The 55385-nt window shown below is 71.3% G+C and carries 56 protein-coding genes and 3 tRNA genes (2 of these 59 running past the window's edge); 26 read left to right on the top strand and 33 right to left on the bottom strand.

Annotation, left to right across the window (positions count from 1 at the left end):
- Window positions 1–31 carry the end of a WXG100 family type VII secretion target gene (locus RBR11_RS11040; protein ID WP_308489380.1) on the top strand. Its footprint begins 257 nt before the window's first position, so the window shows 31 of its 288 coding nt (coding positions 258–288); its start codon lies off the left edge, out of view; the stop codon is at window positions 29–31.
- A 91-nt stretch (window positions 32–122) separates the two neighbouring features.
- Here RBR11_RS11040 and groL read toward each other — a convergent pair whose 3' ends face one another.
- The 3 genes from groL to RBR11_RS11025 form a co-directional block, all read right to left on the bottom strand.
- On the bottom strand, window positions 123–1742 hold the full coding sequence (gene groL, locus RBR11_RS11035) for a chaperonin GroEL (protein WP_308489379.1): 1620 nt from the start codon (window positions 1740–1742) through the stop codon (window positions 123–125).
- A gap of 118 nt (window positions 1743–1860) precedes the next feature.
- Entirely contained in the window at window positions 1861–2442 is a 582-nt protein-coding gene (locus RBR11_RS11030) for a LytR C-terminal domain-containing protein (protein WP_308489378.1), read from the bottom strand.
- A 70-nt stretch (window positions 2443–2512) separates the two neighbouring features.
- A complete protein-coding gene (locus tag RBR11_RS11025; protein ID WP_373889792.1) occupies window positions 2513–2770 on the bottom strand; it encodes a DUF3263 domain-containing protein in 258 nt (85 codons plus the stop codon).
- A 135-nt stretch (window positions 2771–2905) separates the two neighbouring features.
- Between RBR11_RS11025 and msrB the strand changes: the two genes are divergently transcribed.
- A complete protein-coding gene (gene msrB / locus RBR11_RS11020) occupies window positions 2906–3271 on the top strand; it encodes a peptide-methionine (R)-S-oxide reductase MsrB (RefSeq protein ID WP_308489406.1) in 366 nt (121 codons plus the stop codon).
- Complete coding sequence (locus RBR11_RS11015; RefSeq protein ID WP_308489377.1) at window positions 3268–3801, top strand: nitroreductase family protein; 534 nt, start codon at window positions 3268–3270, stop codon at window positions 3799–3801. The genes msrB and RBR11_RS11015 overlap by 4 nt, the downstream gene beginning before the upstream one ends.
- 81 nt (window positions 3802–3882) lie before the next feature.
- Here RBR11_RS11015 and RBR11_RS11010 read toward each other — a convergent pair whose 3' ends face one another.
- Window positions 3883–4887, bottom strand: a complete 1005-nt coding sequence (locus RBR11_RS11010; RefSeq protein ID WP_308489376.1) for a DMT family transporter — start codon at window positions 4885–4887, stop codon at window positions 3883–3885.
- Between the two features lie 81 nt (window positions 4888–4968).
- On the opposite strand from RBR11_RS11010, the gene RBR11_RS11005 reads away from it, so the two are divergent.
- Complete coding sequence (locus tag RBR11_RS11005) at window positions 4969–5619, top strand: SOS response-associated peptidase family protein (RefSeq protein WP_308489375.1); 651 nt, start codon at window positions 4969–4971, stop codon at window positions 5617–5619.
- Window positions 5620–5643: 24 nt separating this feature from the next.
- On the opposite strand, the gene RBR11_RS11000 is transcribed toward RBR11_RS11005, so the two are convergent.
- A tRNA-Thr gene (locus RBR11_RS11000) sits at window positions 5644–5719 on the bottom strand.
- 33 nt (window positions 5720–5752) lie between these two features.
- On the bottom strand, window positions 5753–6715 hold the full coding sequence (locus tag RBR11_RS10995; RefSeq protein WP_308489374.1) for a DsbA family protein: 963 nt from the start codon (window positions 6713–6715) through the stop codon (window positions 5753–5755).
- A 298-nt stretch (window positions 6716–7013) separates the two neighbouring features.
- Here RBR11_RS10995 and RBR11_RS10990 point away from each other — a divergent pair, with 298 nt between their 5' ends.
- Window positions 7014–8114 carry an ABC transporter ATP-binding protein gene (locus tag RBR11_RS10990; protein WP_308489373.1) on the top strand — a complete coding sequence of 367 codons (1101 nt, stop codon included), beginning with the start codon at window positions 7014–7016 and terminating at the stop codon, window positions 8112–8114.
- Window positions 8115–8220: 106 nt separating this feature from the next.
- Entirely contained in the window at window positions 8221–9525 is a 1305-nt protein-coding gene (locus tag RBR11_RS10985; protein WP_308489372.1) for a DUF4032 domain-containing protein, read from the top strand.
- Window positions 9526–9642: 117 nt separating this feature from the next.
- Here the strand turns inward: RBR11_RS10985 and RBR11_RS10980 are convergent, their stop codons facing one another.
- Window positions 9643–10284 (bottom strand): NAD(P)-dependent oxidoreductase, encoded by a 642-nt coding sequence (locus RBR11_RS10980; protein ID WP_308489371.1) that lies wholly within the window; start codon window positions 10282–10284, stop codon window positions 9643–9645.
- A 129-nt stretch (window positions 10285–10413) separates the two neighbouring features.
- Here RBR11_RS10980 and RBR11_RS10975 point away from each other — a divergent pair, with 129 nt between their 5' ends.
- A complete protein-coding gene (locus tag RBR11_RS10975) occupies window positions 10414–11214 on the top strand; it encodes a DUF427 domain-containing protein (protein WP_308489370.1) in 801 nt (266 codons plus the stop codon).
- Between the two features lie 35 nt (window positions 11215–11249).
- On the opposite strand, the gene rlmB is transcribed toward RBR11_RS10975, so the two are convergent.
- The 4 genes from rlmB to ispF all read right to left on the bottom strand — a co-directional run bounded on the left by rlmB (window position 11250) and on the right by ispF (window position 16173).
- Window positions 11250–12257 carry a 23S rRNA (guanosine(2251)-2'-O)-methyltransferase RlmB gene (rlmB, locus tag RBR11_RS10970; RefSeq protein WP_308489369.1) on the bottom strand — a complete coding sequence of 336 codons (1008 nt, stop codon included), beginning with the start codon at window positions 12255–12257 and terminating at the stop codon, window positions 11250–11252.
- Window positions 12250–13683 carry a cysteine--tRNA ligase gene (gene cysS / locus RBR11_RS10965; RefSeq protein ID WP_308489368.1) on the bottom strand — a complete coding sequence of 478 codons (1434 nt, stop codon included), beginning with the start codon at window positions 13681–13683 and terminating at the stop codon, window positions 12250–12252. Before cysS ends, rlmB begins: the two co-directional genes overlap by 8 nt.
- 103 nt (window positions 13684–13786) lie before the next feature.
- Window positions 13787–14764 carry a zinc-binding dehydrogenase gene (locus RBR11_RS10960; protein ID WP_308489366.1) on the bottom strand — a complete coding sequence of 326 codons (978 nt, stop codon included), beginning with the start codon at window positions 14762–14764 and terminating at the stop codon, window positions 13787–13789.
- An 86-nt stretch (window positions 14765–14850) separates the two neighbouring features.
- Window positions 14851–16173, bottom strand: a complete 1323-nt coding sequence (gene ispF, locus RBR11_RS10955; protein WP_308489365.1) for a 2-C-methyl-D-erythritol 2,4-cyclodiphosphate synthase — start codon at window positions 16171–16173, stop codon at window positions 14851–14853.
- A 109-nt stretch (window positions 16174–16282) separates the two neighbouring features.
- Here ispF and RBR11_RS10950 point away from each other — a divergent pair, with 109 nt between their 5' ends.
- From RBR11_RS10950 to RBR11_RS10935, 4 genes are all read left to right on the top strand, one after another.
- Window positions 16283–16624, top strand: a complete 342-nt coding sequence (locus RBR11_RS10950; protein WP_308489364.1) for a PadR family transcriptional regulator — start codon at window positions 16283–16285, stop codon at window positions 16622–16624.
- A 4-nt stretch (window positions 16625–16628) separates the two neighbouring features.
- Complete coding sequence (locus RBR11_RS10945; protein WP_308489363.1) at window positions 16629–17513, top strand: permease prefix domain 1-containing protein; 885 nt, start codon at window positions 16629–16631, stop codon at window positions 17511–17513.
- Window positions 17514–17601: 88 nt separating this feature from the next.
- The gene (locus tag RBR11_RS10940; protein WP_308489362.1) at window positions 17602–18618 is read left to right on the top strand and encodes an ABC transporter ATP-binding protein; all 1017 of its coding nucleotides are present in this window, start codon (window positions 17602–17604) and stop codon (window positions 18616–18618) included.
- Window positions 18615–19433, top strand: coding sequence for an ABC transporter permease (locus RBR11_RS10935; RefSeq protein ID WP_308489360.1), 819 nt, complete (start codon window positions 18615–18617; stop codon window positions 19431–19433). Before RBR11_RS10940 ends, RBR11_RS10935 begins: the two co-directional genes overlap by 4 nt.
- Before the next feature lie 85 nt (window positions 19434–19518).
- Here RBR11_RS10935 and RBR11_RS10930 read toward each other — a convergent pair whose 3' ends face one another.
- Window positions 19519–20001, bottom strand: coding sequence for a CarD family transcriptional regulator (locus RBR11_RS10930; RefSeq protein ID WP_251446171.1), 483 nt, complete (start codon window positions 19999–20001; stop codon window positions 19519–19521).
- Between the two features lie 169 nt (window positions 20002–20170).
- Between RBR11_RS10930 and RBR11_RS10925 the strand changes: the two genes are divergently transcribed.
- Window positions 20171–20698, top strand: a complete 528-nt coding sequence (locus RBR11_RS10925; protein ID WP_308489358.1) for a DNA modification methylase — start codon at window positions 20171–20173, stop codon at window positions 20696–20698.
- A gap of 93 nt (window positions 20699–20791) precedes the next feature.
- Here the strand turns inward: RBR11_RS10925 and RBR11_RS10920 are convergent, their stop codons facing one another.
- Together RBR11_RS10920 and RBR11_RS10915 are read right to left on the bottom strand one after the other, a co-directional pair.
- On the bottom strand, window positions 20792–21475 hold the full coding sequence (locus RBR11_RS10920) for a response regulator (RefSeq protein ID WP_308489357.1): 684 nt from the start codon (window positions 21473–21475) through the stop codon (window positions 20792–20794).
- Window positions 21472–22758, bottom strand: coding sequence for a sensor histidine kinase (locus RBR11_RS10915; protein ID WP_308489356.1), 1287 nt, complete (start codon window positions 22756–22758; stop codon window positions 21472–21474). The genes RBR11_RS10920 and RBR11_RS10915 overlap by 4 nt, the downstream gene beginning before the upstream one ends.
- 229 nt (window positions 22759–22987) lie before the next feature.
- Between RBR11_RS10915 and phoU the strand changes: the two genes are divergently transcribed.
- The gene (gene phoU / locus RBR11_RS10910) at window positions 22988–23698 is read left to right on the top strand and encodes a phosphate signaling complex protein PhoU (RefSeq protein WP_308489355.1); all 711 of its coding nucleotides are present in this window, start codon (window positions 22988–22990) and stop codon (window positions 23696–23698) included.
- Window positions 23699–23780: 82 nt separating this feature from the next.
- Here phoU and RBR11_RS10905 read toward each other — a convergent pair whose 3' ends face one another.
- Entirely contained in the window at window positions 23781–24524 is a 744-nt protein-coding gene (locus tag RBR11_RS10905; protein ID WP_308489354.1) for a phosphoglyceromutase, read from the bottom strand.
- Window positions 24525–24648: 124 nt separating this feature from the next.
- Here RBR11_RS10905 and RBR11_RS10900 point away from each other — a divergent pair, with 124 nt between their 5' ends.
- Complete coding sequence (locus RBR11_RS10900) at window positions 24649–25470, top strand: class I SAM-dependent methyltransferase (RefSeq protein WP_308489353.1); 822 nt, start codon at window positions 24649–24651, stop codon at window positions 25468–25470.
- Window positions 25471–25491: 21 nt separating this feature from the next.
- Here the strand turns inward: RBR11_RS10900 and pabB are convergent, their stop codons facing one another.
- From pabB to RBR11_RS10880, 4 genes are all read right to left on the bottom strand, one after another.
- A complete protein-coding gene (gene pabB / locus RBR11_RS10895) occupies window positions 25492–27564 on the bottom strand; it encodes an aminodeoxychorismate synthase component I (RefSeq protein ID WP_308489352.1) in 2073 nt (690 codons plus the stop codon).
- A 4-nt stretch (window positions 27565–27568) separates the two neighbouring features.
- Window positions 27569–28687 (bottom strand): CAF17-like 4Fe-4S cluster assembly/insertion protein YgfZ, encoded by a 1119-nt coding sequence (gene ygfZ / locus RBR11_RS10890; protein ID WP_308489351.1) that lies wholly within the window; start codon window positions 28685–28687, stop codon window positions 27569–27571.
- A 3-nt stretch (window positions 28688–28690) separates the two neighbouring features.
- Complete coding sequence (locus tag RBR11_RS10885) at window positions 28691–29296, bottom strand: nitrobindin family protein (RefSeq protein WP_308489350.1); 606 nt, start codon at window positions 29294–29296, stop codon at window positions 28691–28693.
- 228 nt (window positions 29297–29524) lie between these two features.
- Entirely contained in the window at window positions 29525–29815 is a 291-nt protein-coding gene (locus RBR11_RS10880) for a hypothetical protein (RefSeq protein ID WP_308489349.1), read from the bottom strand.
- Window positions 29816–29943: 128 nt separating this feature from the next.
- On the opposite strand from RBR11_RS10880, the gene RBR11_RS10875 reads away from it, so the two are divergent.
- The 8 genes from RBR11_RS10875 (at window position 29944) to RBR11_RS10840 (ending at window position 39227) form a co-directional block, all read left to right on the top strand.
- Complete coding sequence (locus tag RBR11_RS10875; RefSeq protein WP_308489348.1) at window positions 29944–30636, top strand: winged helix-turn-helix transcriptional regulator; 693 nt, start codon at window positions 29944–29946, stop codon at window positions 30634–30636.
- 111 nt (window positions 30637–30747) lie between these two features.
- Entirely contained in the window at window positions 30748–32913 is a 2166-nt protein-coding gene (locus RBR11_RS10870; protein ID WP_308489347.1) for an RNA degradosome polyphosphate kinase, read from the top strand.
- On the top strand, window positions 32910–33917 hold the full coding sequence (locus tag RBR11_RS10865) for an NUDIX hydrolase (RefSeq protein WP_308489346.1): 1008 nt from the start codon (window positions 32910–32912) through the stop codon (window positions 33915–33917). The genes RBR11_RS10870 and RBR11_RS10865 overlap by 4 nt, the downstream gene beginning before the upstream one ends.
- Window positions 33918–34060: 143 nt before the next feature.
- A complete protein-coding gene (locus RBR11_RS10860; RefSeq protein ID WP_308489345.1) occupies window positions 34061–35176 on the top strand; it encodes a phosphate ABC transporter substrate-binding protein PstS in 1116 nt (371 codons plus the stop codon).
- Between the two features lie 17 nt (window positions 35177–35193).
- A complete protein-coding gene (gene pstC, locus RBR11_RS10855; RefSeq protein WP_308489344.1) occupies window positions 35194–36234 on the top strand; it encodes a phosphate ABC transporter permease subunit PstC in 1041 nt (346 codons plus the stop codon).
- Complete coding sequence (gene pstA, locus RBR11_RS10850; RefSeq protein WP_308489343.1) at window positions 36231–37346, top strand: phosphate ABC transporter permease PstA; 1116 nt, start codon at window positions 36231–36233, stop codon at window positions 37344–37346. Before pstC ends, pstA begins: the two co-directional genes overlap by 4 nt.
- A gap of 20 nt (window positions 37347–37366) precedes the next feature.
- Complete coding sequence (pstB, locus tag RBR11_RS10845; protein WP_308489342.1) at window positions 37367–38146, top strand: phosphate ABC transporter ATP-binding protein PstB; 780 nt, start codon at window positions 37367–37369, stop codon at window positions 38144–38146.
- 250 nt (window positions 38147–38396) lie between these two features.
- Complete coding sequence (locus RBR11_RS10840) at window positions 38397–39227, top strand: type IV toxin-antitoxin system AbiEi family antitoxin domain-containing protein (RefSeq protein ID WP_308489341.1); 831 nt, start codon at window positions 38397–38399, stop codon at window positions 39225–39227.
- 220 nt (window positions 39228–39447) lie between these two features.
- On the opposite strand, the gene RBR11_RS10835 is transcribed toward RBR11_RS10840, so the two are convergent.
- The 5 genes from RBR11_RS10835 to RBR11_RS10815 form a co-directional block, all read right to left on the bottom strand.
- Entirely contained in the window at window positions 39448–40338 is an 891-nt protein-coding gene (locus tag RBR11_RS10835) for an aminodeoxychorismate lyase (RefSeq protein ID WP_308489340.1), read from the bottom strand.
- A 92-nt stretch (window positions 40339–40430) separates the two neighbouring features.
- Window positions 40431–41738: an MFS transporter gene (locus RBR11_RS10830; RefSeq protein ID WP_308489339.1), complete on the bottom strand. Its 1308-nt coding sequence runs from the start codon at window positions 41736–41738 to the stop codon at window positions 40431–40433.
- A complete protein-coding gene (locus RBR11_RS10825) occupies window positions 41735–42817 on the bottom strand; it encodes a sugar phosphate isomerase/epimerase family protein (RefSeq protein WP_308489338.1) in 1083 nt (360 codons plus the stop codon). Before RBR11_RS10825 ends, RBR11_RS10830 begins: the two co-directional genes overlap by 4 nt.
- Window positions 42818–42900: 83 nt before the next feature.
- Window positions 42901–44403, bottom strand: a complete 1503-nt coding sequence (gene pdxR / locus RBR11_RS10820) for a MocR-like pyridoxine biosynthesis transcription factor PdxR (protein ID WP_308489337.1) — start codon at window positions 44401–44403, stop codon at window positions 42901–42903.
- A 182-nt stretch (window positions 44404–44585) separates the two neighbouring features.
- Window positions 44586–45215, bottom strand: a complete 630-nt coding sequence (locus RBR11_RS10815) for a DNA-directed RNA polymerase subunit beta (protein WP_308489336.1) — start codon at window positions 45213–45215, stop codon at window positions 44586–44588.
- Window positions 45216–45279: 64 nt separating this feature from the next.
- Between RBR11_RS10815 and RBR11_RS10810 the strand changes: the two genes are divergently transcribed.
- Both RBR11_RS10810 and RBR11_RS10805 read left to right on the top strand, forming a co-directional pair.
- A tRNA-Lys gene (locus RBR11_RS10810) sits at window positions 45280–45352 on the top strand.
- Between the two features lie 46 nt (window positions 45353–45398).
- Entirely contained in the window at window positions 45399–45767 is a 369-nt protein-coding gene (locus RBR11_RS10805; protein WP_308489335.1) for an A1S_2505 family phage non-structural protein, read from the top strand.
- A 48-nt stretch (window positions 45768–45815) separates the two neighbouring features.
- Here the strand turns inward: RBR11_RS10805 and RBR11_RS10800 are convergent, their stop codons facing one another.
- Both RBR11_RS10800 and RBR11_RS10795 read right to left on the bottom strand, forming a co-directional pair.
- Entirely contained in the window at window positions 45816–46217 is a 402-nt protein-coding gene (locus RBR11_RS10800) for an arsenate reductase ArsC (protein WP_308489334.1), read from the bottom strand.
- Between the two features lie 10 nt (window positions 46218–46227).
- Entirely contained in the window at window positions 46228–46836 is a 609-nt protein-coding gene (locus tag RBR11_RS10795) for a TetR/AcrR family transcriptional regulator (RefSeq protein WP_308489333.1), read from the bottom strand.
- Window positions 46837–46959: 123 nt separating this feature from the next.
- On the opposite strand from RBR11_RS10795, the gene RBR11_RS10790 reads away from it, so the two are divergent.
- Both RBR11_RS10790 and RBR11_RS10785 read left to right on the top strand, forming a co-directional pair.
- Window positions 46960–48591 carry an amidohydrolase gene (locus RBR11_RS10790; RefSeq protein WP_308489332.1) on the top strand — a complete coding sequence of 544 codons (1632 nt, stop codon included), beginning with the start codon at window positions 46960–46962 and terminating at the stop codon, window positions 48589–48591.
- A gap of 42 nt (window positions 48592–48633) precedes the next feature.
- Window positions 48634–50034 carry an APC family permease gene (locus RBR11_RS10785; protein ID WP_308489331.1) on the top strand — a complete coding sequence of 467 codons (1401 nt, stop codon included), beginning with the start codon at window positions 48634–48636 and terminating at the stop codon, window positions 50032–50034.
- 52 nt (window positions 50035–50086) lie between these two features.
- Here the strand turns inward: RBR11_RS10785 and RBR11_RS10780 are convergent, their stop codons facing one another.
- The 7 genes from RBR11_RS10780 to topA all read right to left on the bottom strand — a co-directional run.
- Window positions 50087–50629, bottom strand: a complete 543-nt coding sequence (locus RBR11_RS10780) for a DUF1697 domain-containing protein (RefSeq protein ID WP_308489330.1) — start codon at window positions 50627–50629, stop codon at window positions 50087–50089.
- Window positions 50626–51225: an isochorismatase family protein gene (locus RBR11_RS10775; protein WP_308489329.1), complete on the bottom strand. Its 600-nt coding sequence runs from the start codon at window positions 51223–51225 to the stop codon at window positions 50626–50628. The genes RBR11_RS10780 and RBR11_RS10775 overlap by 4 nt, the downstream gene beginning before the upstream one ends.
- Before the next feature lie 53 nt (window positions 51226–51278).
- Window positions 51279–51354 (bottom strand) — tRNA-Thr (locus RBR11_RS10770).
- Window positions 51355–51476: 122 nt separating this feature from the next.
- Window positions 51477–53033, bottom strand: a complete 1557-nt coding sequence (locus tag RBR11_RS10765; RefSeq protein ID WP_308489328.1) for an alpha/beta hydrolase — start codon at window positions 53031–53033, stop codon at window positions 51477–51479.
- Window positions 53030–54187 carry a DNA polymerase III subunit delta' gene (locus RBR11_RS10760; RefSeq protein ID WP_308489327.1) on the bottom strand — a complete coding sequence of 386 codons (1158 nt, stop codon included), beginning with the start codon at window positions 54185–54187 and terminating at the stop codon, window positions 53030–53032. Before RBR11_RS10760 ends, RBR11_RS10765 begins: the two co-directional genes overlap by 4 nt.
- Before the next feature lie 103 nt (window positions 54188–54290).
- The gene (gene tmk / locus RBR11_RS10755; protein WP_308489326.1) at window positions 54291–54920 is read right to left on the bottom strand and encodes a dTMP kinase; all 630 of its coding nucleotides are present in this window, start codon (window positions 54918–54920) and stop codon (window positions 54291–54293) included.
- Window positions 54917–55385, bottom strand: the 3' end of a protein-coding gene (gene topA / locus RBR11_RS10750; RefSeq protein WP_308489325.1) for a type I DNA topoisomerase. The gene runs 2369 nt beyond the window's last position; only the last 469 of its 2838 coding nucleotides appear in the window; the start codon falls outside the window, past its right edge; its stop codon occupies window positions 54917–54919. The genes tmk and topA overlap by 4 nt, the downstream gene beginning before the upstream one ends.

Genomic DNA, 55385 nt, shown 5'->3' with positions numbered 1-55385 from the left:
GGAGGACTACTCGGCCTCGCTGTTCCGCTGAGCGAACCCCCGAGAGCGGGAGGATCGGCGCGGACGCGGAGAAGCCCCTCCGGACGGATCCGGAGGGGCTTCTCAAAAAGATGGGCTTGGGGTCAGAAGTCCATGCCGCCGGACGGGTCGGCCGCCATGGCGGGAGCCTTCTCCGGCTTGTCGGCCACGACCGCCTCGGTGGTGAGGAACAGGCCGGCGATCGACGCGGCGTTCTGCAGCGCCGAGCGGGTGACCTTGGCCGGGTCGATGATGCCCTGCGCGAACATGTCGCCGTACTCGCCGGTCGCGGCGTTCAGGCCGTGTCCGCCCGGGAGCTCCGAGACCTTGTGCGCCACGACGCCGGCCTCGAGGCCCGCGTTGATCGCGATCTGCTTCAGCGGAGCCTCGATCGCGACGCGCACGATGTTCGCACCGGTCGCCTCGTCGCCCGAGAGCTCCAGGCCCGCGAGGGCCTTCGAGCCGGACTGGATCAGCGCGACGCCACCACCGGGGACGATGCCCTCCTCGACGGCCGCCTTCGCGTTGCGGACGGCGTCCTCGATGCGGTGCTTGCGCTCCTTGAGCTCGACCTCGGTGGCCGCGCCCGCCTTGATGACGGCCACGCCGCCGGCGAGCTTGGCGAGGCGCTCCTGCAGCTTCTCGCGGTCGTAGTCGCTGTCGGTGTTCTCGATCTCGCGACGGATCTGGGTCACGCGACCGGCGATCTGCTCGGCGTCGCCGGCACCCTCGACGATCGTGGTCTCGTCCTTGGTGACGATGACCTTGCGCGCACGGCCCAGCAGGTCGAGGGTCGCGTTCTCGAGCTTGAGGCCGACCTCCTCGGTGACGACGGTGCCGCCGGTGAGGATCGCGATGTCCTGCAGCTGCGCCTTGCGGCGGTCGCCGAAGCCCGGGGCCTTGACGGCGACGGACTTGAAGATGCCGCGGATCTTGTTCAGCACGAGCGTCGCGAGAGCCTCGCCCTCGACGTCCTCGGCGATGATGACGAGCTCCTTGCCGTCCTGGATCACCTTGTCGACGACGGGCAGAAGGTCCTTGATGTTCGAGATCTTCTGGTTCGCGATGAGGATGTACGGGTCCTCGAAGACGGCCTCCTGGCGCTCCGGGTCCGTGACGAAGTACGGGTTCAGGTAGCCCTTGTCGAAGCGCATGCCCTCGGTGAGCTCGAGCTCGGTGCCGAAGGTCTGCGACTCCTCGACGGTGACGACACCCTCCTTGCCGACCTTGTCGATCGCCTCGGCGATGAGCTCGCCGATCGCGGTGTCGGCGGCGGAGATGGAAGCCGTGGCGGCGATCTCCTCCTTGGACTCGATCTCCTTGGCGGAGGCGAGCAGCTCGGCGGTGATGGCGGCGACGGCCTTCTCGATGCCCTTCTTCAGGCTGATCGGGTCGGCACCGGCGGCCACGTTGCGCAGACCCTCGCGGACGAGCGCCTGGGCGAGGACGGTGGCGGTGGTGGTGCCGTCTCCGGCGACGTCGTCGGTCTTCTTCGCGACCTCCTTGACGAGCTCCGCGCCGATCTTCTCGTACGGGTCGTCGAGCTCGATCTCCTTGGCGATGGAGACGCCGTCGTTCGTGATCGTGGGGGCGCCCCACTTCTTCTCGAGCACGACGTTGCGGCCACGCGGGCCGAGGGTCACCTTGACCGCGTCGGCCAGGATGTTCAGGCCGCGCTCGAGGCCGCGACGGGCCTCCTCATCGAAAGCGATGATCTTTGCCATGAGTTCTGTCGTCCCTCCTGGACGTAGACATAGGGTTTAGCACTCAGGTCAGTCGAGTGCTAAACCCAGTCTGGCACTCGACCCCTGAGAGTGCAAGCCGCTGGCGGAGGGCGCGCCGTCAGCGCGTGGGCGTCGGCGCGGCGGTCGGCGTGCCCTTCGCCTTGTCCAGGCCCAGCACCACCGTCAGCTGCTTCTGATCGGGCACCACGTCGTTCGAGTAGACGTTGCTCTGCGCGGTCTTCGTGGCTCCGATCAGGGCCGCGAGAGCGTCCGCGGCCCTCTTGTCGGCGGGGGCCTGGTAATACACGGTCGTGACCGGGAAGCTCTGCTCGTCCGCGTCGGCGGCCGCCACGGCCGCGGCCGGGAAGCCCGCGTTCACGATCGAGTCCCTGGTGGAGGCCGCGAGCCCCGTCGCCGTGGTGCCGTTCAGCACGAACACCGCGTAGGAGGTGTCCAGCGCGGGCTTGCTCACGGACGCGCTCGGCGAGGCGGACGGCATCGGCCCGCCGGCCTCGGTGCCGAACTTGCCCATGGCGAACATGGCGGCGAAGATGCCCACGGCGATCAGCACGACGGTCGCGATCGTGGCCCAGAGCAACGTGAACCATCCGCGCATTCCGGGATTCTCGGCGCGGTGGGCGCCGACACGTCCCTGCGCATGCGGGATCACGTCGAATCGGTCGCGCTCGGGTGCAGGCATTCCACGATGTTATCCGGAGCGAACCCGTAACCTCCTGAGGGGGCGGCGCGCAGCCCGGGCACCGGTCCGGTCAGCGCGAGGACACTGCCGTGCGCCCCGTGCGACGCCGCGCCGCATCGTCCCGCAGGCGGCGCAGGCGGCGCACCAGCATCGGATCCTCGACCAGCGCCGCCTCCGAGTCGATCACCCGGCCCAGCAGCTGGTAGTAGCGCGCGGGCGTGAGCTCGAGCTCCCCCCGGATCGCCTGCTCCTTCGCGCTGGAGTGCCCCGGCCAGCGCGCCTCGAAGGCGAGCACGACGCGGTCGCGGTCGCCGAGCAGATCCGTCACGTCCTCCAGGGTACGTCGAGCCCGCAGGCTCCCCCGGACGGCTCGCGGCGCCGCCGCGCCCCCGCGGCACCGGAAACGCGGGAGAATGGTCCAGACCCCTGGGAGGATCCATGTCGCACTGCGTGACCAAGACAGCTGAATGCGCAGCAGTACTCCGTGCTGCGCGAGGCCGCCACCGAGCGCCCGTGGACCGGCGAGCTGCTGGACGAGCACCGCGCGGGGCTGTACACCTGCGGCGCGTGCGGGGCCGAGCTGTTCCGCAGCGGCACGAAGTTCGACTCCGGCTGCGGCTGGCCGAGCTTCTACGAGTCCGTCCGCCCCGAGGCGGTCGAGCTCATCGAGGACACCACGCTCGGCATGGTTCGCACCGAGGTTCGCTGCGCGAACTGCGGCTCGCACCTGGGCCACGTCTTCCCGGACGGCTTCGGCACGCCGACCGGCGACCGCTACTGCATGAACTCGATCGCGCTGTCGTTCCAGCCGGACGACAGCGCCGCATGAGCGCCCTCGAGGCCGTCCGCTCCCGGCAGTCCTGGTCCAAGGTCACGCCGGACGCACCGAGCCGCGAGGAGTTGCTCCCGCTGATCGCCGCGGCCGGCCGGGTCGCGGATCACTCCGCGCTGCAGCCGTGGCGGCTCATCGAGCTGCGCGGCGACGACCGCGTCCGCCTCGGCGAGGCGATCTCCGTCGTGCGCGGGGATCCGGATCCATCGGCGAAGCCGCTGCGCGCGTCGCTGCTGATCGCGGTCGTGGCGAGCTACCGCTCCAGCGACAAGGTGCCGCGCTGGGAGCAGGAGGCGGTCGCGGCGGGTGTCGCGCACATGCTCAGCCTGCTGCTGGACGAGGCCGGCTGGGGCGTCATCTGGCGCACCGGCGACTACACCCGCAGCCCCGAGGTCGCGGACCTGCACGGGCTCGGGCCGGACGAGGCGCTCCTCGGCTGGCTGTACGTGGGCGGCAAGCCGAGCCGCTCCCCCGGCAGCCGGCGCACGGTCGACCCCGAGCCGCTGCTCACCGCGCTGCCGCGCTGACCGGTCGCCGAGGCGGCCTGCGGGCCGTGCCGCGACGGGCGCGCCGGATCAGGCGGACGCGCGCGATCAGGCGGATCGGGTTCACGACGGCCTGTTCTCGCGTGATCGCCTGTTCCGGCGTCGCTCACGGGATCGGGAGCGGATCCGCCACGGCAGCGCGACGACGACGGACAGCACGGCGGCGATCACCATGATCGCGACCTGCCAGGCCGCGGGCCCCGCCGAGGGCGGCCAGACGAGGTCGATGAGCACCGAGACGACCAGCTGGCCGAGCACCGCGCCGAGCCCCATCAGCAGCACCCCGGTGCGCGGCACGATCACGACGCCGAGCAGGATGTAGGCGGCCCCGAGCAGCCCGCCGACGTAGAGCCACGGCTCGGCCGGGAACGGCGCGGGGGCGCCCTTGACGAGCATGCTGATTCCGGCGGAGATCGCGAGGACCGTGACGCCGCCGACGAAGCTCATGAACGTCGCTCCGAGCGGCGAGGCGATGCGCTGACCGAGCCGTCCGTTCACGGCGGACTGCAGCGCGATACCCGCGCCGGTCAGGAACGGCAGCACCAGCATCCACAGCGGCGCGCGATCGAGCACCCCGCCGCCCAGGGAGACGCCGACCGCGATGAGCGCGAGCAGACCGCCGAGCAGCCGCCCCGAGGTGATCGCCACGACGCCGGCCGGCCCGACCCCGATCCGGTCCAGGACGAGACCGTGCAGCGTCTGCCCCGCCACCACGCCGACGCTGAACAGGGCGACGCCGAGGATGCCTGCGACGAGCCCCTGGGTGGACACCGTGAGCGCGCCGCAGGCGCCGCCGACGAGCATCCACCAGGGCACCCGGCGCTCGCGGATCCCGACCCACAGCCGCCCGACGCCGGCGCGGCCGGAGCGGGTGAGGACGACGAGCACGCCGAGCAGCACGAGCCCCACCGCGAACGAGACGAGTCCGGCGAGGATGCCGTTGTCGATGCGGACCCCGAGCTGGCCGTTCACCCGCGCCTGGATCGCGGTCATCGCGCCGATCGCGACGGCACCGCCGAGGGCCAGCGCGGTCGCTCCGCGTCGTCGGGGTCGGTCGTGCGCGCTCACCGTACGAGCCTAACGATGCCCGTGGGCGTCGGATGACGCGGAACCGACCGCAGTGTCGGCACCCGGAGGTACGCTCCAGACATGTGCGCGAGCTACGGACTGGATCCCCGGTTCAAGGACCAGGAGCTGATGGAGGACGCCGACCACGAGCTGCTGGAGGGGATCAGGGCGTGGGCGCAGGGCAACGCCGACGAGACCCTGCGGCCGACCGGACGGATCCTGCGCAACCTGAACCCGATCGTCGTTCCGGGCGAGGCGGCCCCGGCCGTCGAACTCGCCTGGTGGGGCTTCCTCGTCGACGGACGCCCGTCGAAGTTCCCGTCGATCAACACCCGGTCCGAGCGCCTGCAGGACCGTCCCGGCTCGCTGCGCGGGCGGGCGATCGTGCCGGCCACCGGCTGGTTCGAGATGCAGAAGCCGTCCAAGCAGTGGCACGAGTTCGGACTCGACGAGGCCCTGTTCGGCATGGCCGCGGTGACGCAGCGCGGGCGGGCGGAGGACGGATCCTGGTACACCTGCTACTCGATCGTGATGCAGCCGGCCGTCGACCGGCTCGCCGGGATCCACGACCGGATGCCCGTCGTGCTGCCGGCCTCGTTCGGGGCGGACTGGCTCGCCGGCGCCCCGTCCCGCGAGCTCATCGACGAGGCCCTGACGGCCTCGGGCTCGATCGCCGACCGCATCGCCGCGACCCCGCGTGCCGACGACAAGGGCAGCGAACGGCTCTTCTGAACGGGATCCGCGGATCCGCGGAGATGGAGCCCCCTGCCGGACTCGAACCGGCCACCTGCGGTTTACAAGGCCGCTGCTCTACCAGATGAGCTAAGGAGGCGAGAGTGGCCGGAGCCGCTCCCAGGGTAGCAACTTACGACGCGGGGGTCGGCGTGGCGGTCCGCGTCGGCACCGGGGTCGGGCCCGGCGTGCCGTAGTAGGCGTCGCTGGCGACCGAGAGCACGAACTGCGAGAACTCGGCCGCGTCGGTGAGCGAGCCGGCGTAGGCCTGGCCGTTCACGACGATCGTCGGGGCGCCGGTGAGCACGAGCTTCTTCGAGCCGGGCAGCGGGCCGTCCAGGGCGCGCGTCGTGGCGTCCTTGACCCAGGACGCGTACGAGGACTTGCTGATGCAGTCGCGCACGCCCTTGGAGTCCTTGACGCCGCTCGCGTCGGCGAGGGTCGCCAGCTCGGCGTCGGTCTTGCCGTCGCTGTCGAGCTTGGGCTGGTCGGCCAGCAGCGCGTGGTTGTACGCGTAGAAGACGTCGGGCTGCGAGGAGGCGACGCACGCGGCGGCGGACGCGGCGCGCAGCGAGTACTTCGTGCCGTTGGAGTTCGCGGTCAGCAGCGCCACCGGGTGGTAGGTGACGGTCGCGGCGCCCTGGTCGATCCAGGTCGCGAGCTGCTTCGCGTTCGCGCGCTCGAACTCGCCGGCGCCCGGCGACAGGTAGTCGACGTAGATGTGGATGTCCACGGCGCCGGCCGATGCGGTCGGCGACGGGGCGGGAGAGGCCGGGGCCGTGGTGCCCGCCGGCGTCGGCGAGGCGGTCGGGGTCGCGGCGGGGCCCGCGGCCACGGTGAGGTCGGCCTTCGACACGACGACGCCGTCATCGTGCATGTTCGAGGGACTCAGCGAGGGCTTCGACACGGCGGATCCGACGGCCCACGCGACGGCGCCGCCGGCGGCTCCGACCACGAGCACCGCGACCAGTCCGATGAGCACGCGGCGCATGATGCGGACGCGGGACTGCTGTGCGTTGACCTGCTGTGCCTTCTCCCGGACCGCCGCACGCGAGTGCGGGGGCGTGGGGGCGTTCGGCGTTTCGTCGCTCGACATCGTTCCTCTTGATTCCTCGGGGGCGGGCGACCCCCTTCCGTCCGCGGAATGCGCGGCACGGCACGGGTTCGATGCTAGCCAGGCAGACTGAGAAAATCCCAGACGGGCGCTGGTCGGACCCTGCGAGAGCACCGGCTTCCGGGCGACGCCTCGGAAAGCGTTTCACCGGATCCTGGACTCCTCAGACGAGGACATGTCATACTGATCGCGGCCCGATGGAGGGCCACGCCGGGTTCGCGCCCGTCGCTTTTTCACTACGGATCGTCCGGCACGTACCTGCCGGTGAAGGAGAAGACCCATGGCAACCGTGACTTTCGACGAAGCCACCCGCCTCTACCCCGGCGGCACCCGCCCCGCGGTCGACAAGCTGAACATCGAGATCGCCGACGGCGAGTTCCTGGTTCTGGTCGGCCCCTCCGGCTGCGGAAAGTCCACCTCGCTGCGCATGCTGGCCGGCCTCGAAGAGGTCAACGCAGGCCGGATCCTCATCGGCGAGCGCGACGTCACGGACGTCCCGCCGAAGGACCGCGACATCGCGATGGTGTTCCAGAACTACGCGCTGTACCCGCACATGACCGTCGCCGAGAACATGGGCTTCGCCCTGAAGATCGCGGGCGTGGGCAAGGAGGAGCGCGCCCAGCGCGTCCTCGAGGCGGCCAAGCTCCTCGACCTCGAGCAGTACCTCACCCGCAAGCCGAAGGCGCTCTCCGGCGGTCAGCGCCAGCGCGTCGCGATGGGCCGAGCGATCGTCCGCCAGCCGCAGGTGTTCCTCATGGACGAGCCGCTGTCGAACCTCGACGCCAAGCTCCGCGTGCAGACCCGCACCCAGATCGCGTCGCTGCAGCGCCGCCTGGGCGTCACCACCGTCTACGTCACCCACGACCAGACCGAGGCGCTCACCATGGGCGACCGGATCGCGGTCCTCAAGGACGGCCTGCTCCAGCAGGTCGGCTCGCCGCGCGACCTGTACGAGAACCCGAGCAACGTGTTCGTGGCCGGGTTCATCGGCTCGCCCGCGATGAACCTCTTCGCCTCCGACCTCACCGACGGCGGCGTGCAGTTCGGCTCCGAGGTGGTCCCGCTCGACCGCGAGACCGTCAGCGGCGCGACCGGCTCGCAGATCACGGTCGGCGTGCGCCCCGAGGACATCACGGTCGGCCCGGCCGACGGCAGGGGCCTCTCCGTCGTCGTCGACCTCGTCGAGGAGCTCGGCGCGGACGGCTACCTCTACGGCCACACCGAGATCAACGGCAAGCGCAACGACCTCGTCGCACGCGTCGACGGCCGCAACCACCCGAACGCGGGCGAGACCGTCACCCTCGCGGCGAACCCGGGCCACGTGCACGCCTTCGACCTGTCCTCGGGCGAGCGCCTGAACACGAAGCCGATCGTCTCCTGATCACGGCGGATCCTTCCTGACACACGCGACGCGGCGCGGGGGCTGACCCTCGCGCCGCGTCGTCGTCTGATCCGCTCCCCGCCGGCACCGACGTCTCGAGGCTCCCATGAAGGACGCACTGACCATCACCGCGAGCGCGGTGGATCCCGGGCTGCTCTCGCTGCCGTGGGCGCAGCCGCTTGCGAAGTGGCCGTCGACCGTGATCGTGTCGCTGCCGAAGGGCCTGTCCCGGCACCTTGTGCGCTTCGCCGACCTCTCCGGCCAGGTGGTCGCTGTGAAGGAGACGACGGAGGAGATGGCCCGCCGCGAGTACGAGATGCTCGGCAACCTCGCCCGGCTCGACGTGCCGTGCGTCTCCCGGGTCGCGGTGATCGCCGGCCGCAGCGACGGCAAGGGCGTTCCGCTGCCGGCGGCGCTCGTCACGTCGCACCTGCGCTTCTCGATGCCCTACCGCGCGCTGTTCACGCGCGTCCTGCGCCCCGACACCGCCACCCGCCTGGTGGACGCGCTCGCGCTGCTGCTCGTCCGGCTGCACAACGTCGGCTTCTACTGGGGCGACGTGTCGCTCTCGAACGCGCTGTTCCGCCGCGACGCCGGGGCGTTCGCGGCCTATCTCGTCGACGCCGAGACCGGCGAGCTGCACGAGTCGGGCCTGACGGACGGGCAGCGCGCCTACGACCTGGATCTCGCGCGCACGAACATCGCCGGGGAGATCATGGACCTCGCCGCGGGCGGGCGGCTCGAGCGCGGCGTGGACGCGGTGGCGATCGCGGACGGGATCGTGTCGTCGTACCGGTCGCTGTGGGCCGCGCTCACCGAGCACGAGTCCTTCGCCGTGGGCGAGGCGTGGCGGATCACCGAGCGCGTCGAGCGGCTCAACGCGCTCGGGTTCGACATCGGCGAGATGTCGATCCAGACGACGGCCGACGGCACCCGGGTCGAGATCGAGCCGAAGGTCGTCGACGCCGGGCATCACCAGCGCCGGCTGATCCGCCTCACCGGACTCGACGTCGAGGAGAACCAGGCCCGGCGGCTGCTGAACGATCTCGACGAGTTCCGCGCCCGCTCCACGAAGAACTGGGCCGACGAGGAGATGTACGCGCACGAGTGGCTCACACGCGTGTTCGAGCCCGTCGTCCGGGCGATCCCCTACGACCTGCGCGCCAAGCTCGAACCGGCCGAGGTGTTCCACCAGGTGCTCGAGCACCGCTGGTACATGTCGCAGGCCGACGGGCGCTCGGTCCCGCTCGCCGAGGTGCTCACGTCGTACATCAACGACGTGCTGCGGCACCGCCGCGACGAGGCCACGATCATGGGACCGCCCACCGAGACGATGTCGCTGCCGGTGATCACCGGATCCGTTCCGCTGGACGACGAGGATCCCGACATCGACTGGCGCGACCTGGTCTGAGCGCCCTCGGGGTCGTTGAGCGAGGAAGCGGAGCGGCCGAGACGAAACGCGGCGATCCGGCGGGAAACCGCGTTTCGTCTCGCCTGCGGCTCGCTCGACGACCGATGAGAACGCCGCTCAGTAGCCGACGGCGAAGTTCTCCCGGCGGTGCTGCGGGTTCTCGATCTCGTCGACGATCGCGACCGCGAAGTCGGCGCCGGAGATCGAGGAGCTGCCGTCGGCGGCCCGGACGACGACGGGCCCGCCGTCGCGGTAGCGGCCGGTGCGCTCGCCCTCGGCCCAGGGCCCGAAGTTCTCGGCCGGGTGGACCAGGAACCAGTCCAGTCCGGCATCCGCCTGCTCGAGCAGCTCGAGCGAGTCGATGCCGAACTGCGCCTCGTGACGGTACTCCTCGGGCACGCCGAGATCCCACAGCCGAGGGCCGCCCGGCTGCGACAGGCTGCCCATCGCGCCGCCGACGACCCCGAGCCGGGTCGACGTGTCGCCGAGCCTCTCGATGAGCGCGCGCACCGCGTCCAGTGCCAGATCCGTCATGTCGCCGCGCGGCGAGAGGGACTCGATCACCACGTCGGCACCGTCGAGCACGTCGCTCAGGCCGTCCAGGTCCAGCGCGGATCCCTGCACGTACCCGGCGCCGGCGACGGGCGCGTCGGGGACCGAGCGCGAGACCGAGACGGCCTCGTGGCCGCGGCTCACAGCCTCCTGGACGATGTAGCGACCGGCGTATCCGGTCCCTCCGATGACGACGATGCGGGCCATGCGCGTTTCCTTCCGTTCCTGGACCGGGTACGACAGGTGCAAGGATCCCGGACTCGCGGCTATTCCGGATCCGCGCATCCGGCGTCATCGACCCTGGCGTCGCGACCCGCGACGGAGTAGGACAGCAGCATGGGCATGGACGGGACCGAGGCCGGCGCGATCGACATGGAGCGGCAGCAGCGTCGCCTGACCGGGCGGCTGCGCTGGGCGGGAGCGCATCGCCGGGTGCGCGCGTTCGCGGAGGGGCGGGCCGTCGCCGACTCCCGCGACACCCGGATCGTCTGGGAGCCGGGCCGGGTCGTGGCGCAGTATGCGGTCCCGATCGCGGATCTGGACGCCGAGCTCGTCGACGGCGAGCCGTTCGTCCCGGCCGACCGGCTGCCCGGTGTGCTCACCCCGCGGAATCCGTTCGCGATGCACAGCACGACCGGCACGGCGTGGTCGCTGCGACTGCCCTCCGGCGCGGTGCTCGCGGGTGCGGCGTTCGTCCCGGACGATCCCGCCCTCTCCGCGCACGCCCTGCTCGACTGGCGCGCGTTCGACGAGTGGCGGGAGGAGGACGAGGTCGTGGTCGGGCACCCGCACGACCCGTTCCAGCGGATCGACTGTCTCGCCTCCGACCAGCACGTCGTCGTCCGCACGGGCGATGTCGTGCTCGCCGAGACGACCCGGCCGGTCCTGCTCCGGGAGACGCATCTGCAGGACCGGTGGTACATCCCCCGTGCGGACGTGCGGATGGATCTGCTCGTGCCGAGCGACTCCCGCACGGTGTGCGCGTACAAGGGCACGGCGTCGTACTGGAGCACGGCGCTCGGCGACCGCGTCATCTCGGACGTGGCCTGGTCGTACGAGACGCCCCTGCACGACGGCGCCCCGATCGGCGGGATGCTGTGCTTCTACGACGACCGGGTCACGGTCGAGGTCGGCTGACCGGAGCGATCAGACGACCTCGGTTCTCGAGCGGGTCACACGCGCGCGGCGCGCAGGGTGTTGACCTGGTACAGCGCGACCGAGGCCGCGATGCCGGCGTTCAGCGACTCGGTGGCCGCGGAGATCGGGATCGAGACGATCTGATCGCAGGTCTCGGTGACCAGGCGCGACAGGCCCTTGCCCTCGGATCCGACGACGATCACGACCGGACGGTCCGCGAGCTCGAGGGCCGGGAGGGAGACGTCGCCGCCGCCGTCGAGGCCGAGCACGAACACGCCCTGCTTCTTGAACTCCTTGAGCATGGTCGTGAGGTTCGCGGCGAGCGCGACCGGCACCCGCGCGGCGGCTCCCGCGCTCGTCTTCCAGGCGGCGGAGTTCACGCTCGCCGAGCGGCGCTGCGGCAGGATCACGCCGTGCCCGCCGAAGGCGGCGGTGGAGCGGATGATCGCGCCGAGGTTGCGCGGATCCGTGATGCCGTCGAGCGCGATGAACAGCGGCGTCTCGCCGCGGTCGATGACCTGCTCGAGCAGATCCTGCGGGTGCGCGTACTCGTAGGGCGGCACCTTCAGGGCGACGCCCTGGTGCACGCCGTCGAAGCCGGCCATCCGGTCCAGCTCCTGACGGGTGACCTCGAGCACCGGGATCTCGCGGTGCCGGGCGATCGCGAGCATCTCCTTGACGCGGTCGTCCATCTCCACGCGCTGGGCGATGTACATGGTCGTCGCGGGGATCTTCGTGCGCAGCGCCTCGAGCACGGAGTTGCGCCCGGTGACGGTCTCGGTGTCGTTCGAGGCCGCCGAGCTGGTCACGCGGCGGTTCGGGTTCGAGCCGCCCTGCGGCTTCTGCCCGATGCGGCCCTTGCCGCCCGCGGCGGCGTAGCGCTCCTGCGCCGCCTTCCGCTTGCCGGCGACGTGCCAGGCGCGGTCCTCGGCCTTCGGGGTGTTCCCGCGCCCCTCGAGCGCCTTGCGGCCGTTGCCGCCGGTGCCCTTGGTGGCGCCCTTCTTCTTGCTGTTGCCCGCTCCGGGCCTGCTCGGCTTAGCCATCGATGCTCCAATGAGTTCCGTCTGGAGTGTCCTCCAGGGTGATGCCCGCGGCGGCGACCGCATCGCGGATGCGGTCGGCGGCGGGCCAGTCCTTGTCGGCGCGCGCCTGGGCGCGCTGGGCGATCATCGCCTGAACGAGCGCGTCCAGGGCGACGGTGGTCTTCGTGTCGGCGCCCGTGGACGCCCATTCGGGCGCGAGCGGGTCGATGCCCAGCACCGCGGTCATCGCCCGCACCGCGCCGACCGCCTCGGCGACCTCGTCGGTCGCGCCCTTGTCGAGCGCGGCGTTGCCGGCGCGCACGGTCTCGTGCAGCACGGCGAGCGCCTGCGGCACGCCCAGGTCGTCGTCCATCGCGGCGGCGAACACGACCGGAATGGATTCCTCCGCGGCGGTCCCCGAGCCCGTCGAAGGGCCCGTCGCGGTGCCGGCCGTCCGCTGCGCCCGTTCGAGGAACGTGCGGATCCGGCCCAGCGCCGCCTCCGCCTCGGTCCACGACGAGTCGGAGAGGTCGAGACTCGACCGGTAGTGCGCGGCCGCGAGCGCGTAGCGGACGACGAGCGGATCGTGCCGCGCGAGCACATCGTCGGCGAGGGTGAAGTTTCCGAGCGACTTCGACATCTTCTGCGTGTTCACCGTGACCAGGCCGTTGTGCACCCAGTACCGCGCGAAGCCGTCGCCGGCCGCGGTGGACTGGGCGAGCTCGTTCTCGTGGTGCGGGAAGCGCAGGTCGAGGCCGCCGCCGTGGATGTCGAACTCCGGCCCGAGGTAGCGCCGGGACATGGCCGAGCACTCGATGTGCCAGCCCGGGCGGCCCGCGCCCCAGGGCGAGGCCCAGGTCGCGTCGGCGGGCTCGCCGGCCTTGGCGCCCTTCCACAGGGCGAAGTCCTGCGGGGCGCGCTTGCCACGCGGATCCGCGTCCTCCGCCGCCTCCATCGCGTCGACGGACTGGCGGGTGAGTTCGCCGTAGGAGGCCCAGGAGCGCACGTCGAAGTACACGTCGCCGGATCCGTCGGCCGCCGGGTAGGCGTGCCCGCGGTCGATGAGGCGCTCGATGAGCTCCTGCATCTGCGGGACGGAAGCGGTCGCGCGCGGCTCGTACGTGGGCGGCAGGATCCCGACCGCGGCGTACGCGGCGGAGAACTCCTGCTCCATCCGGTAGGCGAGCGCCCACCACGGATCCGCGTCGGTCGCGTTCGCGAGGATCTTGTCGTCGATGTCCGTGACGTTGCGGACGAACGTGACGCGGCCGTACCGCAGCTCGAGCCAGCGGCGCAGCAGGTCGAAGCTCAGCGCCGCCCGCACGTGCCCGATGTGCGGGCCGGACTGCACGGTGGGTCCGCACACGTACATCGTCACGTTCGAGGGGTCGAGCGGGACGAAGTCGCGCAGTTCCTGCGCGCGCGTGTCATGGAGGCGGATCGTCACCGCTCAAGACTACCGGTGCGGATCCGCACGTTTTCGGGGAGCGATGTCCGCTCCGGATCCGGGTCCGGCAGGGCGGACATCGCTCCTCGAGACCGGAGGCAGGTCAGGGGCGCAGGAGGATCTTGCCCTCGCGCCCGGCCTTCAAGGTCCCCTCCGACGCCGCGCCGACGTCCTCGAGCGGGAGGATCTCCGATACCGGGAGGGTGAGCGCGCCGTCGCGGAGCCGGGTGAGCAGCTCTCCGAACAGCTCACGACGGCGTTCGGCGGGCATCGCGGCGGCCACCTTCGACCCCCAGAAGCCCCGCACGGTGAGCTGCTTGAAGATCACGTCGCCCGAGGCGATCCGCATCGTCCCGGAGGACATCGCGCCGAAGACGACGAGCAGCCCGCCCTCGCCGAGCATGGCCGCGATCTGCCCGCTCCCGTCGCCCCCGACCGCGTCGATGCCGGCGCGGATCGGCGCGCCGGCGGTGAGCGCCCGTACGCGGTCCTGCCAGTCCGCGGCGTCGGTCGCGACGACGTCGCCCACGCCCTGCGCGGCGAGCTCGGCGATCCCCGCACCCCGGCGCACCAGGTTGACCGAGCGCACCCCACGGGCCGCCGCGAGCTGGGCGACCATACGCCCGACCGCGCCGTTGGCCGCGTTCTGGATCATCCAGTCGCCCGGCTGCAGCCCGAGCGAGTCCAGCACGCCGATCGCGCTGAACGGCATCGAGGCGAGCTGGGCCGCCTGCTCGTCGGGCACGTCGTCGGGCACGGGGATGAGCGCCGCGGCCGAGGCGAGCACGTACTCGGCCCAGCTGCCGAACGCCCCGCCGACCGTGACCCGGCGGCCCGCGAGCGCCGGATCCACGCCCTCGCCGACCGCGTCCACGATGCCGACCGCCTCGGTGCCGGCGCGGGCCGGCAGCTCCGGCTTGAAGCCGTACAGGCCGCGCACCGTGAGCAGGTCGTGGTTGTGCACCGTGGCCAGGAGCACCCGCAGCCGCACCTGCCCCGGCCCCGGCTCGGGCAGCGGGACGTCCTGGACGGAGAGGACCTCGGCGGGATCACCGAAGACGGAGTGGACGAGTGCGCGCATGGGAGACCTCTCGACGACGGCGGATGCGGCGGATGGCCGCGGCTCCAGCGTAGGCACGGATCCGAGAGGCGGGCTGCGGATCCGTCTCAGCGGACGGCGTGCACGAGGGCGACGGCGGTGACCGCGATGCCCTCGCCGCGACCGGGGAAGCCCAGTCCGTCCGTGGTCGTCGCCGACACCGCGACGGGGGCGCCGCCGAGGGCCGCCGACAGCGCCTGCTCGGCCTCGCCGCGGCGCGCACTGAACCGCGGCCGGTTGCCCTGGAACTGCACGGACACGTTTCCGATCGCGAACCCGGCCTCGGCGAGGATCTCGGCGGTCCGGGCGAGGAAGACGTCGCCGTGCGCGCCCGCGTACTCCGGGTGCGCCGTGCCGAAGTGCTGGCCGATGTCGCCGAGCCCGGCGGCGCCGAGCAGGGCGTCGACGATCGCGTGCGCGACGGCGTCTCCGTCGGAGTGGCCCTCGAGCGCGGGCTCGCCGGGCCAGTCCAGGCCGGCCAGTCGGAGCGTGCCGCCCTCGGCGAAGGCGTGCACGTCGGTGCCGATGCCGATGCGCGGGACGACGGACCCCGCGGTGCTGTCCAGGATCATGCGGGCGCGCTCCAGGTCGTGCGGGGTGGTGATCTTGAAGGCCTCGTCGGATCCGAGGACGTGCCGCACCGCTCCCCCGGCCGCGGCGAAGAGCGCGGCGTCGTCGGTGTACTCGATGCCCTGCTGTGCGGCCTGAGCGTACGCGGTCTCGAGCTCACGGCGAGGGAAGCCCTGCGGCGTCTGCGCGGCCGCGAGCTCGGAGCGGTCGACCGGCGCGACGACGTCGGCGCCGTGCACGCGCTTGAGCGTGTCCACGACGGGCAGCGCGGGGATGACCCCGGCGCCCGGGACCACTGCCCGGGCGACGGCCGTGATCTGGGCGGACGGGGTCAGCGCCCGGGCCGCGTCGTGCACGAGCACGATGTCGATGTCGTCGGCGAGCGCGGCGAGGCCCGCCGCCACCGACCCCTGTCGAGTGTCCCCGCCGACCACGACCGCGACGGGAACCCGCTCTCCCCCTCCGTTCGCTGGTCGCGACACGCCCTCATTCGCCCCCGATGGCGACGATTCGCGACCAGCGAGCGGAAGTGGGGTCGGCGCAGACCACGGGGCGACACGGGAGGACCGGGCGACACGGGAGGGTTGGGCGATACCGGAGGACCGGGCGATCGTGCGCGCCTCGTCCTCGCGTCCGGCGGGCACGACGAGGACCACCTGGGCGGGATCCGCCGCGAAGACGCCGTCGAGGGCGTGCTGCAGGATCGTCCGGCCGTCCAGCGGCACGAACGCCTTGGGGGCGCCGGCGGCGAGCCGGGTGCCGGACCCGGCGGCCACGACGATCACGGCCGTACGCGCGAGCGGCGGAAGGAGGTCGGTCACGCTCTCACGTTAGCGCCCGGATCCGCGGCGCTCCCGATCCCGTCGGCGCGAACCGCATCAGGAAAAGTTCTTTGCCACAATCAGTACTTGATCTGATACAGTACTTGACATGAACGATGACGCCTTCTCCGCGGACCTGCTGCGCGGGCACACCGACACGATCGTGCTCGGCACGCTCCGCGGCGGGGATCGCTACGGCTTCGAGATCTACAAGACGATCCGGGACGCCACCGGGGGCGACCACGAGATCAAGGAGGCCACCCTCTACGCGACCTACCGCCGTCTGGAGAAGGACGGACTGGTCGAGTCGTACTGGGGCGACGAGACGCAGGGCGGCCGTCGCAAGTACTACCGGATCACCGACGCGGGTCGCGCGGTGTACCGGCGCAACGTCGCGGCCTGGGTCGCCACCCGCCGCGTGATCGACACGCTTCTGGACGCGAAGGACTGAACTCATGAACACGGACATCCACCGCCTCCTGGACGAGGCCTTCGCCGGGATCGAGATGACCCCGGCCGCGCAGGACCTGAAGGAGGAGATCCGCGCGAACCTCACCGCGCAGGTCGACGAGCTCGTCGCCGCAGGCGTCGCCCCGCAGGAGGCGGCGCGGCAGGCGGTCGCCGACCTCGGCGATGTGCGCGACCTCCTCGACGAGAACGGCCCGACCGAGCCCGCGGGCATGAGCGCCCTCGCCGCGCGCCACCACGTGCGGCCGAACCCCGGCTTCGTGGTGCGGACCGTCGTGCTGAGCCTGGTCGCCGCGGCCGCGCTCCTCGGGCTCGTGCTGCTCGCGGTCCTCGCCCACCCCGCCCCGACCGGCGGCGTGCTCGGCCTCGGCGCGCTCGTCGCCGTCGCCCTCGGCGTGGTGACCGGCGACGCGCTCACCCAGGAGACCACGGCGAATCACCCGCTGCCCGTACTGCGGGCGACGGGCTTCGGCCTCGCGACCGGCGGGACCCTCCTCGCCCTCGCCCTGGGCGGCGCGTTCGCCCTCGCGCTCGACCAGCTGTGGCTCGTGGTCCTCGCCGCGGTCCTCCTGGTCGCCTCGATCGGACTGTTCTCCTACCTGGGCGCCACCCAGACGAACCGGCACAAGGCGTGGGTGCGCGGAGCCGCCGCGCACATGCCGCCGAACCGGTTCGAGGAGGAGCCGGAGACCGCGGCCCGCTTCGGGATCTACGTCGCCGTGCTCTGGTTCACGACCCTGGCCGTCATGGTCGTGCTCGTCTTCACGGCGGGCTGGTGGTGGGCGCCGGTGGCGTTCGTCGGCGGGCTGGCCGCCATGATGCTGCTCCTCGCCCGCATGCTCTTCGCACCGCGCCGCGGCGATCGCCGCTAGCCGGTTTCCGGATCCGGTCCCGACACCTCGACGGAGCGGATCCTCCGCACACCGCAGAAAGCCCTTGAGAACCGAAGGGATGCTCGTCATGCCCGCAGAACAGAACGCCATCGTCGCCGACGACCTCGTCAAGGAGTACCGCGGCCGCGGCCGACGGCCCGCCGTCCGGGCCCTGGACGGTCTGAGCTTCGCCGTCCCGGCCGGACGCGTCTTCGGCCTGCTCGGCCCGAACGGCGCCGGCAAGTCCACCACGACCAAGATCCTCACCACCCTGTCGCGGCCGACGGCCGGCCGCGCCCGCGTCGCCGGCCACGACGTCGCGGATGCCTCCGGCGCCGTCCGCGCCGCGATCGGCTACGTCTCGCAGGGAACCGGGACGGATCCGAACCTCACCGCGACCGAGAACCTCGGGATCGCCGGGCGCATGCGCGGCCTCGGCAGCGGCGAGGCCCGGGAGCGCGCCGCCCGGCTGCTGATCGAGTTCGGCCTCGCCGACGCGACCCGGCGCCCCGTGCGCACGTTCTCCGGCGGCATGCGCCGTCGCCTCGACGTCGCCGCCGCGCTCGTGCACCGCCCGCAGGTGCTGTTCCTCGACGAGCCCACCACGGGCCTCGACCCCGAGGCCCGTGCGGCGATGTGGTCCGAGATCCGGCGCCTGTCCGGCGAGGAGGCGCTGACCGTCGTACTGACCACGCACTACATGGAGGAGGCGGATCGGCTCGCCGACGAGCTCCTCCTCGTGAACCGCGGCCGGGCCGTCGCGCAGGGCACCCCGGACGAGCTCAAGGCCGCGCTGCACGGCGACGCCGTGAGGGTCACGCTCGTGGAGCCGGATCCGGTCGCCGTACGCCGGGCGGTCGCCACCGTCCCCGGCCTGCGCGACGTGCTCGTCGAGGCCGCCGGGGTCGACGGACTCCTCATCGCCCGCACCGACGACGCCGCCTCCGCGGTCGGCGCCGTGATCGCCGCCCTCGACGGCGCCGGGATCCGCTACGGCCAGGTCGCGGCGTCCCATCCCACCCTCGACGACGTGTACCTGCACTTCGTCGGCCACACCTTCGGCGACGCCCCGGCGGACGCCCTCCTGGAACGAGTCGCGGCATGAGCGCGATCGCTCTCTCCCCCGCCCTGTCCCCGGCACCGGCGCGCCCGGGCTGGTTCACTCAGACCGGCCAGGTCCTGCGCCGGTGGTCGATCGTCTCGATCCGTCAGGCGTGGGGGCCCGTCATGAGCCTCATCCAGCCGGTCATCTGGATCCTGCTGTTCGGGCAGGTGTTCCGCACCCTCGGTGCGCTCCCGCAGTTCGGCGGACACGGGTACATCGACTACCTGGTTCCCGGGATCCTGATGATGACGGTGCTGTACTCGGGCGCCTGGGCCGGCACCGGCTACATCGACGACATCGACTCCGGCGTGATGGACCAGTACCTCACCTCGCCCGTGCAGCGCTCGGCGATCATCGCCGGTCAGCTCCTGCAGCAGCTCGTGATCAACGTGCTGCAGTCGCTCGTCGTGGTCGGGATCGGCTGGCTCGGCGGGGCCGGGTACCCGGGCGGCGCGGGCGGCATGCTCGTCGCGCTCGGCGTCGCGACGCTGCTGGCGACGATCTTCTGCTGCGCGTCGACCGCGGTCGCACTCACCGCGCGCAGTCAGATCGCGCTGATCAGCCTGTCCCAGCTGATCGTGCTGCCGGCGACCTTCCTGTCCACGACGATGATGCCCGCCGCGGCGATGCCGGAGTGGGTGCGGAACGTGTCGCGGTGGAACCCGATGACCTGGGCGGTCGAGCTCGGGCGCGGCGGTCTCGGCGGCGCGTACCCGGCCGAGGGGTGGTGGCAGGCCGGCGGCCTCGCCCTGCTCGCGGCGCTGTCGTTCGCCTGGGCGCTGCGCGCGATCCGCAGCTACCAGCGCTCGATCTGATCGCGCCGCCGGCGTGGTCGCATCGCCACGGAGGCGCGAAGAAGGGGTGGACGCCGCACGGCGTCCACCCCTTCTCGTACGAGTCTCAGGAGGCGAGGACCTCGTCGAGCAGCGTCCCGGCCTTCTCCTCGTCGATCTTCTCCGCGAGCGCGAGCTCGGAGGTGAGGATCTGACGGGCCTTGGCGAGCATGCGCTTCTCCCCCGCGGACAGGCCGCGGTCCTGGTCCCGACGCCACAGGTCGCGGACGACCTCGCTGACCTTGATCACATCGCCCGAGGCGAGCTTCTCCAGGTTCGCCTTGTAGCGGCGCGACCAGTTGGTCGGCTCCTCGGTGAACGGGGCGCGGAGCACCTCGAACACCCGGTCCAGTCCCTCCTGGCCGATCACGTCGCGAACGCCGACCAGGTCGACGTTCTCCGCCGGGACCTCGATGATGAGGTCGCCCTGCGTGACGTTCAGCTTGAGATACTTCTTGGTCTCACCCTTGATCACTCGGTCCTTGACCTCGATGATCGTCGCGGCGCCGTGGTGCGGATAGACCACGGTCTCACCAACCTCAAAAAGCATAAAGTCGTGTCCTTTCGGCAACCTCCAGGATACCACAGTCGGCATGCGCTAAGGTTCGCGCCCCGGCGGGCGGCGGGCCCCCCTCCGCCGGCGCGGGCGGATCCGTGGGGAACCGGCGCGTACCCCTAGAATGAACGTGGATCGTCACGCGAAGCTTCCAGGAGGACCCGTGAAATCGCGCCTTGCTGCGTCCATCGCTCTCAGCGCCCTCGTCATCGTCGGTGCGACCGGATGCTCGATGATCGCTCCGCAGGCGACCACCATCGACTACTCCGCATCGGACGGGGCGAACATACCGAAGAGCGGTCCGATCGAGGTGCGCAACGCCTTCGTGGTGGTCAACAAGTCGGGCACCACCGGCAATCTCGTCGCCGGTCTCGTGAACGTCACCTCCTCCCCCGCGACCATCCACATCACGATCGGCGACGGCCCCGGCCAGAGCGTCCGCGTCCCCGCGCAGAAGGCCGTGAGCCTGGGCGGCGACGAGGAGCAGCCGCTGCGCTTCGAGGGCATCGACACCCAGGCCGGCGCGACCATCGAGGTCTACTTCCAGTCCGGCGACGCCCAGGGCGTCAAGTACGCGATCCCGGTGCTCGACGGCACCCTCCCCTACTACTCGAAGCTGGTCCCCTCGCCGCTGCCGAAGCCGGTGATGACGCCGATGAAGCCGATGCCGACGCCCAGCCCGACGTCCTGATCCCCGTGATCGCGACGTCCGCCTGAAGGCGGAGAGAGCCCCCGGATCCTCGGATCCCGGGGGCTCTTCGCGTTGCGTCGCGGATCGGCGGACTCAGCCCTCGAAGCGGTACCCGAGGCCGCGCACGGTGACGAGCATGACCGGCTCCGACGGGTTCTCCTCGATCCGGGAGCGGATCCGCTTGATGTGCACGTCGAGCGTCTTGGTGTCGCCGAAGTAGTCGCTGCCCCACACCCGATCGATGAGCTGGCCGCGGGTGAGCACACGGCCGGAGTTGCGCATGAGCACCTCGAGCAGCTCGAACTCCTTGAGCGGCATGTTGATGACCTCGCCGCCCACCGCCACGGTGTGCCGGTCGATGTCGACCGTGACCCGGCCGCCCTCGAGGATCCGCTCGTCGAGGTCCTCCTCCGCCTGGACGACGCGGCGCAGCACGGCGCGCATCCGGGCGAGCAGCTCGCGCGAGGAGTACGGCTTGGTGACGTAGTCGTCGGCGCCGAGCTCGAGCCCCACCACGATGTCGACCTCGGAGTCCTTGGCGGTGAGCATGATGATCGGCACGGCCGAGGTGGTGCGGATCTGCCGGCACACCTCGGTGCCGGGCATGCCCGGCAGCATCAGGTCGAGCAGGACGATGTCGACGCCGCCGTCGCGGAAGAGGGCGAGGGCCGTCGGGCCGTCCTCGGCGATCTCGACCTCGTAGCCCTCCCGGCGCAGCAGGTACGCGAGCGGGTCGGCGAGATCGGGCTCGTCTTCGACGAGGAGGATGCGGGTCATACGAGTTGTTCTCCGGAATCGGTGCGGATCGGCTCCGCGGTCTTCGCGGGCGGAGCGGACGGCTTCGCCGCCTTCTTCGCCGAGCGCTTCTTCTTGCCGGCCTTGTCGGCCTTGGTCTTCTTGTCCTTCTTCGTGCGCGTGCCGACGTCGTCGTCGCTCTCGGGACCGGCGATCTGCGGCAGGCGCATGGTGAAGGTGGAGCCGCGTCCGGGGCGCGACCACAGCCGCACCTCCCCGCCGTGGCGCTGCGTGGCGTGCTTCACGATCGACAGGCCGAGACCCGTGCCGCCAGTACGCCGGGAGCGGGCCTCGTCGGCGCGGTAGAAGCGCTCGAACACGCGGTCGCGGTCGGCCTCCTCGATGCCGATCCCCTGGTCCGCCACCGAGATCTCCACGACCCCGGCCTCGACGCGGACGCCGACCCCGACGCGGGATCCGCGCGGCGAGTACACGATCGCGTTGGCGATGAGGTTGCCGACCGCCTCGATGAGGATCTGCGCGTCGCCGCGAACCCAGGCGCCGCGGTCGCCCCCGCGGCTGAGCTCGACCCCGGCGGAGGCGGCCTGCACGGCATGCGCCTCGACGCTCGCGGCGACGACCTCGTCGATCGCGACCGCGCCGAACTCGGCGATCCCGTCCGCGGACTGCAGCCGGGACAGGCTCATGATCCGGCCGGTCAGCTGGCCGAGGCGGGCCGCCTCCGCCTGGATCCGGGTCGCGAAGACGCGCACCTGGGCGGGGTCGTCGGCGGCCGACTCGATCGCCTCGGCGAGCAGGCTCACCGCGCCGACCGGGGTCTTCAGCTCGTGACTGGTGTTCGCCACGAAATCCGTGCGCATCTGGTCGAGGCGCTCCTGCTCGGTGATGTCGCGGATGATGAGCAGGCTCAGCCGCGGACCGATCCAGCTCGCCCTGGCCGACACCAGCCGCGGGTCGAGGCTGCGCTTGCCGCGGGTGAGACGCAGGGTCAGCCCCTCCGAGCCTCCTTCGCGGACGGCGCGCACGAGCTGGCGCAGTTCGGCGTTCTCCAGCGACGCGCCGGGGCCGATGCCGAACCGCGCCGCGGCGGTGCTCGCGCTGATGACGAGCCCCGACGAGTCCACCGCGCACGCCGCGTCGTCCATCGCGGCCAGTACGTCCCGCAAGCCGTCGGGCAGCTCGCTCGATCCCTGCCGGGCGGCCGCGGACCGGGCCCGGAGCGCCGCGAAGACGAGCAGGGTCGCACCCGCGCCGATGACGGCCCCCAGCGCAAGGGCCAGCAGGGCGAGCAGGGTGCTGTCCATGATGTCCAGAGTAGGGGCGTTCACCCGGGTATCGGCCCCGGAACAGCCCCTCGGAGGCTCTGGAGCATTAGTATTCACGACACCGGCACCAATCGTTAACCTTCACCGAACACAATCGGCACGTGCGTGTCACGTCCCCGTGACGGGCGCGATCCCGTGCTCGCTCCGCGGGCCGCCGTGCGACCCTGAGCGGTGCCTTTCAGGGTCCGAGAACGAAAGGTGCGCAGCCATGCGCGAAGTCTTCCACCAGTCCCTCGAGGAGCTGCAGAAGCAGCTCGTCGAGATCGCCGACCTCGTGGCCGTGTCGATCGAGAAGGCCACCCGCTCGTTCGCGACCAGTGACGTCGCGCTGGCCGAAGAGGTCATCGCCGACGACGCTCACATCGACGAACTCGCGGTCGCCCTCGACGAGCAGGCGATCAACATCCTCGCCCGCGAGCAGCCCGTCGCCCGCGACCTGCGCATCGTGATCACCGCACTGCGCGTGAGCGCGTCGCTCGAGCGCATGGGCGACATGTCCGAGCACATCGCCCAGCTCGCGCGCCTGCGCTTCCCCGAGCGCGCGATCCCCAAGGGCCTGAAGAACACGTTCACCAAGATGGGCGAGCTCGACGTGCGGATCGCCCGTACCCTCGCCGACCTGCTGCGCACCCAGGACCTGCGCTTCGCCGACGAGATCCGCAACGCCGACGACGACGTGGACGAACTGCACGCCAGCGTCTTCGAGAAGGTGCTCAGCGACAACTGGAAGGGCGAGGCCGGCGCGACCGTCGACGCGACCCTCGCCAGCCGCTATCACGAGCGGTTCGCCGACCACGCGGTCGCGGTCGCCAAGAAGGTCGTCTACCTCGCGACCGGCGACTGGGCCGTCGATGACGAGACCATCACCCTCGCCGCCGAGGCGCAGGCCGAGGCGGAGGCGGGATCCGGGCACGCCTGACCGCGCTCCCGGGAACCGCACCGAACGAGGCGAACCCCACGCTCCGAGCGATCGGACCGTGGGGTTCGCTCTGTCTGCGGGGCTACTTGGTGCCCTGCGCGGCGACCGCGGCGGCGCCGGCGGCGGCGGCCTCGGGGTCGAGATAGCGGCCGGGGCCGGTGGGCACGTTGTCCTCGTCGAGCTCGTAGACGAGCGGGATGCCGGTGGGGATGTTGAGCTCCGCGATGTCGGCGTCGCTGATCCCCTCGAGGTGCTTCACGAGGCCGCGCAGCGAGTTGCCGTGCGCGGTGACGAGGACGGTCCTGCCGGCCTCGAGGTCGGGGACGATCGCGTCGGCCCAGTACGGCAGCAGCCGGTCGATGACGAGGCTCAGCGACTCGGTGCGCGGGAGCTCGCCGTCGATGTCGGCGTAGCGCGGGTCGTTCACCTGGCTGAACTCGCTGGCGTCGTCGAGCGGGGGCGGCGGCACGTCGAAGGAGCGGCGCCACAGCTGGAACTGCTCGGGGCCGAACTCGTCGAGCGTCTGCGCCTTGTCCTTGCCCTGCAGGGCGCCGTAGTGGCGCTCGTTGAGACGCCAGGAGCGGGTCACCGGGATCCACAGCCGGTCGGCGGCGTCCAGCGCGATGTCGGCGGTCTGGATCGCACGGCTGAGCAGCGAGGTGTGCAGCACGTCGGGCAGTATCCCCGACTCGGCGAGCAGCTCGCCGCCGCGGCGGGCCTCGGCCTCGCCCTGCTCGGTCAGACGGACGTCCACCCAGCCGGTGAAGAGGTTCAGTCGGTTCCACTCGCTCTGGCCGTGGCGGAGCAGGATCAGCGTGCGCGTCATGCCCTCAGCCTACGGCGTCGGGGGCGCCCGCCCGTATCCCGGCGACGCGCGAGGACATGCTCCCGCCGCGGTCGGGGGGACCGCGAGGGCGGGCGGAACGCTCCCGGCACGGCAGGATGGAACTATGGCGTCCTCTCCGCTCGGCCGGCCCACCCGGGGCACCACGGGCACGAACCGGCTGCGTCGCAACGACCGCTGGATCGCGGCGTCCCCGGCATTCCGGCGCGCGGCCGATCCGCTCGTCGTCGACCTCGGCTTCGGCGCCAGCGGGGTGACCGCGTTCGAGCTCGCCGCACGACTCGTGCGAGTGCGCGCGGATGCCGAGGTGCTCGGACTCGAGTTGGATCCGGACCGGGTCGCGACCGCGCAGGCCCAGCTCGCCGCACTGCAGGAGGGCGACGGGCACTTCCCCGCCGACCTGCCGGTCGGCTTCGCCCGCGGCGGCTTCGAGGTGCCGCTCCCGGCCGGGCGGCGGCCCGCGGTGATCCGCGCGATGAACGTGCTGCGCCAGTACGACGAGGCCGACGTCCCGGACGCCTGGGCCCGGATGGCCTCCCGGCTCGCGCCCGGCGGCCTGCTCGTCGAGGGCACCTGCGACGAGATCGGCCGGATCGCGAGCTTCATCGACGTCGACCCCTCGGGCGCTCCCCAGCGCCTGACGATCTCGCTGCGCCTCGCCGACCTCGAGCAGCCCTCGATCGTGGCCGAGCGGCTGCCCAAGGCGCTCATCCACCACAACGTGCCCGGCGAGCGGATCCACGCCCTGCTCACCGACCTCGACCGCGAGTGGGAGCGCGCCGCCGGACTGTCGACGTTCGGGCCGACGCAGCGCTTCCTCGCCGCGGTGACGGCGCTGCGCGGTGCGGGGCATCCCCTGCTCGGCGGCCGCACTCGCTGGCGCCTCGGCGAGCTCACCGTGCCGTGGAGCGCGGTCGCCCCGGGCTGACCGTGCCCGCGGGGCCGGTCGCTAGCCCTCCGGGAACTCCGCGCCGGTCAGCCGCAGCAGCGGTCGCGCCTTCACGACCGTCTCGGTGTACTCGTCCTCCGGGTCGGAGAGCGAGACGATCGCGCCGCCGACGCCGTAGTCGACGCCGTCCGGACGCGCGACGAGCGTGCGGATCACGACGCTGAGATCGACCGCGCCGTCGAAGGAGAAGAAGCCCAGCGCGCCGCTGTAGACCCCGCGGGGGCCGGACTCGAGCCGGTCCAGGATCGACATCGTGCGGATCTTCGGCGCCCCGGTCATGGATCCGGGCGGGAACGCGGCGCGGACGCAGGCGACGGGCGAGTCCGCGAGCCGGGAGCGCACCGTGCTCACGAGCTGGTGGACGGTCGCGTAGCTCTCGACGCGGAACAGACCGTCGACGCGCACGGATCCGAGCTCCGCGGTGCGCCCGAGGTCGTGCCGGACGAGGTCGACGATCATCAGGTTCTCGGCGCGGTCCTTCTCGGCGCCCGCGAGCTCCGCACGGATCCGCTCGTCCTCCTCCGGCGTCGCGCCACGAGGACGGGTGCCCTTGATCGGGCTCGACTCGACCTCGCCGTCGGCGGTGATCCGCAGGAACCGCTCGGGCGACGTGCTCAGCACGCTCACGTCGCCGACGCGCAGGAACGCCCCGAACGGCGCGGGGTTCTGCGTGCGCAGGGCGAGGTAGGCGGCGAGCGGATCCGGCGTGCCGGCGCCGTGCAGCATGTTCGTCAGGCAGGCCTCGTACGTCTCCCCCGCCGCGATCTCCTCCTGCGCCTCGGCGATCAGCCGCAGGTACTCCGCGTGGCTGTGCCGGGCGGTGAGGGCGACCGGGGCGACGGGCCCGGACGGATCCGCCGCCGCGTCCAGGTCGGCGATCCCGGCCACAACCCGGTCGATCCACTCCGCGCCGCCCTCCTCCGCGAACGCGAGGAGGTGGATCGCCTGCGCATCGCGGTCGACGAGCAGCGCGCGGTCGAGCCGGATCAGCATCGCGTCGGGCGTCGCGGCGCGGCGGTCGTGCGGCGAGCCGCACTCCGCGCGCAGCTCGTAGCCCAGCACGCCCGCCCAGCCGAGCGCGAACGGCAGCCCGGTCGATGCCGTGGCCGTGCCGGCGAGCTCCGCCTCCAGCCAGTCGAAGAAGCCGCTGTGCACGACCCGTTCACCCGCGCCGTCACGGAGGGTGACCGTCCCCGCCCGCACATCCGCGGTCGCGGTGACCAGGTCGGATCCGCCGCCCATGATCGAGAAGCGCGAGCGCGGATCTCCCGGCCGGTTGCCGTCCAGCCAGACCGCCCGCGGCGCGGCGCCGAAGAGACCGGCGAAGATCCGCGCCGGATCGTGCGCGAGCGGCAGGGTGCGGCGCAGGACCTCGCGCGGCTGCGGCCGCGCGGACGGCGTCGGCTGCTCGACCGCGGCCCGCAGGGGCGGCGGTTCGACGGCCCTCGCCTCGGACCGGACCAGGTCCATGAAGTTCGCCATCATGCGCGTGCCCGCCACGGTCCCGATCGACTCGGGGTGGAACTGCACGCCCCAGAGGGGCAGCTCGCGGTGCTGCAGTCCCATGATCACGCCGTCGTCGGCCGCGCGCGCCGTCACGACGAGCTCGGGCGGCAGGTCGTCGACCATGAGCGAGTGGTACCGGATCACCTCGACCGGCGAGGGCAGCCCGCGGAACGCCCCGACGCCGTCGTGCGACACGGGCGAGGGCCGGCCGTGCCGCGGCTCCGGGGCGCGCCGCACCCGGCCGCCGAACGCGTGCGCGAGGCCCTGGTGGCCGAGGCAGACGCCGAACAGCGGGATCCGCCGCTCTGCGGCGATCCGGATCGCCTCCGCGCAGATGCCGAAGTCCTCAGGCGTCCGCGGATCCCCCGGACCCGGGGAGAGGATCACGGCGTCGTAGTCGTCGAGGACGGCAGGGTCCCAGCCGACCCAGTCGTTCTCGACGACGACCGGGGGCCGTCCCGCGGTCGCCGCGATCTGGTGCACGAGGTTGTACGTGAACGAGTCGTAGTTGTCGATCAGGAGCGTCCGGAGGGGGCGGTCTCCCGGCGCGGCGAGGCCCGTGCCCACGACGTCAGCGCGCGTCGCGCGGGTCCGGCGCGGACGGCCGGCGGGACAGCCGGGTCAGCCGGGGCACGTCCGCGGTCGCCCCGGCGTCGGCGGGGACGATGATCTCCTGCGCGGCCGCGATGTCGCCGTCCGGAGTGCGCACGACGAGGTCGCCCGCGGGGGCGCGGCGGGACAGGATCGCGAGCGCGATCGGGCCGAGCTCGTGGTGCCGTGCGGCCGACGTGATCCGCCCCACCTCGTCGTCGCCGGCGAGCACGGGGGCGCCGTGATCGGGCAGGAGGTCGTCGCTGCCGTCGAGGTGCAGGGCGGCGATCCGCCGCGGCGGATGGCCGAGGTTGTGCACCTTGGCGACGGTCTCCTGCCCGCGGTAGCAGCCCTTGTTCAGGTGCACCGCGCTGCGGATCCAGTCCGTCTCGTGCGGGATGGAGCGGTCGTCGACCTCGGCCGCCCAGCGCGGGCGCCAGGCCGCGATGCGCAGCGCCTCGGCGGCGAGCGCGCCGGCCCGTTCGAGCTCGGCGTCGGTGGCGAGCGCGGCGGCGCCGGCCTCGTCGAGCACGGCCGTGCGCCAATGGTAGGCGGCGCCGGGGTGGTCCGCGCCGACGTGGTACTGGTGACCACCGGGCTGGACCGCGGGCCACGGGTCCGTCCAGACGACCGGGACGCCGTGCGGGGCGAGAGCGGCCGCCTCGGCCTTCTGCTCGGCGGTTCCGCCGGCGAAGAAGCCGACGACGGCGAGCTCCGGGTGCACCGAGACCTGCACGTCCGCCCGGAACACCATGCGCTGCAGCCAGGTCGCGAGGGGCTCCGCGTCGGCCGCGTCGGCGATCAGCCACGTGGAGCCGCCGTCGTCGAGGACCGCGGCCACGTGCTCGACGTGTCCCTGCGGATCCAGGACGAGCAGCTCGGTGCTCTGCCCCGCCGCGAGCCGCGCGACGGACTGCGACGTGATCGAGTCCAGCCAGGTGAGCCGATCGGATCCGGCCAGTTCGATCACGGTCCGGTCGCCGAGCGGGGCGACCGCAGCGCCGCGCTCGAGGGCGCGCTGCTCGCGGATCGGGTCGCCGAAGTGCTGCACGAGCGGGCCGTCGGCGACGGCCCCGGGAAGCACGGAGAAGGCGGACACGGTTCAGACCTTCGCGAGACGCGCCGACGCGTGCGAGCGCAGATCGGTTCCGAGTGCGGCGATGTCCCACGCCCAGAGCAGGTGGCCGTCGACCAGCCCGTACATGCGGGAGGCGCCGCCGTAGTTCTTGGTGCCGGCGGCGCGCACGATCGCGTCGGTGGCGATGTCGATGCGCGGGCCGTCGATGCGCCCCAGGTACAGCTCGAGCATGCCGTCGGAGTGCGCGATCGACACCTCGATCGCGAATCCGCCGGCCTCGAGGCGCAGCTCCTCGACGTCGTGCGCGGTGCGCGCGACGGTGCGGTGCTCACGCGGGGGCAGCAGCGCGGGGCCGGAGTCGTCCGCGCCCGCCGGCCGGGACAGCCGCCAGAAGCCGGTCTCGGCGACGAGCGCGACGGGCGCGCCGCCGTCGGCGGGGGTGAACGTGCCCGTCGCGGCGTAGTTCAGGAAGGGGCCGCCGTCGTGGCTGAAGCTCGCACGGTGCGCGAACTCGCCGGTGTAGCGGTGGCCCTCGGCCTCGTAGTCGATGACGCCGGTGCCCTCCCAGACGCCGAGCAGCCAGGACAGCGGTGCGATGTCGGCGGGCAGGTCCGCGGGCAGGTCGAGCACGCGAGATTCCTCGGTCAGCGGGGAGCGCTGGTCAGCGCTGGCCGCGGAAGAGGTTGACCAGCACGGCACCGGCGCAGAAGGCGATCGCGAGGCCCGCCAGTGCCAGCAGGCCCACGAAGAACAGTTCGAGCGCGACGAGATCCATGGCTCTACTCTACGGCGTCCGCACACGCGGCGGCGCCCACCCGGCGCGACCGGGATCCGGCACGCGCTCGGCGCGGATCGGGCTCAGGCCGAGAAGAGCGCGGCGACCCCGAAACCGATCGAGATCACGCCCATCACGAGCAGGGATCCGAGGCACCCCGCGGCGACCCGCAGGATGAAGCCCTTGGCCTCGCCGCGGAGCAGCTGCACCGCGAACGAGAGCAGGATGCTGGCGCCGAACCCGATCACGAACCACGCCATCACCGTGCTCGCCGGGGCGAGGATGCCGATCACGAGAGCGCCGACCGCCGCGACGGCCCAGGTGACGACGAGACCCGTGAGCGGGCTGCGCGGGGCGAGGGCGGGATCGGACATGCGCCCATTGTCGCGCATCCGCACTGGGTTTCCGACGAGAAGGCGTGGAAAGGAAGGATCCGACCGCGCGCGGACCTGCGATCCGGCGCATCCCGCTGGGTAGAGTGGTGCCACGGAAAGGATCCCGCTTGGCGCATCTGCTGGTACTGACCTCCTCTCCCTCTGCAGGGGCGGTCCTGCCCGCCCTGGAGCTGCTCAGCCACCGGATCCGCACGATCCCCGCGACGCCCGCCGAGCTCGTCACCGCCCCGGACGCCGACGTCGTGATCGTGGACGCGCGCAGCGACCTCGTCGCGGCGAAGTCGCTGTGCACCCTGATCCGCACGACAGGGCTGCGCGGCCCCCTGCTGCTCGTGGTCACCGAGGGCGGCATGAGCGCGGTCAACGGCGAGTGGCGGATCGACGACGTGCTGCTCACCGACGCGGGCCCGGCGGAGATCGAGGCGCGGATCCGCCTCGCGCTGTCGCGGGAGGAGTCCGCCGCCGAGCCGGTCAAGGTGCAGGCGTCCGGCCTGACGATCGACGAGCAGTCGTACTCCGCGAAGCTGCACGGCACACCGCTGGACCTCACGTACAAGGAGTTCCAGCTGCTGCACTTCCTCGCGACGCACCCGTCGCGGGTGTTCACCCGCGAGCAGCTGCTCAGCGAGGTGTGGGGCTACGACTACTTCGGCGGCACGCGCACGGTCGACGTGCACGTGCGACGGCTGCGCGCCAAGCTCGGCGAGGCGGAGCAGATCATCGGCACGGTGCGCAATGTCGGCTACCGGTTCAACGTCGAGGAGGACGAGTCCCGCCCGGTCTCGCCCGGCTCGCACTGAGGCTCGCACTGAACCGGCGCCTCACCAGGCCCGATCCGGCGGGCGATATCGATCCTGCACAGGATCCGACGAGTTCACGCGCGTGTCATCGCCCGGTGCTTAGATGTACGCATGATCGATCCCGCACTGGCAGACTCCGGTCTCGACGACGCCGAGGACGACGACTTCGATGCGCTCATCTCGTCCGACGACGCCCTGCTGCCCGACAACCGCTATCTCGACCGCGAGCTGAGCTGGCTCACGTTCAACCAGCGGGTGCTCGAGCTCGCGGAGGACGACACGCTGCCCGCGCTGGAACGGGCGAACTTCCTCGCGATCTTCGCGAGCAACCTGGACGAGTTCTTCATGGTGCGCGTCGCCGGCCTGAAACGGCGCATCGTGACGGGCCTGGCGGTGCCGACCAACGTGGGCCGGGCGCCGGCCGACGTGCTCGGCGACATCTCCGCCGCCGCGCACGCCCTGCAGCTGCGGCATGCCGCCGCGTGGACCGGGCTGGTGCGCCCGACGCTCGCCGCCTCGGGCATCGAGGTCGTGGACTGGAACGACCTCGACGGCGAGGCGAAGGCCGAGCTGACCGACTACTTCCAGTCCCACGTGTTCCCGGTGCTGATGCCGCTCGCGGTCGACCCGGCGCACCCGTTCCCGTACATCTCCGGTCTGTCGCTGAACCTCGCGATCCGGATCCGCAACGCCCGCACGGGCCGGCAGGAGTTCGCGCGCCTGAAGGTGCCGCCCATGCTCCCCCGCTTCGTCGAGGTCCCCGGCCAGGACGGGCCGCAGCGCTTCATCCGCCTCGAGGAGCTCATCGCGAACCACCTCGACGACCTCTTCCCGGGGATGGAGGTGCTCGACCACCACGCGTTCCGGCTCACCCGCAACGAGGACGTGGAGATCGAGGAGGACGAGTCCGAGAACCTCATCCAGGCGCTCGAGGCCGAGCTGCTCCGCCGCCGCTTCGGCCCGCCGATCCGCCTCGAGATCACCGACGACATGGACGACGTCACGCTCGACCTGCTGATCACCGAGCTCGACATCACCGACCAGGAGGTCTACCGCCTCCCCGGCCCGCTCGACCTGCGCGGCCTGTTCGACCTGTCCCGCATCGAGCGGCCCGAGCTGCACTACGTGCCGCACGTGCCGACCACGGCGCTGGCCTTCAAGCCGGGCGCGAACGAGCGCAGCGACATCTTCCAGGCGATCCGCAAGGCCGACGTGCTCGTGCACCACCCCTACGAGTCGTTCGCGACGAGCGTGCAGGCGTTCCTGGACCAGGCGGCCCGGGACCCGCATGTCCTCGCCATCAAGCAGACGCTGTACCGCACCTCCGGCGACAGCCCGATCGTGCAGTCACTGATCGACGCGGCCGAGTCCGGCAAGCAGGTGCTCGCGCTGGTCGAGGTCAAGGCCCGCTTCGACGAGGCGAACAACATCGTCTGGGCCCGCAAGCTGGAGAAGGCGGGCGTGCACGTCGTGTACGGCCTCGTCGGTCTGAAGACGCACTGCAAGCTCGCGCTCGTGATCCGCGAGGAGGAGGGCGTGCTGCGGCACTACTCGCACGTCGGCACCGGCAACTACAACCCGAAGACCAGTCGCATCTACGAGGACTTCGGGTTGTTCACCGCCGACCCGCTCGTCGGGCGCGACCTGACCCGGCTCTTCAACGAGCTCAGCGGCTACGCCATCGAGAAGAAGTTCAAGCGCCTCCTCGTCGCACCGCTGCACCTGCGCAAGGGGCTGCTGCGGCACATCGAGCGGGAGCGGCGCAACGCCCTCGCCGGCCGCCCGTCGTCCATCCGCATCAAGGTGAACTCGATGGTCGACGAGGAGATCATCGACGGCCTGTACCGGGCCAGCATGGCCGGCGTTCCCGTCGAGGTGTGGGTGCGCGGCATCTGCAGCCTGCGCGCGGACCTGCCCGGCGTCACCGACAACATCACCGTGCGCTCGATCCTCGGCCGCTACCTCGAGCACTCCCGGATCTTCGCGTTCCACAACGACGGCGACCCGCAGGTGTTCATCGGCAGCGCCGACATGATGCACCGCAACCTCGACCGCCGCGTCGAGGCGCTCGTCCGGGTCGCGGATCCCGCCCACGTCGAGGAGCTGCTGGCCTTCTTCGACCTCGCGATGTCGCCGGGGACGACCTCCTGGCACCTGGGAGAAGCCGGCGAATGGACGCGGCATGCGTTCGACGCCGACGGCGCTCCGCTCGTGGATCTGCAGGACAGGACCATGACGCAGATCCAGAACCGCCGGCGGGCTCGGGCGGTGCGATGACGTCCGAGTCCCCCGGCACTTCCACGGCGACGGCGCACACGAGCGGGACCACGATCGTCGCCGACCGGCCCGATCGCGCGGTCTACGCGGCGGGCGGCCTCGTCTGGCGCGTCGTGGAGGACAAGGTGCGGATCCTGCTCATCCACCGCACCAAGTACCGGGACGTGACCCTGCCCAAGGGCAAGGTCGACCCGGGCGAGATGCTCGCCGAGACCGCGGTGCGGGAGATCTTCGAGGAGACCGGCATCCGGGTCTCGCTGGGGGCGCCGGTGGGCGTCTCCCGGTACACGATGGCGAACCGCAAGCAGAAGATCGTGCACTACTGGGCGGCCGAGGCGACCGAGGACGCGATCCGCGAATCGGTCTTCCTGCCGAACCGCGAGATCGCCGCGATCGAGTGGGTGAGCCTGAAGAAGGCGCGCACCCGGCTCAGCTATCCGGTGGATGTGGAGATCCTGGACGCCTTCGCGGGGCTCATCGCGGACGGCGCACTGCACACCTTCCCGATCATCGTGCTGCGCCATGCGAAAGCCGCGAACCGGGCGGTGTGGACCGGCCCCGACGCGTCCCGGCCGCTCACGCCCCGAGGCCGCGCGCAGGCCGACGCGATCGTCGGGCCGCTGCGGGCTTTCGGTGTGCGCAAGATCGTGTCGAGCGACGCCCGCCGCTGCATCGAGACCGTCAAGCCGCTGGCCGCCTCCCTCGGGCTCAAGATCGCGAAGACCACGCTGCTGAGCCAGGACTCCTGGGACGAGGGCGAATCGGATCCGCGCACGGTCGTCGGCAAGCGCGTCCGCGCCGGCAAGCCCACCGTGCTGTGCAGCCACGGCCCCGTCCTGCCCGACATCCTCCGCGAGATCGCCCTCGCCACGGGCACGATGCACGGCTCCTACCTGGGCAGCGCCTCCAATCTCGAGGTCGGCGCGTTCAGCGTCGTTCACCTGAGCGCCACGAACCCGGGATCCGGCATCATCTCGATCGAGACGCACCTCCCGAAGATCTGATCCGAGAGGCGATCCCAGCACTCCGCCAGCTTCCGTTCACCTTCCGTTCACCCCCAGGGGCGAGTCTCGTTAACCGCTCGCCCTAGCGTCGCTGTGTGCCCTGCACCGGGCCCTACCCTGACCCACGATCGAACGGATCCACAGTGAAGATCTCTCGCGCAGCCCAGCTGGGCATCGTCGCCGCCGTCGCGGCCCTGGCCCTCGCCGGGTGCTCGTCGGACCCCGGCACCGCTCCGTCTTCTTCCCCCTCGACCGCGAACGCCCCGAAGATCGACGCCTCCGTCAAGGGCACCATCGCCGCGGGCGGCTCGTCCGCCCAGGCCAACGCGCAGACCGCGTGGACCGCGGCGTTCACCTCGCTCGCCAAGGGCGTCACCGTCAACTACGACAAGACGCTCGGCTCGGGCGGCGGTCGCACCAACTTCCTCGCGGGCTCGCTCGACTTCGCCGGCTCCGACGCTCCGATGTCGGCCGACGAGACCACCTCTGCCGCGGCGAAGTTCCCGGGCGGCGCGGTCAACCTGCCGATCTACCTCGACGGCGTGGCGGTGGCCTACAACTCCTCCATCGGCGCGACCCTCAACCTGACCACCCCGACGATCGCGAAGATCTTCTCGGGCAAGATCACCGACTGGTCCGACGCCGCCATCACCGCCGACAACGGCGGCAAGGCGCTGGCCGCGGGCAAGATCAACGTGGTCGTCCGCTCCGACTCGTCGGGCACCGCGAGCAACTTCACGAACTTCCTGCACGCCGCCGACCCGACCGACTGGACCTGGGCCGGCAGCGGCACCTTCCCGGCGGACATCAAGGGCGTCGACGCGCAGAAGGGCGGCGGAGCCGTCGCGACCGAGGTGTCCACGGTCCCCGGCTCCATCGGGTACCTCGACCACTCGGCGCTCGTCAAGGGCGTTTCCGCCGCGACCGTCAACGGCATCGCGTTCTCGAACACCGCGGTGGCGGACGCGCTGACCGCCGGTGGCACGACCGCCTCGAACGGCGTCGCCGGCGACCTCTCGATGAAGTTCGACTACGCGAAGATCAAGGCCAAGAGCTCGGCCTACCCGATCCCGCTCCTGTCCTACGCGATCATCCCGCTGAAGTTCACCAACGCGGGCAGCTCCGCCGCGACCATCGAGTACCTGAAGTTCATCGCCACGCCCACCGGCCAGCAGGTCGCCGCGGCGAAGGCCGGGTCGGCTCCCCTCCCGCAGTCCGTGCTGGACAGCGTGCAGGCGACCCTCGGGACCGTCAAGTAATTCCGAACGGACACTGAATGAGTTCTCTCACTGAGACCGCCGGCGGTCGGGCCCCCCAGGGCCCGGCCGCCGCCGCGGTGCTCCCCTCCCCTGGCAAGGCGGGAGATCGCGTCTTCCTCGGGCTGAGCACCGGAGCCGCCTGGCTCATCATGGTGATCCTCGCCGGTGTCGCGATCTTCCTCATCATCCAGGCCGCCCCGGCGATCGCCGCCAACTGGGCGACCAACACCCAGATCAAGGACCCGACCGCGGGCAACACGGTCGGATTCGCGAACATCTGGACCTACGTCGGCCCGCTGATCTTCGGCACGATCTGGGCGTCGTTCCTCGCCCTGCTTTTCGGCGCACCCGTCGCCCTGGGCATCGCGCTGTTCATCTCGCACTACGCGCCGCGTCGCATGGCCGGGATCCTCGGCTACGTGATCGATCTGCTCGCGGCGGTCCCCTCCGTGGTGTTCGGCCTCTGGGGCCTCTACACGATGCGCCAGTTCCTGATCCCGTTCAACAGGTTCGCCGCCGAGAACCTCAGCTGGCTGCCCTTCTTCCACGGCACCGCCTCGGCCGCGGGCGGCACGATCCTCGCGGGCGCGATCGTGCTCGCGGTCATGATCCTCCCGATCATGACGTCGATCAGCCGCGAGATCTTCCTGCAGACTCCGCAGCTGCACGAGGAGGCCGCGCTGGCCCTCGGCGCCACCCGTTGGGAGATGATCCGCCTCGCCGTCTTCCCCTACGCCCGCAGCGGCGTCATCAGCGCGGTCCTGCTCGGCCTCGGCCGTGCACTCGGCGAGACCATGGCCATCGCCATGATCGTGTCGCCCAAGTTCATCTACTCGTTCGTGATGATCGGCGACGACAACCCCGGCACCATCGCCGCGAACATCGCCCTGCAGTTCGGCGGATCCAACGGGCTGCAGCGCCAGGCGCTCATCGCCACGGGCCTCGCCCTGTTCGTGATCTCGTTCGCCGTGAACTTCGTCGCCCGCTGGATCGTCGCCCGTTCCGCACCCGGCACGCGCCGCACGAAGGCGCCGAAGACGAAGGAGGTGGCCGCGTGACCGCCACGACGACCGCCCGTCCCGTGGCGTCGAAGACCTCGTCGTCGCTGCACGCCGGGCGACTGCCCCGCTACTCCGAGCTCTACACGCTGCTCGGCGCCCTCGCGGTCGTCGCGGCCGTGTTCGCCCTCCTCGCCGGCAACGGCGGATTCAACATCGTCGGCTGGCTCATCGTCAGCGCCGTCGTGTACCTCCTCGCGATCGCAGTGCTCTCGGCGATCGCCGAGGGACGTCGCCAGGCCGTCGACCGCGTCATGCGCGGGCTCGTGGCGAGCGCGTTCGTCCTCGCGCTGATCCCGCTGGTCTCCCTGCTGTGGACCGTCTTCTCCCAGGGCATCACGACCCTCACCCCGCGGTTCATCTTCGGCGCCGAGACGAGCGGGTTCAACTGGAACACCCTCGTGACCACGACGGTCGCCGGCGCCGGGCCCGCGCTGGTCGGCACGCTGATCATCACGGGCGTCGCGACCGTCATCTCCCTGCCGATCGGCATGCTGACCGCGGTCTGGCTCACCGAGTACTCGAAGCCGACCAGCCCGATGCGGCGCACGATCACGTTCCTCGTTGACGTGATGACCGGCATCCCGTCGATCGTGGCGGGTCTGTTCGCGTTCGCGCTTTTCGCCCTCATCGTCGGGCCGAAGGCGTTCAGCGGCTTCTCCGCGGCCGTCGCGCTGTCCGTGCTGATGATCCCCACCGTGGTGCGCTCGAGCGAGGAGATGCTCAAGCTCGTTCCGATGGAGCTGCGCGAGGCGTCCTACGCGCTCGGCGTGACCAAGTGGCGCACGATCCTCAAGGTCGTGCTGCGCACGGCCGTTGGCGGCCTCGTCACCTCCGCGGTGCTCGCGATCGCGCGCGTGATCGGCGAGACCGCCCCGATCTACATCGCCGCCGGGTACACGAACGCGATCAACACGAACCCGTTCAACGGCCCGATGTCCACCCTCGCGGTGCTGTCGTACACCGGCTACGCGTTCCCCGACCAGTCGCAGCCCGACATGTCCCACCAGGAGGCGTGGGGATCCGCGCTGCTGCTCATCTTCATCGTCGTCATCCTGAACCTCGTCGCCCGTCTGATCGCAGCGAAGTTCGCCCCGAAGGCGCGCCGTTAGGCGCTCAGAAGGAGTTTCCGATGTCCAAGCGCATCGACGTCACAGACCTCGACGTCTACTACAGCGATTTCCTCGCGGTCGAAGGGGTCAACATCGAGATCGAGCCGCGCACCGTGACGGCTCTCATCGGCCCGTCCGGATGCGGCAAGTCAACGTTCCTCCGCACGCTGAACCGCATGCACGAGGTCATTCCGGGTGCGCACGTCAAGGGATCGGTCGAACTCGACGGCGAGGACCTGTACGCGCCCGGCATCGACCCGGTTCTGGTGCGCCGCCAGGTGGGCATGGTCTTCCAGCGCGCCAATCCGTTCCCGACGATGTCGATCCGGGAGAACGTGCTCGCCGGCGTCAAGCTCAACGGCGGCAGGCTGGCGCGGTCCGACGAGGACGCGATCGTCGAGAAGTCGCTGCGCGGCGCGAACCTCTGGGAGGAGGTCAAGGACCGCCTCGACAAGCCCGGCATGAGCCTGTCCGGCGGCCAGCAGCAGCGTCTGTGCATCGCCCGCACGGTCGCCGTGGCCCCCGACGTGATCCTGATGGACGAGCCGTGCTCGGCCCTCGACCCGATCTCGACGCTCGCGGTCGAAGACCTCATCCACGAGCTCAAGACCGAGTACACGATCGTGATCGTGACGCACAACATGCAGCAGGCGTCCCGCGTCTCGGACAAGACCGCGTTCTTCAACATCGCCGGCGCCGGCAAGCCCGGCAAGCTCATCGAGTACGCCGACACCACGACGATCTTCACGGCCCCGTCCGTGCAGGCCACCGAGGACTACGTCTCCGGCCGCTTCGGGTGATCCAGGCGGGCTGAACGACCGGGCGCGCCCCTTGTCCCCTCGTCCCTCCCCCTCGTCCCTCCCCCTCCGGGAAAACCGAGAGCTTCTCGGCGCGTCGCGCTCCAGCGCCGCCCGACACGCCGCCTCACGTGAGGACGCTCTCCGTTTTCCGGGCGATGGTTGATCCTGCACAGGGTCGGATCCGCGCCGGTTTCGCACGGCTTACGGGATCCGGATCCGCGAGGCATCGCTCGGACGCCACGATCGTGGGATGTTCTCCGCCGCCGCGATTCTCCTCACGCTCGGACGGATGGCGCGCACGGCCGAGCTGAAGTCGCTCGGCGTGAGCGAATCCGAACTGACGCGCGCCGTGAGAGCGGGCGAGGTCGTGCGAGCCCGCCAGGGTGTGTACGCCCTGCCCGACACCGCGCCCGAGCACGTGCACGCCGCAGCGCACGGCGGGACGATCGGATGCGCCCACGCGGCCGCTCTGCACGGCCTCTGGACACTGACGGTCCCGGATGTCCCGCACGTCTGGATGGGACGGACAGGGACGCCGCGGGGCCGGACGGACGGATGCCGGATCCACTGGAGCCACGGCCACGTCGATGTCGGCCGACTCCCGCCCGTCGAGGTCGTGCTGCTGCAGCTCGCCGTCTGCGCGGATGAGGAGACGTTCTTCGCCGCGCTCGAGTCCGCGCTGAGGCGGAGCCTGCTCGCCCCCGGACGGCTGCGGTGGCTGTACCGGCGCGTCCCGCACCGGCTGCGCCGGCTCGTGTCCTTCGCACGCGCCGATGCGGACAGCGGCCTGGAGTCGCTGATCCGCCTCCGGCTGCACCGCATCGGGATCGAGGTGCGCACCCAGGTGACGATCGTCGGCGTCGGCGAAGTCGACTTCGTCATCGGCGCGCGACTCATCATCGAAGCCGACGGGCGCGAGAACCACGACGCCTCGGACAAACGCCACAAGGATCTGCTCCGCGACGCGGCTGCCGCGTCGCTCGGCTACGAGACCCTGCGATTCGACTACGACATCATCGTGAACCATTGGCCGGTCGCGCAGGCCGCGATCCTCGCCGCGCTGGCCCGCGCCGCATCCTGAACGCTCCGATCACCCGCACCCTCTCTCCCCGTTGCCTCTCTCCCCGTTGCCTCGGACCTCGTTGCCTCGGAAAACGGAGAGCCCCACGGCGCGTCGCCGTCGCGCGAAGGCGGACACGCCGGGTTCCGCGTGATCCCCTCTCCGTTTTCCGGCCCGGAGGCGCCAGCCGATCCGGAGTGCGTCAGCCAACCCGGAGGGCGCCAACTGGGCGCGCGGGCGCTCAGTCGCGCGGCGCGAGGAGGTACGCGTTCAGCCCGGCGGTGAACGCCGTGTCGACCGACAGCACGGTCTCGTCGATCGCCGAGATCGGCGCGGCCAGGCGCAGGCTGGAGACGAGCCACGCGGCGTCGGCGCGGGCCAGGTCGGCCGTGGGCACCGTCTGGTACGCGGTCTCGAAGCCCTCGGCCTCGAGGTGCGCGAAGACGCTGATCTGCGTGGTGCCCTGCAGGATCCCGCCGCGCGGGGCCGGCGTGACGAACCGGTCGCCGAGGCGCAGGATCAGCGACGCGGTGGGCGCCTCCAGCACGACGCCGTCGGTCGTGGTGAAGATCGCGTCGTCGGCGCCGCGGCGGTGCGCTTCGCGCAGAGCCGCCATGTTCACGGCGTAGGACAGGGTCTTCGCGCCGAGCAGCAGCCACGGCGAGCGCTCCGCGGCGCCGCTGTCGTACCCGCGGTCGAGTGTGACGACGCGGATCCCCTGCGTGCGCGGCTTCTCGAAGTCGGCGGCCGGGGCGGCGGTGGTCCAGGCGGTCGGCGCCGGGCCCTTCTCCACACCGCGGCTGAGGATGAGCTTGATGACCCACTCCCCCGGCCCGCACTCCGCCGCGGCGATCGCGGTCGCCTGCCGCCACTGCTCCCGGTGCGGCGTCGGCAGATCGCACAGCGCGGCGGAGTGGGCCAGGCGCTGCAGGTGCGCCTCGACCTCCTGGGCGTGACCGTCCACGACCCCGATCGACTCGAAGATGCCGTCGCCGCGCTGCGTGCTGAGCTCCCCCACGCTGAGCGCGGGAGCGTTCGGATCGATGCTGCGGAAGCTGTCGCTGAAGTCGGCCCGCTCCTCGTCGGCGGACTCGGCGGGGGTGATCAGCAGGGCGAATCGGGCGGCAACCATACACCGAGCCTAGGTCCCTGCGCGCCGCGCGAGCCGGAACGGGCGATGGCCGATCCGGAGATTCCCGGATCGGCCATCGTCGTGCGCACCGCTCAGCTCGCCGCGGCGCTCGCCTTCTGCCGGCGGACGATCCGGGTGAGGACCGTGGCGACGCCTGCGCCGACAAGGGCGAGCGACGCCATGATCACGAACACGATGTGATACCCCGCGGCGCCCGGATTCGCGTCGAGGATCGCGCCGTAGATCACGAAGGCGAACATCCCCGGTGCGTAGCCGACCAGCGAGGCGATGCCGAATGCGGTGCCGCTGACCTCTTCGGGGATGCCGACCTCGGCCATGGGCGCCCAGAACACTCCTCGCATGCTGAAGATGACCAGCGAGAACATCAGGGTCGCGATCATCGCGGGAACACGGGTGGCGGGACCGGCCGGCAGCAGGATGATGACCGCCGCCACCGGGATGAGCGCGATGAACGCCCAGCGGAGGTACCGGCTCGCGCTCTTGAAGACCTTGTCCGTCAGGAAGCCGCCGGTCGGACCGCCGAGGATCTTCAGCCCGTACTGGTTGATGATGCCGTACGCGCCGACGAAGGCGACGGGCAGACCGTAGACGTAGGTCAGGTACGGGATGAAGTAGGTCAGGCCGCAGTACACGATGTAGACCATGAACACGGTGACGCTGACCCACCACAGTTGCGGCATCCGCGCGGCCTGGAGGATCGTGCGCAGCCCCGCGGGCTCGGTCTTGACCGGCGCGCTCGCGTCCTTGGGCGCGTCGCGCAGCAGTAGGAACACGAGGATGCCCACGACGATGTCGATGATCGCGTAGAAGAGGATCGCCCCGCGGAAACCGCCCGAGCCCGACCCGAGCAGGGCGAAGACACCGAGGGCGCCGAACGCCACGATGGTGTCGATGACACCGCGCCCGGCCTCGAGCAGACCGAACATGCGGCCCTGCTCGTCCTTGCCGCCGAGATGGCGCACGCTCTTGAGCAGTGCCGGCCAGAGCAGGCAGTCCGAGCAGATCGCCAGCGCGGCGAACGTGATCAGCAGCGGGCCGTAGCCGGGGAACGTGCTGATGTACACGCCGAGCGCACCCGCGCCGATGAGACCGGCGGGGATCAGGAACCGGGTCGAGATGCGGTCGGCGAGGATGCCGCCGACCACGAAGAGCGCGGTCGCGACGATCGAGTTGACGCTGAGCAGCATGCCGATCTCGGTGTTGTTGAGACCGAGATCCTGCTGCATCGGGACGTAGAAGGCGTCCTTGATGTTCGCGAGCTTGTAGATGGTGCCGCCGGCCATGACGAGCACGGCGAACCGGAACCACCGGGCCTTGCCGGAGCGTCGCGGCGCCGGGGTCGCGGCGGCGGGGGTCTGCTGAGTGGTGGAGTTCGTCATCGTGCACCTGCCAGGGCTTCGGCCTCGACGCGGCAGGAGGCGAGCTCGCGCAGCCGCGTCAGGATCTCTCGTACGTGGGTGACCTGGTTCACGGCCCAGCGACGCTCGGCCTGCAGCAGATCGGGAAGATGCCATCCTTGCGGGATGCCGGTCGTGCTCATCTCGCGGTACGGGATGAACGGATCCGCCTCCTCGTTCGCGTGACGGAACGCGGGCGCGCGGTAGAGGTTCTCCTGCTCGAGCGCGAGCGCGATGACCTGAGGCTCCTCGGATCCCAGCATGAGCGTCTCGAACAGCATCCGGGCGCCGGGGAGGTCGTCCTCCGCACTTCCCATGAGCACGCCGCGGTGGCCGGTGCCGACCTGCTCCGGCATGATGTGCACGCCCTTCATGTGCACCTGGTCGAGGTGCGGGGCGAGGGCGGCGAAGGCGTCCATGGGCCGCTCGGCGGCATTGATCATGTTGCCGAAGTCGAACAGCGCGTGCAGGCGGGGGTGGTCGACGGTGCGCAGCAGCGCGGCGATCTCAGCGGCCTTGAGCTCCTCGTGCTGTTCGAAGGTGAAGTGCAGGTCGTGCTCGTCCGCGAGGGCGGCGAGGCGGCGGAGGTCCGCCTCGACCCGTGACAGCACGGATGAGAGGCGACCTTCGAACCGCGAGTACACCCGGATCCGCCGGACGCCGACGAGCCCCGCGATCCGGATGACCTCGGCGACGTCGTCGTCGTCCGTGGTGCTGATCTCGAGGTGCACGTCGAGCCCGAGCGCACGGGCGCGATCGCCGAAGCGGCGCAACTCGTCGTCGCTCATGGCGCCGAGGCTGCGCTCCTCGCCGTCGAGCAGGTGGATGCACACCCCCGCCAGCTCGTGGTCGTAGGCGAAATCGAGCACGTCGTGCGGTCCGTATGTGCCGTAGGTGAGGTTGGTCAGCAGCGCATACGCGTGGCCGAACAGGCGAGCGCCGTCGATGCGCTCGATCAGGGTGGCGGCGCGCTGCGCGGTGAGTTCGGGGATGTCGGCGAGTTCGGCGTCGTTCAGTCGTGGACTGAGCAGGGCCTCGAATCGTGATTGGATCTGGGGCATCTTCGCTCCTGAGAGGGGTTCGGGAGGGGTCGACGGATATCGTCGTCATCCTTTTTACGAACGCAATGGGATGCGCAACAGTCTCATTCCGATGCGACCGGACCAGTCCATTCCGCGGCGCAGCCCTCGTCGAACGCGGCCGCCATCCGCGCCACGGCGGCGGCCATGTGCTCCTGAGCGGTGCCGGCGAACCCGATGAGCAGGGCGGGCGGCAGCCGTCGCTGCACCCGGTAGTCCCCGAGCGCGTACGTGTACACGCCGCGCGCGGCCAGCCCCCGGGCGACGCTCTGATCGTCGACATCGCCGGCGAGCCAGCCGATGACGTGCAGCCCGGCGACCACCGGCGAGGCCCGGAGACGACCGGCCATCCGCGTGTCGAGCTGCTCCAGCAGGGCCTGCTGCCGTGCCGAGTAGAGGCGGCGAGTGCGGCGGAGGTGGGCGTGCAGATGCCCCTCGCGCAGGAAGTCCGCCAGGGCCGCCTGCATGAGCGTCGCCGGCGGCCGGGCGAGCACGGAGGACGCCGCGGCGAACGGGGCGACCAGATCACGCGGCAGCACGACGTATCCGAGCCGCAGCGACGGAGCGAGGATCTTGCTGAACGAGCCGACGTGGATCACCCGGTCCGCCCCGTCCAGGTCGAAGAGGGTCGGCAGCAGGCGACCGCCGTAGCGCAGTTCCCCGTCGGAGTCGTCCTCGACGATCCAGGCGTCGGCACGCTGGGCCCAGCCGATCCATTCCGCCCGTCGCCCCGGGGTCATGGTCATGCCGAGCGGATGCTGACGGGCGGGCGTGAGGTACGCCAGCCGCAGGGCCGGGTCGGCCCGCGCGGCATCGGCCACCGCACCCTCGTCATCGACCGGGACGCCGACGACACGGCATCCCTGCGCCTGGAACGCCACCCGGCCCGCGATGTGCCCCGGATCCTCCACCGCGACCCGATCTCCGGGGTTGAGCAGAAGGGTCGCGATGATGTTCAGCGCCTGCTGCGCCCCCGAGGTGATGACGATCTGGTCGGCATCGCAGTCGATCCCTCGCACGTCGACGAGGTAGTCGGCGACCGCGGTGCGCAGCGAGTCGAACCCGTGCGCGTCTGGGTACCCGAGGAGCTCCCTGCGCGAGGCCCGGTGCGCCACGAGCCTGCGCCACGCGGAGACCGGGAAGGCGTCCACGGCGATCTGGCTCGCGACGAACGACTCGGCTTCACGAGGCGACCAGGACAGGGGTGCTTCGGCGTACAGCTCGCCGCCCCGGGCGGAGACCGCCGCCCCTCGCTCCGACAGCGGCGGCCGCGCAGATCGCCGCCGCGGGACGGGTGTCCCCCAGAGCCGGTCCACGTACGTGCCGTCGCCGGCGCGGGCGCGCAGGAACCCCTCCGCGGTGAGCTGTTCGAACGCCGCGACGACGGTGGCTCTCGAGACGCCCAGTTCCGAGATCAGCGTCCGGGTCGACGGCAGCCGCGCCCCCGGCGGCAGCGTGCCGTCGCCGATCATCGCGCGCATCTGCAGCGCGAGCTGCCGGTACAGCGGCTGCTCGCCGGTGCGGTCGAGCTGCACGCCGGCCAGCAGCCGACCGCCGGCGTCCTTCATCGCACCTCCGCCCGCATGGGCCCATCGTACGGCCGACGCCCTGCTTCCCGTCCGGTAGACTCTCGGATGCCGGGCCGCATAACCCCGGGCTCCATTTTTCGCCGCTGCGAGCGGCCTTCCGCCGAGAGGCGTTCTTGCGGCCCGGCTTCTTCATGTCCGGACGGCAGAACCTCGGTGCGACGTCAGTTCAGGGATCCGTCGCGCCAGGCCGACGCCGACGCGGAGAGCTCCTGGGCGTAGGAGCTGAGCCGCGCCGCCCGGGTGGTGAGGGAACTGGCTCGCTCCGGCTCTGTGGGCTCATAGTCGTCGGCGAGATGCGTCGCGCCGGAGGCCTGCACGCGGCAGAACGCCGCGGCCCGCTCGAGGGCGACCGCGAAGTCGCCCGAGAAGGCGCCGTGCAGGATCGTGTCGATCAGCGCGACCAGTTCCTCAGGACCGGCCGGGACCGGGGCACCGGCGACGAGCGCATCGACGGAGGGCAGCTCGATCCGCCCGCGCTCGTGCAGCAGCGCGGCCAGCTCGGCGTCCGTGTGAATGGCCGCCTGCAGCAGATACAACCGCCACAGCGCGCCCGGCAGCGACACGGCGGGGCTCTTCGCCCACAGCTCCGCGATCTCGGCGATGCCGTGCTCCTGCGCGTAGGCGACCAGCCGCTCCGCGCTCACGCCGCTGTCGTCGGCCCTGACCCGGGCAAGCAGCGCCGAGGCCGTGGCGTGCGCCATCCTCGTCTGCTCGGCGGGATCGTGGGATCCGAGCAGATTGTCGAACGTCTCCGGCGGTCGGCGCACGGGACGGTGGAAGGGTGCGGGCACCGCCCCAGGGTACGCGCGTCAGCCGCACGATGACACACAGCGCAGAGCCCTAGACTGGTCGCACGGGCCTCTAGCTCAGTTGGCAGAGCATCGGACTTTTAATCCGCGGGTCGTGGGTTCGAGCCCCACGGGGCCCACCGGTCAGACGCGAAGACCACGATCGAGTCGTCGAGCGGAGTCGGCATGGAGATCACACCGAAGCGCATCACCGAGCTGCGGCCGGACGAGGTCTTCGTCTTCGGCTCGAACGCGAGCGGGGCGCACGGCGGCGGGGCCGCCCTGATCGCCCATCAGAGGTTCGGAGCCGTCTGGGGCGAAGGTCACGGGCACCACGGCCAGACCTATGCGATCGACACGATGAGCGGCCTGGACACGCTCGCCGTCGAAGCCGGCGTCTTCCTCGACTACGCCCGCGCCCACCCCGAGCTGCGGTTCCTGCTGACACCGGTCGGCTGCGGCATCGCCGGCTACACGCCCGAACAGGTGGCTCCGTACTTCCGCGCGGCCCCGGCCAACGTCACGATGCCCGACGCGTTCGTCCGGTACCTCTGACCCGAGCCGGCTGCACCCCGAGGTCTGCTCTGAGCCGATCCGCCGCGGTCAGACCCCGAGGTCTGCCAGCAGCTCCCGCACCCGGGCCTCGATGTCGTCGCGTACGCCGCGCACCGTCTCGGCGCCCTGCCCGGCGGGATCCTGCAGCTCCCAGTCCTCGTAGCGCTTCCCCGGGAAGATCGGGCAGGCATCGCCGCAGCCCATCGTGATCACGGCGTCCGCCTCGCGTACGTCGTCGGTGCGGAGCAGCTGCGGCACGGCGGCGGAGATGTCGATGCCCTTCTCCGCCATCACGGCGACGGCCGCGGGGTTGATGCCCTCCCCCGGCGCGGACCCGCCCGAGCGCACCTCGACGCGGTCGCCGCCGAGGGCGCGAGCGAACCCGGCGGCCATCTGCGAGCGCCCGGCGTTGTGCACGCACACGAACAGGATCAGGGGCTTACGGGTCACGCTCTCGACCCTAGCCGAGCGGATCCGGGAAGGGCGCGCCCGCCTGGCGTGCGAACAGCGCGATCGCACGCCGGGCGTCGTCGACCGAGATGCTGCCGCCGGCGACGATGTGCAGTCCGTAGGCGTCCTCGAGCGCGACGAAGTTCATCGCGATGTCGTCGATCGGACCGGTCAGTGCGAAGTCGCCGCTGTCGACCCCCGCGGCGAGGATCCCCCGGAACAGCTCGAGCTGCTCGCGGTACAGCGTCTGCACGAGCTCGTCGTGCAGCGGCGACTTGCCGGCGAGCACGTCGAACTCGTAGAGCAGCCGCATGAGGGCGTCGTCCGGGCCGTCCGGCAGGCCGGCGGAGACCGCCACCGCGAGCTGTGCCGCCGGGGATCCGGCCTGCGCCACGAGGGCCGCGCGTTCGGAGCCGACCCGGCGCATGCCGGCGGCATGGGCCTCGACGAGGATCGCGTCAAGGTCCTCGTAGTAGTACAGCAGCGCGCCGCGGGTCACCCCGGCCTGATGGGCCACGTCGGTCAGCGAGAGGTTGCGCAGCCCGTGCTCGGCCGCCGCGGCGAGCGCGGCGTCCACGACCTCGCGGCGGCGCTGCTGCTGGGTGCTGGGGCGGGCCATGCTGCCAGTATCGCAGGCGGATCCCGGTGGCGGACTCACCCCAGACAGGTTTCTTGACATCTTCGTCAATTTATTTACTCTTGAGTCAAAGAACTCTTTCCCGACGAAGCAGGAGCACCCGACATGGCTGTCGACACCCTCTACACGGGCGGCCGCGTCCGCACCTTCGATCCCGAGCGGCCGTGGGCCGAGGCGGTCGGCGTGACCGGCGACCGGATCTCCTACGTCGGCAGCGCGGCCGACGCCCCCTCGGCGCACCGGACGATCGACCTGGAGGGCCGCCTGGTGACCCCCGGCGTCGCCGACACGCACAACCACCTGCTCCTCGGCTTCGACGACCTGGCCGTGAGCCTGGAAGGCGTGACGAGCCTCGACGTGGTCCGCTCCCGCATCGCCGCGTTCGCCGAGGAGCACCCCGACCTCGAGTGGATCTGCGCCGAGAACGCGCTCTACTCCGTCGTCGAGGACCGCCGCCCGAACGCCGACGACCTCGCCGGGGTCACCGACCGCCCCGTCTTCATCACGACCTACGACCAGCACTCGGTCTGGCTGAACCGTCCCGCCCTGGCGAAGCTCGGGATCCTGAACGGCGGCGACATCGCCTGGGGCAATCCCGAGATCGACCGCAGCACCGGCGAGCCCACCGGCTGGGTCACCGACTTCTACACGAGCGCGATGACCGTCGACGGTCTTGCCGAGCTGCAGCGCGACATCCCGATGTACTCCCCCGACCGCCGCTATCGGAAGATCGTGAACAGCCTCGACATGGCCCGGCGGTTCGGGATCACGACCGTCGTCGAGCCGCAGGTCCCGCTTGCCGAGCTGCCGCTGTTCGCCCGTGCCGAGCGGGAAGGGAAGCTCACCTCCCGCACCATCGCATCGATCTATCACCCGGTCGGTGCGGACGGCGACTTCCGCGCGCGGATCACCGAGGCGATCCGGGAGACCCCGCAGCACGACCGGTTCCGCCTGGGCATGGTCAAGCTGTACGCCGACGACGTGATCGAGCCGCACACCGCGGCGATGCTCGAGGACTACGCGAACCGTCCCGGCCACCGCGGCCACACGAGCCTCGAGCCGATCGAGTTCACCAAGCTGTTCGTCGAACTCGACCGGCTCGGCTACCAGGTGCACACGCATGCGACCGGCGACTGGGGCATCCGGCTCACGCTCGACTCGATCGAGGCGGCCCGCCGCGCGAACGGGGCCCGCGACGCCCGGCACGGCATCGTGCACGTCGAGTGCCTCGCCCCGGAGGATCTGCCGCGATTCCGCGAACTGGGCGTGGTGGCGGCGATGCAGCCACGGCACGCCTCCCCCGACCTCGTCGCCGGCACCTGGATGGACAACGTCGGCGAGGGCCGCTGGGACCGCGCCTGGCGCTTCCGCTCGATGATCGAGTCGGGCGCCCGCGTCACGTTCTCGAGCGACTGGCAGGTGGGCGAGATGGATCCGCTCGTCGGCGTGTACAGCGCGATGACCCGCGCCCGCCTCGACGGCGGGGACGCCTGGACGCTCGGCGAACGGCTGGATCTCGACCGCACGCTCGAGGCGTACACGAAGGGCGGGGCCGGCGCGTTCCACCACGAGAACGCACTGGGCATGCTCCGCCCCGGCTGTTTCGCCGACCTCGTCGTCTGGTCCGGGGACCTCTACGGCATGGAGCCCGCCGAGATCCTCACCCAGAGCGCCGACCTCACGATCGTCGGCGGATCCCCGGTCCACGACGCCCGCGGCGAGGCCATCCCCGCCTGAGCACCCGTCCCCGTCCGTCCCCACGATGATGTGAAAGAACCGATGTCCGCACTCCCCTCCCCCTCCACGATCGCCGCACACGACGACCGGATCGCTCACGAGCCGGGCTCGCTCAAGCGCACCCTGAAGCTGCGCCACCTGGTCTTCATCGGCCTCGCCTACATGGCGCCGCTCGCGGTCTTCGACATGTTCGGCATCGTCGCGGACAAGACCGGCGGCCACGTGCCGCTCGCCTACCTCGTCGTGCTGGTCGCGGTGCTGTTCACCGCGTTCAGCTATTCACGCATGGTCCGCTTCTTCCCGATCGCCGGATCCGCGTACACCTACGCGAAGGAGACGATCCATCCCGCGATCGGCTTCCTCGTGGGCTGGGCCGCGACGCTCGACTACCTGCTGCTGCCGATGATCAACGCGATCCTGTCCGGGATCTACATGGGCGCTGTCTCACCGCAGGTGCCGTTCTGGGTGTGGGTGCTGCTCACGGTCGTGATCTGCACGGCGCTCAACCTCGTCGGCGTGCGGCTCGCGGCGAGCATGAACGTGATCCTGGTCTCGATCCAGCTCGTCGTCGCGGTGCTGTTCGTCGTGCTCGCCGTCGTGAACATCTCGAACGGCGCGAACCACGCCGCGTTCACGGTCCGCCCGTTCTTCTCGGATGACCTGCAGTCCGCCGCCCTCGCCGGCGGGGCCGCGATCCTCGCGCTGTCCTTCCTGGGCTTCGACGCGGTCTCCACGCTCGCCGAGGAGGCCGAGCGGCCCACCAGGGACATCCCTCGGGCGATCTTCCTCATCGTCGCCGCGGCCGGCGCCTTCTTCCTCACCGTCACCTACGTGATGCAGACACTGTTCCCGGACGTCACGAAGCTGGAGAACATCGTCGGCGCCTCCCCCGAGATCGCGAAGTACATCGGCGGCGCCGCGTTCCAGGCGATCTTCGTGGGCGGCTACATGATGGCGGTGCTGGGCTGCGGGATCACGCAGCAGATGAGCGCCGCCCGACTGCTCTACGCGATGGGCCGGGACGGCGCCCTGCCGAAGCGGCTGTTCAGCCGGGTCGATCCGCGCACCGGGGTGCCGGTCGCGAACGTCCTCATCGTCGCCGCGATCGCCCTGACGGCGCTGTTCGTGGACCTCGAACAGGCGTCATCCATGATCAACTTCGGCGCGTTCATCGCGTTCACGTTCGTGAACCTGTCGGTGATCTTCCTGTTCTTCCGCTTCATCGCCGCACGCACTCCGGGCGCCTGGATCGGCTTCGTGGTGATCCCGGCGATCGGCGTGGCGATCAACGTCGGGCTGTGGCTGAGCCTGGACGGGATCTCGATGATCATCGGCGGCGCCTGGACCGCGGCGGGCGTCGTCTACCTCGTGATCAAGACGCGCGGCTTCCGTGCGGCTCCGCCGGACCTGACCGGGCCCATCAACGTCGGGATGCACGAGTAGTCGTCGTCGACGCAGCGCCGGTCGCGGTCCTCCCGCGGCCGGCGTTCCCGTATCAGTCGGCGGTGATCCCGGCGAGCTTCCGCACCGTGCGCAGGTTGCGCGCGGTGCCGGCGACGCCCAGCGCTCGATCGAACACGGGCCGGGTGAGCCTGGTCGCGTTCACGCCAGCGGCGTAGTCGATCCACAGGTCGCGGCCGCGCAGCGCGATCCGCTCCTCCGGCAGCAGCCGGCCGGTCAGCGCCTCGACGGCGCCGTCCTGCGGATCCGCCTCCAGGAACATCACGTGCAGCATCCTGTCGCTTGCGGCATCGGGGAACGGGTTCTCCGCGAGCGCCCGCTCCAGCTCGTCATGGGTGCGCAGGATCACCGGGGTGTCGACGCCGAAACCCTCCTGGATCAGCGCCCGCACCTGGGTGCAGGCCGCGTCGCGATCCTCCGGTGCGTCGCAGATCACGTTGCCGCTCGCGATGTAGGTGGCGACCGTGCCGAGGTCCATCCGCTCGGTGAGGAGCGCACGCAACTCGGCCATCGGAACCCTGCCCGTGCCGCCCACGTTCACGGCCCGCAGCAGCAGGGCGCAGCGCCCGCCGCTCACTCGACGGAGCCGCTCTCGACGGAGCCGCTCTCGACGAGCTCCGCCCCGGCGTGCGCAAGCTCGGCGAGGGCCGCCGCGCTGGACTCCTCGCCGACGCCCGCGACGAGGTCGGTGAGGATCCGCACATGCACGCCGTGTGCCATCGCGTCGGTCGCGGAGGCCCGTACGCAGTGGTCCGTCGCGATCCCCACGACGTCGGCCGTGAGCACGCCGTGCGCGGACAGGATCTCGGCGACGGTCTCGCCGCCCTCCGTCGCACCCTCGAACATCGAATAGGCGGGCTTGCCCTGCCCCTTGCGGACGTGGTGCGTGATCGCCCCGGTCACGAGCAGCGGGTCGTAGTCCGCGCCGTCGGTTCCGGCGACGCAGTGCACGGGCCAGGTGTCGATGTAGTCGGGCTCGGCCGCGAAGTGCCCGCCGTTGTCGCTGTCGGCTTCGTGCCAGTCCCGCGACGCCACCACGACGTCGTAGTCGCCGGCGTGCTGCTCGAGGAATGCGCTCACGCCGGACGCGACCGCGTCTCCCCCGGTGACGGCGAGGGCGCCGCCCTCGGTGAAGTCGTTCTGGACGTCGACGATCAGAAGTGCCCGAGTCATGCTTCGAGCGTACGCCGGAACGACGAAGCCCCCTCCGAAGAGGGGGCTTCCGGTGGAGCCGCCCAAGGGAATCGAACCCTTGACCTTCTCATTACGAGTGAGATGCTCTGCCGACTGAGCTAGGGCGGCGCACCTCTCGGAAGAGGCGCATGCGGAGAACCGCACGATCAACGATCTTACCCTGTCCGCGAGGGTGCTGCGAACCACGTCCGCAATCGCCCCGCCGGCGGGCGGATCGCCTCCGCGCGCGGCTACTGGCAGCGGATTCCGGCCTTGTCGGGCACCGTGTTCGTCACGAAGTAGGCGTCCACGGCGCTGTCCACGCAGTTGTTGCCCTTGTTGTAGCCGGTGTGCCCCTCGCCCACCCGGGTGATCAGCACGCCGCCTTCGAGCTGCTTGGCGAGCGACACCGCCCACTCGTACGGCGTCGCGGGGTCGTTGGTCGTCCCGATCACGAGGATCGGACCGGATCCGGGCGCCGTGATCTGACCGCGGGTACCGGTCGGCGGGTAGGGCCACTGCTCGCACGGGTCGACGCCCTCCCAGTACGGCGCGACGACCGGGGCCAAGACGTTGATCTTCGCCTGCGCGGCGTCCTTGACGGCCTTGTCCTTCTCCAGCGGGTAGTCCATGCAGTTGTACGCCCGGAACGCCTCCGTGGAGTTGTCGGTGTACTTGCCCTTCTCGCGCCCGTTGTAGAAGTCGGCGAGCTGGAACGCGACCGACGGGTCGCCCTTCAGGACCCCGGTCAGCGCCTCGCTGAGGTACGACCAGCTGTCCTGCGAGTAGAGCGCCGCGACGATCGACGTCATCATGGTGTCCGCGCCGAGCAGACGGCCGTCGGCGTTCTTCTGCGGGGTGCGGTCGACGCTCGCGAGCAGCGCCCCGAGGTCGCTCATCGCCTCGTCCACGCTGCCCTGGAAGGGGCACTTCTTCCCCTTCAGGCAATCGGCCATGTACGCCTTCAGCGCCGACTCGAAGCCGACCGCCTGCGTCGTGCTGACGTCGAGGCTCGACACCGCCGGGTCCAGCGCGCCGTCGAGCACGACTTGCCCGACCCGGTCGGGGTAGAGCCCCGCGTAGGTGGCGCCGAGGAACGTGCCGTACGAGTAGCCGAGGTAGTTCAGCTTCTTGTCGCCGAGGACGGCGCGCAGCAGGTCCATGTCGCGCGCGGAGTTCACCGTCGTGATGTAGGGCAGGATCCCGCCGCTGTTCTGCGCGCAGGCGTCGGCGAACCGCTTGTTCGCGGCGCCCAGCGCGGCGTTCCACTGATCGCTGCCGCGGGTGCCGGGCGGGATCGAGTAGAGGTAGGCGTCCATCTGCGGCGCGGCGAAGCACTTGACCGCGGTCGAGGAACCGACGCCGCGCGGGTCGAACCCGATCACGTCGTAGTTCTTGATCAGCGTCGGGCTGACGGCGAAACTCAGGTTCGACTTGATCAGGTCGACACCGCTCGCACCCGGGCCGCCGGGGTTGGTCAGCAGCGATCCCTTCGCGGTGCCGGTGGCGCGATGCCGGATCACGGCGAGGTCGATCCGCCCCTTGGCCGGGTCGGTCCAGTCCAGCGGGGCCTTCACCGTCGTGCAGTCCATCCCGGTGCCGCAGGAGGACCAGCTCAGCGTCTGGCCGTAGAACGGCTTGAGCGCGGCGGACACCCCCGCGGTGTCGGGGGCGTTCGGGGACGAGGAAGCCGAGGTGCCCGCGGGGATCATCGAGTAGAGGCAGCCGGAGAGTGCGACCGCGGCGACGGCGAGACCGGCGAGGACGGCGGACACCCGGCGCAGGCGGGGAGCGGTGAGCTTCTTCACGGTTTCCTCCCGCTCGTGACGGTCACGAGCAAGCTCTCGAGGGCGAGCGCCGGAGCGACGTTGCGCTCCAGCGACTCCCTGGTCTGGGCGAGGTGGTCGAGGACGACGAGCGTGCGCTCCGGCGGCCAGGCCGCGGCGACCGCGGCGAGCTCGGCGGACAGTTCGCGGTTGATGAGGCCGTCGGTGCGGCCGAACTGCAGCATCACGACGTCGCGGAACATCGACTGCAGGTCGGTGAGCACGCGGTCCAGGCCGTCGCGCAGGCTGCGCTTGGCCCGCTGCTTCTGCTCGTCCTCGAGGGCGTTCAGCTGCGAACGCACGGCCGGCGGCACGGCCTGCCCCTCGGCGATCCCGACGGTGCGCAGCAGCGAGCGCCGCTCGGCCTCGTCCCGCTCCGTGGTGAGCGTCTTGGCGTCGTCCGTCGCGGCCTGCACGATCTGGCCGGCGACCTCCACGGCGTCGCTCACCCCGCGGGCGCCGAGCACCGCGCGCAGGGTCTGCTCCCGGCGCGCGCGGGCGGCGTCGTCGGTGGCGAGACGCTGCGCCATGCCGATGTGGCGCTGCGCGTGCCGGGCCGCCTGCTCGGCGATCGCGGGGTCCGCGCCGGTGCGCCGCACGATGAGCTCGGCGACGGACTCGACGTCGGGCTCGCGCAGCCGCAGCGACCGCACCCGGGAGCGGATCGTGGGAAGGAGGTCGGCCTCGCTCGGCGCGCAGAGGACCCACACGGTCTGCTCCGGTGGCTCCTCGAGCGCCTTCAGCAGCACATTCGAGGTGCGCTCGGTCATGCGGTCGGCGTCCTCCACGACGACCACCCGGTACCGCCCGTTGGACGGACCGAAGTACGACCGCTCGACGAGGGCGCGCGCCTCGGCGATCGTGATGATCACCTTCTCCGTGCGCAGCACGGTGATGTCGGGGTGGGTGCCGGCGAGCACCTGGCGCATCGTGGCCTCGTCGTCCGGGCTGTCGGCGATCAGGGCCGCGGCGAAAGCGGTCGCGAGCGTCGAGCGACCGGACCCGGGCGGACCGGTGATGAGCCAGGCGTGCGAGAGCGCGGCCGGATCCTCGGCAGCCAGGCGCAGCGTGTGGACCGCGTCGTCCTGCCCCCACACGTCCGTCCACGGGAACGGGGCGAGGACGGTGGCGGACATGGCTCCAGCCTAAACGGTGGGTCGGACATCACCGCCTGCTCGCGAGCGGCGATGTCGCCGCTCAGCCGACGGACGTCGCCGCTCAGCCGACCGGCGTCGCGGCTCAGCCCAGCAGCGCCGCGACCCGCTCCCGCACGGCGGAGGCGATGGATTCCGGGTCCTGCGCGGCGTCGACCACGAGGAAGCGCTCCGGCTCGGCGGCGGCCAGCCCGAGGAAGGCGTCGCGCACGCGGGCATGGAACTCCTCCCGCTCGGCCTCGAGCCGGTCGAACGGCTTGTCGGCCGAGTCCAGGCGACAACGGGCCTCCGCCGGATCCAGGTCGAGCAGCACGGTGAGGTCGGGCAGGGCTCCCTCGGCCGCCCACAGCGACAGCTCCCGCACCTCGACCGGGTCGAGGATCCGCCCTGCGCCCTGGTAGGCGACCGAGGAGTCCAGGTACCGGTCCTGGATCACGACGTCGCCGCGTTCGAGCGCCGGTCGCACGACGGTCGCGACGTGGTGCGCCCGATCCGCCGCGTACAGCAGCGCCTCGGCCCGCGGGGCCACGTCGCCGCGGTGGTGCAGCACGATGTCGCGGATGAGCACGCCGACCTCGGATCCGCCCGGCTCCCGCGTGCGCAGGACCTCGCGCCCCCCATCGCGGAGCCATTCCGCGAGCAGGACGGCCTGAGTGGTCTTGCCGGTACCGTCGCCGCCCTCGAGCGTGATCCAGAGACCGCGGTCCGCGCTCACGCGCTTGCGGCCTTCTTCGCAGCGTTGGCGGCCCGCGTCGCCGCGGCCTTCTTCGCGGCGGCGGAGCGGGCGGCGGCCTTCTCCGCGTCGGTCGGCGCCTTCTTGGCCGGGGCCTTCTTCGCGGCCGCGGTCTTGGCCGGAGCCTTCTTCGCGGCGCTCGCGCGGGAACCGCGCTTGGGGGCGGGACCCTTCGCGCGCTTGTCCGCGAGCATCTGCACCGCGATCTCGAACGTGATGTCCTGCACCTGCTGGCCGCGCGGGATCGTCACGTTGGTCTCGCCGTCGGTCACGTACGCGCCGAAGCGGCCGTCGCGGATCCGGATCGGCTTGCCGCTGACCGGGTCGGCCTCGAACTCGGCGAGCGCGCTGGAGGCCCGGCGGGCGCCGTACTTCGGCTGCGCGTAGATCGCCTGCGCCTGCTCCAGCGTGATGTCGAAGATCTGCTGCTCGTTCTCGAGCGACCGG

The sequence above is a fragment of the Microbacterium capsulatum genome (assembly GCF_030865425.1).
Lineage (GTDB): Bacteria > Actinomycetota > Actinomycetes > Actinomycetales > Microbacteriaceae > Microbacterium > Microbacterium capsulatum.
This window is presented reverse-complemented; position numbering and strand designations above follow the sequence as displayed.

What these genes read in the sequence shown, in the direction of transcription:
- groL (WP_308489379.1), bottom strand. Translation starts at nt 1,742, where the DNA reads ATGGCAAAGATCATCGCTTTCGATGAGGAGGCCCGTCGCGGCCTCGAG.
- RBR11_RS11030 (WP_308489378.1), bottom strand. Translation starts at nt 2,442, where the DNA reads ATGCCTGCACCCGAGCGCGACCGATTCGACGTGATCCCGCATGCGCAG.
- RBR11_RS11015 (WP_308489377.1), top strand. Translation starts at nt 3,268, where the DNA reads ATGAGCGCCCTCGAGGCCGTCCGCTCCCGGCAGTCCTGGTCCAAGGTC.
- RBR11_RS11005 (WP_308489375.1), top strand. Translation starts at nt 4,969, where the DNA reads ATGTGCGCGAGCTACGGACTGGATCCCCGGTTCAAGGACCAGGAGCTG.
- RBR11_RS10995 (WP_308489374.1), bottom strand. Translation starts at nt 6,715, where the DNA reads ATGTCGAGCGACGAAACGCCGAACGCCCCCACGCCCCCGCACTCGCGT.
- RBR11_RS10990 (WP_308489373.1), top strand. Translation starts at nt 7,014, where the DNA reads ATGGCAACCGTGACTTTCGACGAAGCCACCCGCCTCTACCCCGGCGGC.
- RBR11_RS10985 (WP_308489372.1), top strand. Translation starts at nt 8,221, where the DNA reads ATGAAGGACGCACTGACCATCACCGCGAGCGCGGTGGATCCCGGGCTG.
- RBR11_RS10980 (WP_308489371.1), bottom strand. Translation starts at nt 10,284, where the DNA reads ATGGCCCGCATCGTCGTCATCGGAGGGACCGGATACGCCGGTCGCTAC.
- RBR11_RS10975 (WP_308489370.1), top strand. Translation starts at nt 10,414, where the DNA reads ATGGGCATGGACGGGACCGAGGCCGGCGCGATCGACATGGAGCGGCAG.
- rlmB (WP_308489369.1), bottom strand. Translation starts at nt 12,257, where the DNA reads ATGGCTAAGCCGAGCAGGCCCGGAGCGGGCAACAGCAAGAAGAAGGGC.
- RBR11_RS10960 (WP_308489366.1), bottom strand. Translation starts at nt 14,764, where the DNA reads ATGCGCGCACTCGTCCACTCCGTCTTCGGTGATCCCGCCGAGGTCCTC.
- RBR11_RS10950 (WP_308489364.1), top strand. Translation starts at nt 16,283, where the DNA reads ATGAACGATGACGCCTTCTCCGCGGACCTGCTGCGCGGGCACACCGAC.
- RBR11_RS10945 (WP_308489363.1), top strand. Translation starts at nt 16,629, where the DNA reads ATGAACACGGACATCCACCGCCTCCTGGACGAGGCCTTCGCCGGGATC.
- RBR11_RS10940 (WP_308489362.1), top strand. Translation starts at nt 17,602, where the DNA reads ATGCCCGCAGAACAGAACGCCATCGTCGCCGACGACCTCGTCAAGGAG.
- RBR11_RS10935 (WP_308489360.1), top strand. Translation starts at nt 18,615, where the DNA reads ATGAGCGCGATCGCTCTCTCCCCCGCCCTGTCCCCGGCACCGGCGCGC.
- RBR11_RS10930 (WP_251446171.1), bottom strand. Translation starts at nt 20,001, where the DNA reads ATGCTTTTTGAGGTTGGTGAGACCGTGGTCTATCCGCACCACGGCGCC.
- RBR11_RS10920 (WP_308489357.1), bottom strand. Translation starts at nt 21,475, where the DNA reads ATGACCCGCATCCTCCTCGTCGAAGACGAGCCCGATCTCGCCGACCCG.
- RBR11_RS10915 (WP_308489356.1), bottom strand. Translation starts at nt 22,758, where the DNA reads ATGGACAGCACCCTGCTCGCCCTGCTGGCCCTTGCGCTGGGGGCCGTC.
- phoU (WP_308489355.1), top strand. Translation starts at nt 22,988, where the DNA reads ATGCGCGAAGTCTTCCACCAGTCCCTCGAGGAGCTGCAGAAGCAGCTC.
- RBR11_RS10905 (WP_308489354.1), bottom strand. Translation starts at nt 24,524, where the DNA reads ATGACGCGCACGCTGATCCTGCTCCGCCACGGCCAGAGCGAGTGGAAC.
- RBR11_RS10900 (WP_308489353.1), top strand. Translation starts at nt 24,649, where the DNA reads ATGGCGTCCTCTCCGCTCGGCCGGCCCACCCGGGGCACCACGGGCACG.
- RBR11_RS10880 (WP_308489349.1), bottom strand. Translation starts at nt 29,815, where the DNA reads ATGTCCGATCCCGCCCTCGCCCCGCGCAGCCCGCTCACGGGTCTCGTC.
- RBR11_RS10870 (WP_308489347.1), top strand. Translation starts at nt 30,748, where the DNA reads ATGATCGATCCCGCACTGGCAGACTCCGGTCTCGACGACGCCGAGGAC.
- RBR11_RS10865 (WP_308489346.1), top strand. Translation starts at nt 32,910, where the DNA reads ATGACGTCCGAGTCCCCCGGCACTTCCACGGCGACGGCGCACACGAGC.
- pstC (WP_308489344.1), top strand. Translation starts at nt 35,194, where the DNA reads ATGAGTTCTCTCACTGAGACCGCCGGCGGTCGGGCCCCCCAGGGCCCG.
- pstB (WP_308489342.1), top strand. Translation starts at nt 37,367, where the DNA reads ATGTCCAAGCGCATCGACGTCACAGACCTCGACGTCTACTACAGCGAT.
- RBR11_RS10840 (WP_308489341.1), top strand. Translation starts at nt 38,397, where the DNA reads ATGTTCTCCGCCGCCGCGATTCTCCTCACGCTCGGACGGATGGCGCGC.
- RBR11_RS10835 (WP_308489340.1), bottom strand. Translation starts at nt 40,338, where the DNA reads ATGGTTGCCGCCCGATTCGCCCTGCTGATCACCCCCGCCGAGTCCGCC.
- RBR11_RS10830 (WP_308489339.1), bottom strand. Translation starts at nt 41,738, where the DNA reads ATGACGAACTCCACCACTCAGCAGACCCCCGCCGCCGCGACCCCGGCG.
- RBR11_RS10825 (WP_308489338.1), bottom strand. Translation starts at nt 42,817, where the DNA reads ATGCCCCAGATCCAATCACGATTCGAGGCCCTGCTCAGTCCACGACTG.
- pdxR (WP_308489337.1), bottom strand. Translation starts at nt 44,403, where the DNA reads ATGAAGGACGCCGGCGGTCGGCTGCTGGCCGGCGTGCAGCTCGACCGC.
- RBR11_RS10805 (WP_308489335.1), top strand. Translation starts at nt 45,399, where the DNA reads ATGGAGATCACACCGAAGCGCATCACCGAGCTGCGGCCGGACGAGGTC.
- RBR11_RS10795 (WP_308489333.1), bottom strand. Translation starts at nt 46,836, where the DNA reads ATGGCCCGCCCCAGCACCCAGCAGCAGCGCCGCCGCGAGGTCGTGGAC.
- RBR11_RS10790 (WP_308489332.1), top strand. Translation starts at nt 46,960, where the DNA reads ATGGCTGTCGACACCCTCTACACGGGCGGCCGCGTCCGCACCTTCGAT.
- RBR11_RS10785 (WP_308489331.1), top strand. Translation starts at nt 48,634, where the DNA reads ATGTCCGCACTCCCCTCCCCCTCCACGATCGCCGCACACGACGACCGG.
- RBR11_RS10775 (WP_308489329.1), bottom strand. Translation starts at nt 51,225, where the DNA reads ATGACTCGGGCACTTCTGATCGTCGACGTCCAGAACGACTTCACCGAG.
- RBR11_RS10760 (WP_308489327.1), bottom strand. Translation starts at nt 54,187, where the DNA reads ATGTCCGCCACCGTCCTCGCCCCGTTCCCGTGGACGGACGTGTGGGGG.